This window comes from Nonomuraea montanisoli, assembly GCF_013363975.1.
GTDB classification, from domain to species: Bacteria; Actinomycetota; Actinomycetes; order Streptosporangiales; family Streptosporangiaceae; genus Nonomuraea; species Nonomuraea montanisoli.
Window position 1 is genome coordinate 56,174 of the sequence record NZ_JABWGN010000023.1, and the last position, 56,997, is coordinate 113,170.

At 73.6% G+C, this 56,997-nt stretch carries 51 protein-coding genes and 1 pseudogene (2 of these 52 only partly in view); 20 read left to right on the plus strand and 32 right to left on the minus strand.

The window, feature by feature from the left end; translation table 11 throughout:
* The 6 genes from HTZ77_RS41290 to HTZ77_RS41315 form a co-directional block, all read right to left on the minus strand.
* Positions 1-246: the 5' portion of a prolyl oligopeptidase family serine peptidase gene (locus HTZ77_RS41290; RefSeq protein ID WP_175595239.1), read on the minus strand. It extends 1,740 nt beyond the left edge of the window; only the first 246 of its 1,986 coding nucleotides appear in the window; it begins with the start codon at positions 244-246; its stop codon lies off the left edge, out of view.
* On the minus strand, positions 243-1,964 hold the full coding sequence (locus HTZ77_RS41295) for an ATP-binding cassette domain-containing protein (RefSeq protein WP_175595240.1): 1,722 nt from the start codon (positions 1,962-1,964) through the stop codon (positions 243-245). Before HTZ77_RS41295 ends, HTZ77_RS41290 begins: the two co-directional genes overlap by 4 nt.
* A complete protein-coding gene (locus HTZ77_RS41300; protein WP_328809069.1) occupies positions 1,961-3,961 on the minus strand; it encodes an ABC transporter ATP-binding protein in 2,001 nt (666 codons plus the stop codon). Before HTZ77_RS41300 ends, HTZ77_RS41295 begins: the two co-directional genes overlap by 4 nt.
* A gap of 72 nt (positions 3,962-4,033) precedes the next feature.
* A complete protein-coding gene (locus HTZ77_RS41305; RefSeq protein ID WP_175595241.1) occupies positions 4,034-4,165 on the minus strand; it encodes a SapB/AmfS family lanthipeptide in 132 nt (43 codons plus the stop codon).
* Between the two features lie 3 nt (positions 4,166-4,168).
* Positions 4,169-6,784 (minus strand): class III lanthionine synthetase LanKC, encoded by a 2,616-nt coding sequence (gene lanKC, locus HTZ77_RS41310; protein WP_175595242.1) that lies wholly within the window; start codon positions 6,782-6,784, stop codon positions 4,169-4,171.
* Positions 6,785-6,901: 117 nt separating this feature from the next.
* Complete coding sequence (locus HTZ77_RS41315) at positions 6,902-8,065, minus strand: sensor histidine kinase (protein ID WP_175595243.1); 1,164 nt, start codon at positions 8,063-8,065, stop codon at positions 6,902-6,904.
* Positions 8,066-8,258: 193 nt separating this feature from the next.
* Here HTZ77_RS41315 and HTZ77_RS41320 point away from each other — a divergent pair, with 193 nt between their 5' ends.
* Both HTZ77_RS41320 and HTZ77_RS41325 read left to right on the plus strand, forming a co-directional pair.
* Entirely contained in the window at positions 8,259-9,227 is a 969-nt protein-coding gene (locus HTZ77_RS41320) for an aldo/keto reductase (RefSeq protein WP_175595244.1), read from the plus strand.
* A 137-nt stretch (positions 9,228-9,364) separates the two neighbouring features.
* Positions 9,365-12,913: an ATP-binding protein gene (locus tag HTZ77_RS41325; RefSeq protein ID WP_205304600.1), complete on the plus strand. Its 3,549-nt coding sequence runs from the start codon at positions 9,365-9,367 to the stop codon at positions 12,911-12,913.
* 70 nt (positions 12,914-12,983) lie between these two features.
* On the opposite strand, the gene HTZ77_RS41330 is transcribed toward HTZ77_RS41325, so the two are convergent.
* Positions 12,984-14,423 carry a serine hydrolase domain-containing protein gene (locus HTZ77_RS41330; RefSeq protein ID WP_328809070.1) on the minus strand — a complete coding sequence of 480 codons (1,440 nt, stop codon included), beginning with the start codon at positions 14,421-14,423 and terminating at the stop codon, positions 12,984-12,986.
* Positions 14,424-14,606: 183 nt separating this feature from the next.
* Between HTZ77_RS41330 and polX the strand changes: the two genes are divergently transcribed.
* From polX to HTZ77_RS41350, 4 genes and pseudogenes are all read left to right on the plus strand, one after another.
* Complete coding sequence (polX, locus tag HTZ77_RS41335) at positions 14,607-16,289, plus strand: DNA polymerase/3'-5' exonuclease PolX (protein WP_175595246.1); 1,683 nt, start codon at positions 14,607-14,609, stop codon at positions 16,287-16,289.
* A gap of 111 nt (positions 16,290-16,400) precedes the next feature.
* Entirely contained in the window at positions 16,401-17,363 is a 963-nt protein-coding gene (locus HTZ77_RS41340) for an MBL fold metallo-hydrolase (protein ID WP_175595247.1), read from the plus strand.
* A 294-nt stretch (positions 17,364-17,657) separates the two neighbouring features.
* Entirely contained in the window at positions 17,658-19,676 is a 2,019-nt protein-coding gene (locus tag HTZ77_RS47075) for an FAD-dependent monooxygenase (RefSeq protein ID WP_235995958.1), read from the plus strand.
* A gap of 130 nt (positions 19,677-19,806) precedes the next feature.
* Positions 19,807-19,983, plus strand: a pseudogene (locus HTZ77_RS41350) (hypothetical protein); the annotation flags it as partial.
* A gap of 58 nt (positions 19,984-20,041) precedes the next feature.
* Here the strand turns inward: HTZ77_RS41350 and HTZ77_RS41355 are convergent.
* Both HTZ77_RS41355 and HTZ77_RS41360 read right to left on the minus strand, forming a co-directional pair.
* Positions 20,042-20,875: an alpha/beta fold hydrolase gene (locus HTZ77_RS41355; protein ID WP_175595248.1), complete on the minus strand. Its 834-nt coding sequence runs from the start codon at positions 20,873-20,875 to the stop codon at positions 20,042-20,044.
* 220 nt (positions 20,876-21,095) lie between these two features.
* Positions 21,096-21,977 (minus strand): NmrA/HSCARG family protein, encoded by an 882-nt coding sequence (locus tag HTZ77_RS41360; RefSeq protein WP_175595249.1) that lies wholly within the window; start codon positions 21,975-21,977, stop codon positions 21,096-21,098.
* 87 nt (positions 21,978-22,064) lie between these two features.
* Between HTZ77_RS41360 and HTZ77_RS41365 the strand changes: the two genes are divergently transcribed.
* The 3 genes from HTZ77_RS41365 (at position 22,065) to HTZ77_RS41375 (ending at position 25,754) form a co-directional block, all read left to right on the plus strand.
* Complete coding sequence (locus HTZ77_RS41365) at positions 22,065-22,622, plus strand: TetR/AcrR family transcriptional regulator (protein ID WP_175595250.1); 558 nt, start codon at positions 22,065-22,067, stop codon at positions 22,620-22,622.
* 242 nt (positions 22,623-22,864) lie between these two features.
* Entirely contained in the window at positions 22,865-23,911 is a 1,047-nt protein-coding gene (locus HTZ77_RS41370; RefSeq protein ID WP_328809071.1) for a sulfite oxidase, read from the plus strand.
* 142 nt (positions 23,912-24,053) lie between these two features.
* Positions 24,054-25,754 carry a wax ester/triacylglycerol synthase domain-containing protein gene (locus HTZ77_RS41375; protein ID WP_175595251.1) on the plus strand — a complete coding sequence of 567 codons (1,701 nt, stop codon included), beginning with the start codon at positions 24,054-24,056 and terminating at the stop codon, positions 25,752-25,754.
* A gap of 149 nt (positions 25,755-25,903) precedes the next feature.
* On the opposite strand, the gene HTZ77_RS41380 is transcribed toward HTZ77_RS41375, so the two are convergent.
* The gene (locus HTZ77_RS41380; RefSeq protein WP_328809072.1) at positions 25,904-26,449 is read right to left on the minus strand and encodes a TetR/AcrR family transcriptional regulator; all 546 of its coding nucleotides are present in this window, start codon (positions 26,447-26,449) and stop codon (positions 25,904-25,906) included.
* 126 nt (positions 26,450-26,575) lie between these two features.
* Here HTZ77_RS41380 and HTZ77_RS41385 point away from each other — a divergent pair, with 126 nt between their 5' ends.
* From HTZ77_RS41385 to HTZ77_RS41405, 5 genes are all read left to right on the plus strand, one after another.
* Positions 26,576-27,202 carry a TetR/AcrR family transcriptional regulator gene (locus HTZ77_RS41385; RefSeq protein ID WP_175595253.1) on the plus strand — a complete coding sequence of 209 codons (627 nt, stop codon included), beginning with the start codon at positions 26,576-26,578 and terminating at the stop codon, positions 27,200-27,202.
* Positions 27,199-28,710: an MFS transporter gene (locus HTZ77_RS41390; RefSeq protein WP_175595254.1), complete on the plus strand. Its 1,512-nt coding sequence runs from the start codon at positions 27,199-27,201 to the stop codon at positions 28,708-28,710. The genes HTZ77_RS41385 and HTZ77_RS41390 overlap by 4 nt, the downstream gene beginning before the upstream one ends.
* Positions 28,711-28,785: 75 nt before the next feature.
* Positions 28,786-29,715: an aldo/keto reductase gene (locus tag HTZ77_RS41395; protein ID WP_175595255.1), complete on the plus strand. Its 930-nt coding sequence runs from the start codon at positions 28,786-28,788 to the stop codon at positions 29,713-29,715.
* Positions 29,716-29,911: 196 nt separating this feature from the next.
* Positions 29,912-31,393 carry a cytochrome P450 gene (locus tag HTZ77_RS41400; RefSeq protein WP_175595256.1) on the plus strand — a complete coding sequence of 494 codons (1,482 nt, stop codon included), beginning with the start codon at positions 29,912-29,914 and terminating at the stop codon, positions 31,391-31,393.
* Positions 31,390-33,135: a prenyltransferase/squalene oxidase repeat-containing protein gene (locus tag HTZ77_RS41405; RefSeq protein ID WP_328809073.1), complete on the plus strand. Its 1,746-nt coding sequence runs from the start codon at positions 31,390-31,392 to the stop codon at positions 33,133-33,135. Before HTZ77_RS41400 ends, HTZ77_RS41405 begins: the two co-directional genes overlap by 4 nt.
* Before the next feature lie 57 nt (positions 33,136-33,192).
* Here HTZ77_RS41405 and HTZ77_RS41410 read toward each other — a convergent pair whose 3' ends face one another.
* The gene (locus HTZ77_RS41410) at positions 33,193-34,227 is read right to left on the minus strand and encodes a terpene synthase family protein (protein ID WP_175595257.1); all 1,035 of its coding nucleotides are present in this window, start codon (positions 34,225-34,227) and stop codon (positions 33,193-33,195) included.
* A 247-nt stretch (positions 34,228-34,474) separates the two neighbouring features.
* Between HTZ77_RS41410 and HTZ77_RS41415 the strand changes: the two genes are divergently transcribed.
* From HTZ77_RS41415 to HTZ77_RS41430, 4 genes are read left to right on the plus strand one after another with little or no spacing between them, the layout of a single operon-like run.
* Entirely contained in the window at positions 34,475-36,832 is a 2,358-nt protein-coding gene (locus HTZ77_RS41415) for a sensor histidine kinase (protein WP_235995947.1), read from the plus strand.
* A complete protein-coding gene (locus HTZ77_RS41420) occupies positions 36,829-37,248 on the plus strand; it encodes a roadblock/LC7 domain-containing protein (RefSeq protein ID WP_175595259.1) in 420 nt (139 codons plus the stop codon). The genes HTZ77_RS41415 and HTZ77_RS41420 overlap by 4 nt, the downstream gene beginning before the upstream one ends.
* On the plus strand, positions 37,245-37,622 hold the full coding sequence (locus HTZ77_RS41425; RefSeq protein WP_175595260.1) for a DUF742 domain-containing protein: 378 nt from the start codon (positions 37,245-37,247) through the stop codon (positions 37,620-37,622). Before HTZ77_RS41420 ends, HTZ77_RS41425 begins: the two co-directional genes overlap by 4 nt.
* Positions 37,603-38,190 carry a GTP-binding protein gene (locus HTZ77_RS41430; protein ID WP_175595261.1) on the plus strand — a complete coding sequence of 196 codons (588 nt, stop codon included), beginning with the start codon at positions 37,603-37,605 and terminating at the stop codon, positions 38,188-38,190. The genes HTZ77_RS41425 and HTZ77_RS41430 overlap by 20 nt, the downstream gene beginning before the upstream one ends.
* A 64-nt stretch (positions 38,191-38,254) precedes the next feature.
* Here the strand turns inward: HTZ77_RS41430 and HTZ77_RS41435 are convergent, their stop codons facing one another.
* The 6 genes from HTZ77_RS41435 to HTZ77_RS41460 form a co-directional block, all read right to left on the minus strand.
* Positions 38,255-39,865, minus strand: coding sequence for a solute symporter family protein (locus HTZ77_RS41435; protein ID WP_175595262.1), 1,611 nt, complete (start codon positions 39,863-39,865; stop codon positions 38,255-38,257).
* Positions 39,862-40,191 carry a DUF485 domain-containing protein gene (locus HTZ77_RS41440; protein ID WP_175595263.1) on the minus strand — a complete coding sequence of 110 codons (330 nt, stop codon included), beginning with the start codon at positions 40,189-40,191 and terminating at the stop codon, positions 39,862-39,864. The genes HTZ77_RS41435 and HTZ77_RS41440 overlap by 4 nt, the downstream gene beginning before the upstream one ends.
* A 166-nt stretch (positions 40,192-40,357) precedes the next feature.
* A complete protein-coding gene (locus HTZ77_RS41445; RefSeq protein ID WP_175595264.1) occupies positions 40,358-41,173 on the minus strand; it encodes a carbohydrate ABC transporter permease in 816 nt (271 codons plus the stop codon).
* Positions 41,170-42,078, minus strand: a complete 909-nt coding sequence (locus HTZ77_RS41450) for a carbohydrate ABC transporter permease (protein WP_175595265.1) — start codon at positions 42,076-42,078, stop codon at positions 41,170-41,172. The genes HTZ77_RS41445 and HTZ77_RS41450 overlap by 4 nt, the downstream gene beginning before the upstream one ends.
* Positions 42,075-43,307 carry an ABC transporter substrate-binding protein gene (locus HTZ77_RS41455; RefSeq protein WP_175595266.1) on the minus strand — a complete coding sequence of 411 codons (1,233 nt, stop codon included), beginning with the start codon at positions 43,305-43,307 and terminating at the stop codon, positions 42,075-42,077. Before HTZ77_RS41455 ends, HTZ77_RS41450 begins: the two co-directional genes overlap by 4 nt.
* 73 nt (positions 43,308-43,380) lie before the next feature.
* On the minus strand, positions 43,381-44,544 hold the full coding sequence (locus HTZ77_RS41460; protein WP_175595267.1) for a trans-sulfuration enzyme family protein: 1,164 nt from the start codon (positions 44,542-44,544) through the stop codon (positions 43,381-43,383).
* 14 nt (positions 44,545-44,558) lie between these two features.
* Between HTZ77_RS41460 and HTZ77_RS41465 the strand changes: the two genes are divergently transcribed.
* Positions 44,559-45,557 (plus strand): LacI family DNA-binding transcriptional regulator, encoded by a 999-nt coding sequence (locus tag HTZ77_RS41465; RefSeq protein WP_175595268.1) that lies wholly within the window; start codon positions 44,559-44,561, stop codon positions 45,555-45,557.
* A gap of 55 nt (positions 45,558-45,612) precedes the next feature.
* Here the strand turns inward: HTZ77_RS41465 and HTZ77_RS41470 are convergent, their stop codons facing one another.
* From HTZ77_RS41470 to HTZ77_RS41535, 14 genes are all read right to left on the minus strand, one after another.
* Positions 45,613-45,933, minus strand: coding sequence for a tetratricopeptide repeat protein (locus HTZ77_RS41470; protein WP_175595269.1), 321 nt, complete (start codon positions 45,931-45,933; stop codon positions 45,613-45,615).
* 2 nt (positions 45,934-45,935) lie between these two features.
* Positions 45,936-46,925, minus strand: a complete 990-nt coding sequence (locus HTZ77_RS41475) for a pirin family protein (protein ID WP_175595270.1) — start codon at positions 46,923-46,925, stop codon at positions 45,936-45,938.
* 117 nt (positions 46,926-47,042) lie between these two features.
* Entirely contained in the window at positions 47,043-48,530 is a 1,488-nt protein-coding gene (locus tag HTZ77_RS41480; RefSeq protein WP_175595271.1) for a sodium/solute symporter, read from the minus strand.
* Positions 48,527-48,922, minus strand: coding sequence for a hypothetical protein (locus tag HTZ77_RS41485; protein WP_175595272.1), 396 nt, complete (start codon positions 48,920-48,922; stop codon positions 48,527-48,529). The genes HTZ77_RS41480 and HTZ77_RS41485 overlap by 4 nt, the downstream gene beginning before the upstream one ends.
* Positions 48,919-49,668: a LytR/AlgR family response regulator transcription factor gene (locus HTZ77_RS41490; RefSeq protein WP_175595273.1), complete on the minus strand. Its 750-nt coding sequence runs from the start codon at positions 49,666-49,668 to the stop codon at positions 48,919-48,921. Before HTZ77_RS41490 ends, HTZ77_RS41485 begins: the two co-directional genes overlap by 4 nt.
* A 33-nt stretch (positions 49,669-49,701) precedes the next feature.
* On the minus strand, positions 49,702-50,880 hold the full coding sequence (locus HTZ77_RS41495) for a sensor histidine kinase (RefSeq protein ID WP_175595274.1): 1,179 nt from the start codon (positions 50,878-50,880) through the stop codon (positions 49,702-49,704).
* 11 nt (positions 50,881-50,891) lie between these two features.
* Positions 50,892-51,332 carry an HIT family protein gene (locus tag HTZ77_RS41500; RefSeq protein ID WP_175595275.1) on the minus strand — a complete coding sequence of 147 codons (441 nt, stop codon included), beginning with the start codon at positions 51,330-51,332 and terminating at the stop codon, positions 50,892-50,894.
* Positions 51,333-51,341: 9 nt separating this feature from the next.
* Positions 51,342-52,127 carry a DUF1838 family protein gene (locus HTZ77_RS41505; protein WP_205304602.1) on the minus strand — a complete coding sequence of 262 codons (786 nt, stop codon included), beginning with the start codon at positions 52,125-52,127 and terminating at the stop codon, positions 51,342-51,344.
* Between the two features lie 34 nt (positions 52,128-52,161).
* Positions 52,162-52,590, minus strand: a complete 429-nt coding sequence (locus HTZ77_RS41510) for a protease inhibitor I42 family protein (RefSeq protein ID WP_175595276.1) — start codon at positions 52,588-52,590, stop codon at positions 52,162-52,164.
* A complete protein-coding gene (locus tag HTZ77_RS41515; RefSeq protein ID WP_328809074.1) occupies positions 52,587-53,594 on the minus strand; it encodes a YihY/virulence factor BrkB family protein in 1,008 nt (335 codons plus the stop codon). Before HTZ77_RS41515 ends, HTZ77_RS41510 begins: the two co-directional genes overlap by 4 nt.
* Positions 53,591-54,358, minus strand: coding sequence for a DUF3618 domain-containing protein (locus HTZ77_RS45625; protein ID WP_205304603.1), 768 nt, complete (start codon positions 54,356-54,358; stop codon positions 53,591-53,593). Before HTZ77_RS45625 ends, HTZ77_RS41515 begins: the two co-directional genes overlap by 4 nt.
* A complete protein-coding gene (locus HTZ77_RS41525) occupies positions 54,355-54,735 on the minus strand; it encodes a phage holin family protein (protein WP_175595277.1) in 381 nt (126 codons plus the stop codon). Before HTZ77_RS41525 ends, HTZ77_RS45625 begins: the two co-directional genes overlap by 4 nt.
* 170 nt (positions 54,736-54,905) lie before the next feature.
* Entirely contained in the window at positions 54,906-55,073 is a 168-nt protein-coding gene (locus tag HTZ77_RS41530; RefSeq protein ID WP_175595278.1) for a hypothetical protein, read from the minus strand.
* A gap of 88 nt (positions 55,074-55,161) precedes the next feature.
* Positions 55,162-55,710, minus strand: coding sequence for a GrpB family protein (locus tag HTZ77_RS41535; RefSeq protein ID WP_175595279.1), 549 nt, complete (start codon positions 55,708-55,710; stop codon positions 55,162-55,164).
* A gap of 209 nt (positions 55,711-55,919) precedes the next feature.
* Between HTZ77_RS41535 and HTZ77_RS41540 the strand changes: the two genes are divergently transcribed.
* Complete coding sequence (locus HTZ77_RS41540; protein WP_175595280.1) at positions 55,920-56,486, plus strand: discoidin domain-containing protein; 567 nt, start codon at positions 55,920-55,922, stop codon at positions 56,484-56,486.
* 53 nt (positions 56,487-56,539) lie between these two features.
* Here HTZ77_RS41540 and HTZ77_RS41545 read toward each other — a convergent pair whose 3' ends face one another.
* Positions 56,540-56,997, minus strand: the 3' portion of a protein-coding gene (locus HTZ77_RS41545) for a TetR/AcrR family transcriptional regulator (protein ID WP_205304604.1). It continues 148 nt past the right edge of the window; the window shows 458 of its 606 coding nt (coding positions 149-606); its start codon lies off the right edge, out of view — the gene reads right to left on this strand; the stop codon is at positions 56,540-56,542.

Here is a 56,997-nt window from a genome sequence, read left to right on the forward strand (position 1 = left end):
GCGACGCCCGCCGCGCCACAGCGGCGGCGTGACCAGGCCGGCGGCGCTCAGCTCCATCAGGCGCGCCTCGAACCGGTCGCGCAGTGGCAGCGTGGCGGCGTGCTCGCGCCACAGCCGGTCCTGCACCTGCTGCCAGGCGCGGGTCTCCGGGGTGCCGGGGTCCTCCAGCCAGCGGTAGGGGTCGGCGACGTCGTGGCCGTGGAGGTGGTCGATGTGGCGCAGACGCATCGCGTCCGGATATTTCATGACACGGGCTCCGGTTGCCAGTGGCCGACCAGGTCGGCGTACAGGGGGGCGGTGCGGACGAGCTCGTCGTGCGTGCCGGCGCGCACGTCCGGCCCGTCCATGAGCAGGACGCGGCCGGCGCGCCGCGCCGAGGTGATGCGGTGCGCGACCACGACGAGCGTGCCGCCGCGCCGGGCGAACGCCCGCTCCACCCGGGCCTCGGCGGCCGGGTCGAGGCAGGACGTCGCCTCGTCCAGGACGACGAGGCGGGCGGGCGACAGGTAGGCGCGGACGAGGGCGACGAGCTGGCGCTGTCCGGCGGACAGGACGGCGGGGTCGAGCGGCGCGTCGTACCCGCCGGCCGCCTCCACCAGGTCCTCCGCCCCGAGCGCCGCCACGGCCCGCCCGAGCTCGCCGTCCGGGGCTCGCGGGGCCAGGTACGTGAGGTTGTCGCGGAGCGTGCCGCGGAAGACGTACGCCTCCTGCGGGATGAGGACCCGGGCGGACGGGGCGGCGCACGCGGCCGGGACGCCGCCGATCAGCGCCTCACCGGCGTCGGGCCGCAGCAGGCCGCTGACCAGGGCCGCCAGCGTGGACTTGCCCGCCCCGCTGGGCCCGACCACCGCCAGGTGCTCCCCTTCCGGCACACGCAGGTCGAGGTCCGCCACGACCGGCCGCGCGTGCGGTCCGTACGCGAACGCGACCCCGCGCAGCCGGACCTCCGCGCCCTCGGGGCGCAGGCGCGGCACCGGCGGCGCCTCCTCCGTTCCCGAGGCGGCGATGCGGTCCAGCGTGGCCGCCAGCCGCACGCCGCTGACGCCGAGCCCCTGCACGAACCCGCCGAGCGCGGGCGCGAGCGACTGCGTGACGTACGCGAGCGCGCCCACCACGACGCCGGCGCCGGCTCCGCCGCGCAGCAGCCACGGCGTCCCCGCCAGGAGCAGCAGGACGGGCAGCCACCCGCCCACGGCCAGCGCGGCCGTGCGGACCGCCGTGACACGGGCGAGGGCGCGTGCCGCGCGGGCCTGTTCCGCGACGCGCGCCGCCAGCCGCTCGCCCTCGCGCTCCTCCGCGCCGCAGGCGGCGATGTCGCGCAGCCCGCCCATCGTGGCCGTCGTCGCCTCGGCGAGCCGTTCGTCGGCCACCAGGAACGCGCGCTGCCCGCGCGCCAGCGCCGGCAGCGACGCCAGGAACAGTCCCAGCCCGGCGGCGAACGGCGGCAGCACCAGCGCCGCCGCGCCCGGCGCCAGCGTGAGGAGGCCGAGCACGACGCTGAGCACGGTGAACGCGAACCCCCTGACCGTCGTCACCACCGCCGCGAACGCGTCCCTGGCCAGCTCGACCTGGAGTCCGGCGCGGGTGACAGCCGCGCTGTCGCGTCGCGCGCCCGCCGTGGCGGCGGCCCGCCGTACGGCGCCGTGGACGACGACGGCGAGCAGGTCGTCGCGGAACGGTTCGGCGACGGCGGCCACGGCGAGCACGATCTGGCGCGCGGCGACGGCGGCGAGCAGCCACGCCGCGCCGAGCGCGGCCAGCCACGCCAGGCCGGTGGCGGGGCGGCCCGCCGCGAAGCCGTCCTCGATGGCGCGGGCCACGGCGTGCCCGATGAGGAACGCGGGCACGGCTTCCAGGACCGACCAGGCGGCGATGCGGGCGAGCTGGTGGGGGTGCCGCCGCAACGCCCGCCGGAGCGGCGCCGTCGCCGTGCCGCGGCGGGCGGTGGTCCCGGGGGTGGTCATGAGGTCTTCTCCTGGGCGACCGCCCGCTTCGGGGAGGTCGGCTTATCCGCGTGGGGCGTCTCCTGGTCGGAGGACGGCTCTCCGAAGGCGGGGTCCTGGAAGACCGCGCGGTAGGCGGGGTCGCGCCAGAGGTCGGCGTGGGTTCCCTTGGCGCGTACGGTGCCGTCGTCCAGCCAGACGACCAGGCCGGCGCGGGCGGCGGTGGCGACGCGGTGGGCGGCGATCAGCCGGGTGCGGCCGGCGGGGTCGGCGGTGAGGGCCCGGCCGACCTGGCGCTCGGTGACGGTGTCGAGGCTGCTGGTGGCGTCGTCCAGGACGAGCAGGCGTCCGGCCTGGGCGAAGGCGCGGGCCAGACCGATCCGCTGCCGTTCGCCGCCGGACAGGGGCGCGTCGGGGAGCGGGGTGGCGTACCCCTGGGGCAGCCGCTCGACGAAGCCGTCCGCCCTGGCCGCCGCTGCCGCCGCCGCGACGCCTCCCGGAGGCGCGCCCGGCAGCCCTGCGGGAGGCGCGCCCGCGACGCCTTCGGAAGGCGCGACCGGGAGGCCGAGGGCGATGGCGTCGCCGATGGTGTCGCCGACCAGTACGGGGCGGTCGAAGGCACAGCCGATCGCGCGCCGCAGCTCGTCGTGCGACAGCTCGGGCAGCGGAACGCCGTCCAGCAGGATCGTCCCGCGTTCGGGGTCGGCCAGGCGGGCCGCCAGCGCGGTGAGCAGCGACTTGCCCGAGCCCGAGCGCCCCACGACCGCCGTCACGGACCCGCCGGGGACGACGAGGTCCCCGACCGCGAGCCCGTGCGCCGCCACGCCCCGGAACTCCAGCGTGCCGGGCGACCATGCCTCCCGGCCCGGCGTGCCCGTCGGCGACATCCCTCCGTTCGGCGCGCCCGCCGTCGACATCCCCCCGCTCGGCGTGCCCGTCGGCGACGTCCCCCCGTTCGAGGCGGCGGGTGGCCCGGTGAGACCGCGGGCGCCGTAGGCGGGGCGCGGGATCGCGAGGAGGTCGGCCAGGCGGGCGCCCGCCGAGCGCGCCCGGGCCAGTGCCCCGGCCAGTCCCAGCCCCGTGCTGAGCGCCGACCCCAGCACCGCGTACCTCGCCGCCGCGTACAACTCCCCCACCGTCAGCTCGCCCGAGGCCAGCAGGAGACCGCCGGCCGCCAGCACCGCCACCTCGGCCAGCGGCACGACCAGCCCGGCGCGGACCCCGGCCGAGGCGTTGGCCCGCCACAGGGCCAGGCCGTGCCGGCGCAGCCGCTCCAGGGGCGCGAGGACGCGGTCGGCCTCGCGGTCGGCGGTGCCCGCCGCCGCGATGGTGCGGGCGCCGTCCAGGGCGCCGACGAGCCGGGCGACGATCTCCCCCTGCGCCTCCTGGTAACCGCCCGCGATGGCCGTCGTCGTACGGAGGAACCCGCGCAGCACCAGCAGCACGAGGACGATCCCGGCGGCCAGGGCGACGGTGAGGGCGGGGTGGATGAGGGTGAGCGCGACGAGCGCGCCGGCCGTCGGGACGAGCAGCGCGAGCGCGCCGGTGACCGTCTCCGGGGCGCGGCCCGCCTCCTCGGCGTTGAGCCCGGCCCGGGTGGCCAGCTCCCCCTCGGGGAAGCGGCGGGTGGCGGCGGGCCCGGCGCCCAGCACATGGCGCAGGACCCGGCGCCGGAGCAGTGCCGCGGCGCGGGCGCCGCTCGCGCCGCGCGCCCACACGCCGACGCTCTCGCACACCATGACACACGCGACGAGCGCGACGCAGGCGGCCGGCCAGCCACCGGCCCCGCCCGCGAAAGCTTCTTCGAGCCCGGTGACGACGCCGGCGGAGGACTCCGTGGCCCCGCCCGCGAACGCTCCGGTGAGGGCGTCCACCGTGCGGCCCGCCGCGTACGGCAGGGCCAGCTCGGCGGCGGCCCCGGCGACGGCCGTGACCGCCAGCACCACGGGCCAGGGCCCGCCGCGCCGTACGGCGTCCATCACCAGCCGGTCTCCGGCCCGCACCCGTACCTCCCTCACCGAATCACCCCGGAATGCCGGGGATCCCCGCGCCGACGAGAGCGGCGGCGCGGGGATCGCCGATGTCGCGGGTCAGTGGCAGACCGCGACGCTCAGGTTGCTGGGAGCGCCGGAGTGGCAGCCCAGCACGGTGAGCGTGGAGCCGCCGCTGGCGACGTCGCTGCTCGCCGGGGACTCGAGGCCCTGCAGGTCGAGAAGCACCATGGTTCACACCTCCTTCCATGTGTCGGGGTTGCGGGGCCGCCCTTGCGGGACCGGCTCCAGGAAGGGCAGGTGCGTGGGCTGGTCGCCCAGCACCGAGCCGAGCGCGAACAGGACACCCGCGGTGCCCGTCGCGAAGTCCATCGACAACCGCAGCAGCTGGTCGCCGGGGAAGGCGAGGCCGCCGGCGAACGGCAGCGCGTGCCAGCGCAGCCCCTCGACGAGGCGGCCGGCGTCGGGGTCGCCGTCCGGGAGCGCGGCGACGAGGCCGGCCCGGCCGGTGAACAGCCCGGGCTGGACGTAGTAGCCGGCGTGGCCGGCCCGCCGCAGCCGGGGCAGCGCCTCGGCGAGCTCGGGGTCGTCGCGGTGGCCGAGGTAGCGGGCGAGGACGAGGGCGATGCCCGCGGATCCCTCGTCGAGGTACGGCAGGAGCCGCCAGCCCTGGTTCACCTGGAGCGAGCCGTCCTGGGCGGTGGCGCAGCGGCGCAGGTCCTGCCGGAGCGCGGTGGCGGCCAGGTCGAGCAGCGCGCCGTCGCCGGTGTGCTCGTAGGCGTGCAGGAAGAGCAGGGCGGGACCGCTGGAGCCGTGCATGAGGCCGGCGCGGGGGTTGTCGCCGCCGCTGGTCTCGGGGACGTCGCCGGGGCCGCCGAGCCGGTCGGCGCAGATGTCGGCGGCGCGCAGCGCGGCCCGGGTCAGGTCGGGCTCGCCGAGGTGCAGGAGGCTCAGCCCGATCCCGGACAGGCCGGAGTGGAGAGCGGACTCGAGCCCGTCCCATCGCTCGCGTAAGCAGGCGGAGGCCAGGTCGAGCGCGTCCGCGCGGCGTCCGAGGCGGTCGAGGACGTACGCGATGCCGTGCAGCCCGTCGTACAGGCCGAGCCCCGAGCCCTGGACGGGCCGCATCGCCCGCTCGCGCAGCCATTCCTCGTACGCGGGGAACCTGCCGGCGCCGGTGGCCGTGAGGGCGAACAGGACGCCGGCGGCGCCGTGGGCGAGGTTGAGCCCGCCGCCGGGGCGGAACTGGGCCACGTCGCCGGGGAAGAGCCGGTCGTCGCGTTCGGGGGTGGCGGAGGCGGTGATGGCCCGGCACATCGCGTCGCGCAGGTCGGTCCAGGGCGCGAGCCCCGGCGCGGGCACGCGGTCCGCGACGCGAGTCGACGACGCTTCGGGGCCGGCGATGATGACCGCTCCGGGGCTTGCGACGGTGGCCGCTTTTGGGCCGGCGATGGTGGCCGCGGCCGCGCGGGCCATGTCCGCCGTTCCCGGGAAGTGCTCGGCGACCAGCTCGGCGAGCTGATGGATCTTGGGCCGGTGCAGCGGCAGCATGATGGTGCACTGCGGGGCGAACAGCCCGAACCGCAGGCATGCCATCGCGTACCTGTCGACGTCCACGCCCTGCCGGTCCGGCGGCGCGGCGAACGCGGGGTGCGCCAGCGCGGAGCGCGCGCCGTCGCCCACCAGCGTGGCGACCTCGTAGTCGATCAGCACCACGCGCCCGCCGTCGGTGAGCAGCACGTTGTCCGGGTGCAGGTCGCCGAAGACGACGCCGCGGGCGTGCAGCGCCTCGACGGCCTCCTCCACCTGGTCGAGCGTGGCGAGCGCCCAGCGGGTGTACGCGGCGACGTCCTCGGGCCCGCAGGTGGCCCGGGTCAGGGGGTAGCGGTGGACGAGGCGGCGCTGGAGCGGCGTGCCGTCCACGAACTCGGTCACGATGAAGTGGTGCTCGCCGAGCGTGAAGTGGTCGCGCAGCGCGGGCGCCGCGTCGAGGCCGGCCAGGCGCTCCAGCACGTCGCGCTCGTGGGCGAGCCGGGTGACCGCGTCGCGTCCGGCGGCGTCGAGGCCGGCGTGCGGGCGCGCCTCCTTGAGCACCAGCCGCTCGCCGGTCGAGCGGTGGCGGGCCAGGTAGACACCGCCGCCGTTGGAGAAGTGCAGGACCTGCTCGATCTCGTACGGCAGGCCGTTCGTGGTGACCGCGTTGCGGGCGGCCAGGTGGGGCTCCAGGAAGGCGGGCAGGGTCGTCCACGGCGGCACGGTGAACGTGGAGCCGCGCACGTCGGGCACGAGCCGGCCGTCGCCGTCCTCGACGGCCAGCACCCGCTCGCCGCCGCCGGACAGGCAGTGCCGCTCGGCGAAGCCGCCGTAACGGACGTAGAGCGGGCCCTCGCCGTAGCGCAGGTCGCTGAGGACGTACGGGCCGCGGACGCCGCGCAGCAGTTCGTGCAGCTCCTTGAGGGCGAGTTCGAGCTGCGCCTCGTCGCGCGGGTAGATGGTGACGAGTTTCCCGCTGGAGGCGCGGGAGGCGGCCTTGGAATTGACCATCACGTGAACGGCCGGGCCGCGCAGGAACTTGAAGGCGATTCCGCGGGGGACACAATATTCCCACACCGCGGAGATGGCCCGTTCGGCGTCGTCGAGGCGGGCGGAGACGTGGATCTTCCAGCCCTGGCGGGGCAGCGGCGGCTGGCCGGTGGCGGCGTAATAGCACCAGGTCCCGGTGACCTCGTGGGCCCAGCCCTCGGGGAGCGGCCGGCGCAGGATGGAGAAGCCCGACTCCTCGGCCTTGGTGCGGCCGAGTGTGTCGTAGAAATGGCTGTCTGCCAGGCAGTACAGCTCATACTGGTCCATCTGGCGCCCCTCCCGGTGCGGTCTGGGATAAAGATTGGCGCTCCGGGTGGGTTTGCGGCTAGTAACACGTTAAACCGCTAAATTGTGTGAAATATGATTACATATGTGTGTTCCTCATCAAACGCTGGTTAGACGGTCACGATAGGCGCGGGGCACGAAAGCCGAGAAAGCGAATTCACCGCCATGGATTTCCGTCTCCAGCCACCCGCCCAGCAGCGCGACCCGCTCCGTGAGGTTCACCAGCCCGTGCCCGCCGTCGCCGTAGCCGTGCTGGCGCCGTCCCGGGCGGACGCCGTCGTTCCTCATCGACAGCCGGATCAGCCGGTCCTGCTCGTCCAGCCGGATCACGCACCGCCGCGCCGCCGCGTGCCGCAGGATGTTCGTCACCCCCTCGCGCAGCACGTGGACCAGCGCCTCGGACACCTCCCCCGGCATCTCACGGCACGACACCCGTACGTCGCAGCGCACCCCCACCGACTCCAGCAGGGCGCGCGCCGACGCCAGCTCGCTCTCCAGCGACGCGTGCCCCGCGCCGTGGGCGACGGCGCGCACGTCCGAGGCGAGGACGCGCAGCAGCTCCAGCGTCTCCCCCGCCTCCATCCCCGCCTTGGGATCGCCCTCCCGCACCAGCCGCTCCACGAGCTGCGCCTTCAGCACCAGGACCGCCAGCCGGTGTCCCACCAGGTCGTGCAGATCGCGGGTGAACCGGCGGCGCTCCAGCGCGACCGCCCGTTCGATGACGTCGTTGCGGGCGCCGGCCAGCCAGTGCGCCCGCCCGGCGAGCGTCACCACGGCGTACTCGGCCAGCCCCAGCGCCGGCGCCGCCACCGCCCAGCCGGTGTGGTCCAGGGCGCCCGGCGGCGCCCACAGCAGCACCGGGCCGCACGTCACCGCGAGGGCCACCAGCGCCAGGGAGCGGATCCGGTACGCGACGACGAGCAGCGCGCCCGACAGCAGCCCGCACACCGGCGTCCACGCCGCCCCGTACCACGGCATCGGCAGGTACGTCAGCCACGCCTGCGCCCCGACCAGCCACCACCCGCCCTCGCGGCGCGCCAGCACCCCGAACAGGAACCGTGCGTGCACGACCAGCAGCGCCAGCAGGGCCGCCGCCCCGGCGAACGCCCATCCCGGCCCGCCCGTCACCGCCTCTCCCGAGAGCCCTCCCGCCGAGGGCCCTCCCGCCGAGAGGCCTCCTGCCGAGAGCGCGGCCTGGACCGGCGCGGTCACGCCCGCCAGCCCCGCCGTCAGCGCGACCCGGCCCAGCAGCAACGGGGACATGGGAGTGACGACCGCCGAGCGCAACCGGGACGCGAACCCGTTCCCTGTGCCGTACACCCGCCCCCCGCCTGACGCCCGGTCCGCCCCTCTCTCTAATCGACCCGATTGATCGGCGCCTGTAAAGGACATGGCCTGGTTCGGACACCACGGGGCCGCAATTCTGGAGAAACGTGCCCCACATAGGGTTGACCCCATGGAATACACCCGACTCGGCTCAACCGGACTGAAGGTGTCCCGGATCTGCCTCGGCATGATGAGCTTCGGCGATCCGGCCAAGATGGAGTGGACGCTGCCCGAGGAGCAGGCGGAGCCGCTCGTCCGCCGCGCGGCCGACGCCGGTGTGACGTTCTTCGACACCGCCGACGTCTACAGCGCCGGCGCGAGCGAGGTGGTCACCGGCAACCTCCTGCGCAAGATCTTCCCCAGCCGCGAGGACTACGTGCTCGCGACGAAGGTCTACTTCCCGATGGGCAAGGGCCGCAACGACCGGGGCCTGTCGCGCAAGCACATCCACGCCTCGATCGACGCGTCGCTGCGCCGGCTCGGCACCGACTACGTGGACCTCTACCAGATCCACCGCTGGGACGACGAGACGCCCATCGAGGAGACGATGGAGGCGCTGCACGACGTGGTCAGGGCCGGCAAGGTCCGCTACATCGGCGCGTCCACGATGTGGGCGTGGCAGTTCGCCAAGGCGCAGCACGTCGCCGAGGTCAACGGCTGGACCAGGTTCGTGTCCATGCAGCCGCACTACAACCTGCTCTACCGCGAGGAGGAGCGGGAGATGCTGCCGCTCTGCCTGGACCAGGGCGTGGGCGTCATCCCGTGGAGCCCGCTGGCGCGCGGCGTGCTGGCCCGCGCCGGACAGGACGCGGCCACCGCGCGGGCCGGTTCGGACCCGCGCATCGGCTTCCTCTACGAGCCCGACAACGACCAGCTGATCATCGACCGGGTGGCGCGGATCGCCAAGGAGCGGGACCTGCCCCCCGCGCAGGTCGCCCTGGCCTGGGTGCTCCAGCAGCCGGCGATCACGGCCCCGATCGTGGGCGCCACGAAGGACCGGCACGTGGACGACGCGGTCGCCGCGGTGGACGTGCGCCTCTCGGAGGAGGAGCTGGCCGCGCTCACCGAGCCGTACCGGCCACGCGAGGTCCGCTTCTGACGGCGCGGACGCGCGCTTGACGGCATGGACGCGCGCTTGACGGCATGGACGCGCGCTTGACGGCGTGGGCGCGCGCTTGACGGCGTGGGCGCGCGCTTCCCGCCAGGCCGGCGGGGACGTCTGACAGACTCCGGGCCATGGCGGACGCGATCAGGCCGGGCGGCGAACAAGGCGGCCTCCCGGCGGACGCGATCAGGCCGGGCGGCGAACAAGGCGGCCTCCCGGCGGACGCGATCGGGCCGGTCGGCGAGAGTGGACGGGTGCGCGTCGGCATCCTCGGTCCCCTGACGCTGGACACCGCCACCGGCCCGGCGTGGGTCGGCGGCGCGCGGCTGCGGGCGTTGCTGGCCCGCCTGGCGCTCGACGCCGGGCGGGCCGTCCGGCCGGCGACCCTGGTCGAGGCGCTGTGGGGAGAGGCGGACCCGGCCGGCCACCTGCACGCGCTGCAGTCGCTGGCGTCCCGGCTGCGACGCGTCCTGGGCGACCCCGGGCTGCTCGCCTCGGGCTCGGCCGGATACCGGCTGGCCGTCGAGCCGGAGGCGGTCGACGCCGCACGGTTCGAGCGGCTGGCCCGGGCGGGCCGGCGCGCGCTCGCGCTGTCCCGGCCGGCGGAGGCCGCCGCCACTCTGCGCGAGGCCCTGAGCCTGTGGCGCGGCCCGGCCCTGGCGGACGTGCGTGAGGCGCCCTTCGCCGCCGCCGACGCCGAACGGCTCGAACGGGCCCGCCTGGCCGCCCTGGAGGACCGGGTCGAGGCCGAGCTCGCGCTGGGCCACGACCTCGACCTCGTGGCCGAGCTGGAGTCCCTGACCGCCGCGTACCCGTTGCGCGAACGGCTGCACGCCCAGCTCGTCCGCGCCCTGGCGCTGAACGGGCGCGGCGCCGAGGCGCTGGCCGCCTACGAGCGGATCCGCGGCCTGCTGGCGGACACCTTCGGCGCCGATCCCGGACCACAGCTCCAGGAGGCCCACCTGGCGGTGTTGCGCGGGGAGCTCCGTGAGCACCCCCGCCCCCGCCGTACGCACGGCAACCTGGACGTCCCGCTCACCAGCTTCGTGGGCCGCGACGACGACGTCCGCCGCGTGACCGGCCTGCTCGGCCGGGTCCGGCTGGTCACGCTGGTCGGTCCCGCGGGAGCGGGCAAGACCCGGCTGGCCGGCACCGTCGGCCGGCGGCTCGCGCCGTCCGGCGGGGTGTGGTTCGTCCCGCTCGCTCCGGCCGGCGCCGACGACGTGCCCCGCGTGGTGCTCGACCTGTTACGGGCGCGCGAGCAGGGCGTCCCGCCGCGGCCCGTCCCCCCGGAGGCGGTCCTGGACCACCTGGCCGACACGCTCGCGGACGGCGAGCTGGTGCTGGTGCTCGACAACTGCGAGCACGTGGTCGAGGCCGCCGCGACGCTCGCCGCGACGCTGCTCGGCCGCTGCCCGCGACTCCGTGTGCTGGCCACCAGCCGGGAGCCGCTGCGGATCGACGGCGAGACCCTGCACCCGGTGCTCCCGCTGGAGCTGCCCGAGCCGGGCGCGACGGCCGAGCGGGCCCGCGCCTGCGCGGCGGTCCGGCTGTTCCACGACCGGGCCGCCGCGGTACGGCCGGACTTCGCGCTGGAGGGCGGCGCGCTGGCGGCGGCGGTGGAGATCTGCCGCCGCCTGGACGGCCTGCCGCTGGCGATCGAGCTGGCCGCGGCGCGGCTGCGCGCCCTGCCGGCCGAGGCGGTCGCGGCCCGGCTGGACGACCGGTTCCGCCTGCTCACCGGCGGCAGCCGCACCGCGCTGCCACGGCACCGGACGTTGGACGCCGCGGTGGCCTGGAGCTGGGACCTGCTGGACGGCGACGAGCGGCTGCTGCTGGAACGACTGTCGGTCGTACCCGGCGACTTCACCGAGGACACGGCGGCGGCGATCGGCCGGTGGGACGGCTTCACCGAGCACGCGGCGGCGGTCGGCGGTCGGGGCGGTTCGATCAAGGACGCGGCGGTCGGCGGGCGGCGCGACGTGCGGGATCTGCTGGCGGCGCTGGCCGACAAGTCCCTGCTGCACCCGGTGGAGCCCGCCGACCCGGTCGAGCCGCGCTACCGCATGCTGGAGACCATCCGGGAGTACGGCCTCGCGCGGCTGGCCCGGCGCGGCGAGGTCGACGCCGTACGCGCCCGGCACGCCGGGTTCTTCCTGCGGCTGGCCGAGACCGCGGACCCGCACCTGCGCACGTCCGGCCAGCTACGGTGGCTGGCCCGCCTGTCCTCGGAACGGGACAACCTGTCGGCCGCGATCCGCTGGGCGGTCGAGTCCGGCGACGCCGCCCTGGCGGTCCGCTTCGGCGTCGCGCTGTGCTGGTTCTGGTTCCTGCGCGACCACCCGCCGGAGTCGCTGGACCTGCTCGGCCGCGTGCTCCAGGTCCGCGGCCCGGCCGAGCCGCGGGCACGCGCGCTGGTGCTCGCCGCGCACGCGCTCGCCATGACCGAGGCCATCAGCAGGCCGGAGGAGGCGGAGGCGGCCTTCGACCGCATCCGGGAGGCGCTGGAGCACGCCGCACCTGGCAGTCACCCTGTCGTCGAGATGGCCCGTTTGGCGCTCGCCATAGGCGCGGGCCACGATCCAGCCGCCCCGGCCCCAGCCGCCCCGGACGCGTCCGGGGCGCCGGACGAGCCGACCGACCCCGTGACATTCGGCTCGGCGAGCGAGCCGACCACCCCTGACGCGTTCGGCTCGGAGGACGCGCCAGCCGGTCCGGTCGTGTTCGGCTCGCTGGACGAGTCGGCCGTCCCAGATGCGTCCGGCTCGCCGGACGCGTCGACCGCCCCGTGGAGCCGGTCGCTCGCGCTGCTGCTTCAAGGCGTCCTGGCCATGAACACCGGGCGCGCCGCCGAGGCGACGCGCGTGCTGAAGCGCGCGCTGACCGGCTTCGAGGAGCTCGGCGAGCGGTGGGGGCTGGCGACCACGCTGAGCACCCTGCACTCGGCGCTGCTGCGGTCCGGCGAGCCCGGCGGCGCGCCTGAGCCGGCCGAGCGGGCCACCCGGCTCTTCCGGGAGCTCGGCATGGCCGAGCACACCATGGAGAACGAGGTCGCGGCCGCGCTGCGCCTGGCCGAGACCGGCGACGTGAACGGCGGGCGGCGACGGCTGGCGGACCTGCTCGGTCAGGCCGGGCGGAACGGCTCGGCGGAGTCGCTGGTACAGGTGCGCCTGGGCCTGGCGCGGCTCGAGTGGCGGGCCGAGCAGCCCGGGGCGGCCCGCGAACACGCCCTGGCCGCCCTGGCCGAGGCGTCACCCGGCCGGTCGACCCCGCACCTGACCGCGTTGCTGCTGGGCGTGCTCGCCCAGGCGGACGCCGCGGAGGGCTCATTGGACGAGGCGCTGCGCCGGCTCGACCACCCGGCGGTGCACCTGACGCTGACCTGGCACACACCGGTCGCGGCCTCGGTCGCGGTGGCGGTCGCGGCGATCGAGCTGGGCCGCGGCCGGCCGGAGCGGGCGGGACGCCTGCTCGGGGCCGCCACCGCGTTGCGGGGCTGGGACGATCCTGGCGACGCCGACGTGCGGATGACCGCACAGCGGGCCGCCGACGTCCTCGGCGCCACCGGGCTCGCGGCTGCGCGCGTCGCGGGTGCGGCGATGTCGCGGGCCGAGGCCGAGGCCCTGGTGTCCGCGACCATCACCGCCCCCGGACCCCACCGCCCCGTTCAGCCCACGTGAGCCGCACCCGACGTCGCGCCCCGGTCAACCGGCGGGAGCCACAACGGAGACGAGCAACCCCGCACACCGGTCACCCCTCGGGCGGCGCGGATGGCACGGTAGGCGCAGGCCGCACGGTCGGCGCGGAGGGCGCAGGCGGTGCGGGAGGCGCAGACGGTGCAGGAGGCACGGAGGGCACCGATGGAGCAGGAGGCGGAACTGCCGCAGAGGGCGCGGGCGGCGCGGGCTTGCCGAACATGGCGCAGGTCACGGCGGTCTGGAGCTCTCCGGCGGCCTCGGCGATCTTCGGGTCGGCCGCGAACTCGGACCAGAACTCCGTAGAGACCAGGACGCTCGCCGTCCGGCCGCCCGCGCGGTCGGTCAGGTTGGCGGTGAGGTACCCGGGCATGCCGCCGTCGTGACCCCAGAACGTCCCGCACGGATGGGGACCGGTCTGGACGCCAAGCCCGTATCCGGGCCCGTCGGGCCTCTTCGGATCCACCGGGACGGTTGTGCGCATCTGCGCGAGCTGGGCGGCGGGCAGCAACCGGCCGGACATCAGCGCGCGGTAGAAGCGCGACCAGTCCCGCGCGGTGGACACCACCGCCCCGGCCGCCCCGCCCCACCCGGGGCCGTTGCCGGAGACGTCCACGTTTCCGTGCCGGCGCGTCCCGGCGACGTGCCTGAACGCGGCAGGCACGCCCGGCGGCATGTGGGCGGCGTCCGGTTCGTAGCCGCGGGCGTGGGGGCCGCGCCAGGTGGGGTCGGTGGCGTAGTACGTGTGGTCGAGGCCGAGCGGCCGGGCGATCCGGTCCCGGACCAGATCGGCCAGGCCCGTCCCGGTGGCCTGCTCCAGGACGGCGCCGATCGCGGCGTAGTTGGTGTTGCTGTACGACCATCCGCGCCCGGGTTCGAACAGCGGATCATGCTTCACGCCCAGGGCGAGCAGCTTCGCCGAGGTCCACCGCCGCCGGTCCGTGCCGAGGAACGACGGCCTGATCGCGGGGTCCTCGGTGTAGTCGTACAGGCCGCTGGTGTGGTTGAGCAGCATGCGCAACGTGATCGCCTCGCCCCCGGGCACCTTGCCCGGCAGCCACTTCTCCACCGGGTCGGTCAGGGCGAGCCGGCCCTCGGCGGCGAGTTGCAGCACGAGCGTGGCCATCATGGTCTTGGTGTTGGACCCCATCCGGAACTCGTCCCCCGCCTTGAGCAGGTGGTCCGGCCTGGTCCACGGGGCCTGCTCGGCGATCTCGACCGGCGTCCCACGGCCGTCGTCCACCCGCACGATCACACCGGGCGCGCCGGCGTCCACCAGCTTCCGCGCCAACCGCCGCAGTTCCTCGCCGAGCTCGACCCGCTGATCGACGCCCAGCTCGACCCGCTGATCGGCGCGCAGCTCAGCGGCACCGCGCCAGGCCGCGGGCGTCGCGGCGGCGGGAGTCGTGGCAGCGGCGGGAGTCGCGCCGGTCGTCGCCGCCAAGCTGACCGCCAGCGCCGAAACCATGACCATGCGCGCCCGGCGCGGACGCACCGCACGATCCGCAAAAAGCAGTACACGTAGGGACATTGACCCGTTCCTCCGGGTGATAGGTGACGCGGACGTCCCCACCCTCAAGCCCCCCGCTCACAAACCGCACTCAGCGCGCTGTCAGCCGCCGGGCGCCCCCGCTCGGTCGGGGCCGGAAGTGTCGGTGGCGGCTTCTAAGCTTTGGCCATGGCACGTGCTAACGAGGAAGCGGCGGCTGCGCTGCAGGAATACGCCGAGCTGTTCGCGCTGACGGGCGGCGACGCCTTCCGGGTGCGCAGCTACCAGAAGGCCGCCAAGGCCATCGCCGGCTTCCCCGAGGACATCTCGGCGGTCGACGTGCGCTCCGTCCCGGGCGTCGGCGAGGCGATCGCGAAGAAGATGGAGGAGTTCCTGCAGCGCGGGAGCTTCCGGCAGCTCGACGACCTGCGCGGCCGGGTCCCCGAGGGGGTGCTGCGGCTGACGCGCGTGCCGTCGCTGGGCCCGAAGACCGCGATCATGCTGTTCGAGGACTTCGGCATCGACTCCCCCGGCGCGCTGGGCGAGGCCATCGCGGCGGGCCGGCTCGACGGCGTCAAGGGCCTCGGCGCCAAGACCCTGGCCAACCTCGCCAAGGGCGTCCAGCAGCTCGAACAGTCCGGCCGGCGCGTCCACATCGGCGTCGCCATGTCCCTGGCCGAGCAGGTGATGGCGTCGCTGACGGCCGAGCGGATCACCTACGCCGGGTCGCTGCGCCGCATGAAGGACACGATCGGCGACATCGACATCCTCGCCGTGGCGCCCGAGTCGATCATGGAGGAGTTCCGGGCGCAGCCGTACGTCGCGGAGGTGATCGCCGCCGGTGACAAGAAGACGTCGGTCCGCACCACCTCCGGCGTCCAGATCGACCTGCGGGTGGTGCCCGCCGGCTCGTGGGGCGCCGCCCTGCAGTACTTCACGGGCTCCAAGGAGCACAACGTCGCGGTCCGCGAGCTGGCGGTCAAGAAGGGCTGGAAGCTGTCGGAGTACGGCCTGTTCGAGGGCGAGCGGGTGATCGCCGCCGAGACCGAGGAGGACATCTACGCCGCGCTCGGCATGCAGTTCGTCCCGCCGCCCATGCGTGAGGACGGCGGCGAGGTGCGCGCGGCGCTGCGCGGCGAGCTGCCCGAGCTGGTGCGCCTGGAGGACCTGCGGGGCGACCTGCACACCCACACCGACCTGACCGACGGCATCGCCTCGCTGGAGGACATGGTGGCCGCCGCCGAGGCGCGGGGTTACTCCTACTACGCGGTCACCGACCACGCGCCCGACCTGGCCATGCAGCGCATGACGCTCGACAAGGCGCTGGAGCAGCGCGAGCGGCTGGCCAAGCTCCAGGAGCGGCATCCGGGCATGCGGCTGCTGCACGGCACCGAGCTCAACATCGCGCCCGACGGCTCGGTCGACTGGCCCGCCGAGGTGCTGCGCGACTTCGACGTGTGCGTGGCCTCCGTCCACTCCCACTTCGGCATGCCGCGCGACGAGATGACCCGCCGCTTCATCGCCGCCTGCGAGAACCCGTACGTCGACATCATCGGCCACCCCACCACCCGCAAGATCGGCAAGCGTGACCCGGTCGACGCCGACTGGGACGCCGTCTTCCGCGCCGCCGCCCGCACGGGCACGGTCATGGAGATCGACTCCTATCCCGACCGCTCCGACCTGCCGGCCGACCTGGTGCGGCTGGCCAAGCACCACGGCGTGAAGTTCTCCATCGACAGCGACTCCCACGCCATCCCGCACCTGGCGCACCAGCGCTACGGCGTCGGCATCGCGCAACGGGCCTGGCTCACCACCGACGACGTGATCAACACCTGGCCGCTGGAGCGGCTGCGGGCGTTCCTGCGGCCCTGACGCCCGCCGGGGTCGCGGGATTCCGGGGCGTCGCGGCGTAAGGTGAAGACGACCCGGCTCTCTCCCCGGGAGCGAGCCGGTCCTGTCGATCCCTCGGCATCGGGAGGGCGCATGACGGCGAAGGCGTTCGCCTCGTCGGCCGACATGGCGGACAAGCGGCAGACCCTGGACGTGCTCGCGGACGGCGTGTACGCGTTCACCGCCGAGGGCGATCCCAACGCCGGCGCGATCGAGGGCGAGGACTTCCTCGTCTGCTTCGAGGCGCTGGCCACGCCCGTGGCGGCGGGCGAGTGGCTGGCCCGGCTGCGCGAGCACACCCGCAAGCCGGTGCGCTACCTCGTGCTGTCGCACTACCACGCCGTACGGGTGCTGGGCGCGAGCGCGTTCGGGGCCGACGTCGTCGTGGCGCACGACAAGACGCGGGAGCTGATCGCCGAGCGCGGCAAGGAGGACTGGGAGTCGGAGTTCGGGCGGATGCCGCGCCTGTTCAAGGAGCCGGACAGCATCCCGGGCCTGACGTGGCCGGCGCTGACCTTCTCCGAGCGGCTCACGATCGACCTCGGCGGCGGGCGCGGCGACCTCGTGCTGTGGCACTGCGGGCGCGGCCACACCGAGGGCGACCTGGTGGCCTGGCTGCCGGAGCGGCGCATCCTGTTCGCCGGCGACCTGGTGGAGGCCCAGGCCGCCCTCTACACCGGCGACGCCTTCCACCGCGACTGGGCCACCGGCACGCTCGACCGGATCGCGGCGCTGGGGGCCGAGACGCTGGTCGGAGGTCGCGGCGCGGTCGCCCAAGGGCGGGAGGCGGTGGACGCGGCCGTCGCGCAGACGCGGATGTTCCTGGAGGTCATGATCCGGGAGGTGGGCGCGGTGCGTGACGCGGGCGGCACGCTCAAGCAGGCGTTCGAGGCGGTGCACGAGCGGCTCGCGCCCCGGTTCGGCGGGTGGCCGATCTTCGAGCACTGTCTGCCGTTCGACGTCTCGCGGCTGTGGGACGAGCTGTCCGGCGTCGAACGCCCCCGCATCTGGACGGCGGCCCGCGACCGCGAGGTCTGGGACCTCCTCCAGGGCTGAGCGACGATGCCGGCCGACGAACACCCACTCCGCGACCTCGCGCCCCGCGCCGCGCCGCCTTCCCCGGCAGCGGACGTGGCGACGCGAGCAGTCGCGACACCGCAGCATGAGGTGGAGTCGCGAGCTGATGCCGGGTCGCGAGCTGATGCCGGGTCGCAAGCTGATGCCGGGTCACAAGCTGAGGCCGAGTCGCGAGCTGAGGCCGAGTCACAAGCTGATGCCGGGTCACGAGCTGGGGCCGGGTCGCGAGCGGACGTGGCGCCGCGAATCGGCTCGCTGCCGCGACCTGGGGCGCTGCGGGCCGGGGTGGTGCCGGAAGGGAAGGCGGCGTCGCTTCCCGTGGTCGTGATCGGGGCGGGGCCGGTGGGGCAGACGGCGGCGCTGCTGCTGGCCCGCTGGGGGCTGCCCGTCGTGGTCCTCGACCGGGCGTCCGGCCGCGTCCGCGCCGGGTCGAGGTCGATCTGCCAGCAACGGGACGTCCTCGACGTGTGGGAGGCGGCCGGCTGCGCCGCGATCACCGCCGAGGGGCTGACCTGGACCACCGCGCGCACCTACTACCGCGACCGCGAGCTGTTCGCGTGGAGCTTCGACCCGGGCCGCTCGCCGCTGCCGCCGTTCGTGAACATCTCGCAGGCCCGGACCGAGGAGCTGCTGGACGAGCGGATCGCCGCGACGCCGCTCGTCGACGTCCGGTGGGGGCACGAGGCGGTCGCGTTCACCGAAGACCCCGGTGGTGTCACCGTGCGGTGCGCGGACGGCTCGGAGGTCCGGGGCTCGCACGCGATCGCCTGCACGGGCGCCCACGGCGGCGCCGTCCGGGACATGCTCGGGGTGTCGTTCGACGGGGAGACGTTCGAGGAGCGGTTCCTCATCTGCGACATCCGGGCCGACCTGCCCGGCTGGGAGCGGGAGCGGCGTTTCCACTTCGACCCCACCTGGAACCCGGGACGCCAGGTGCTCATCCACCCGTGCCCCGGCTCGACGTACCGCATCGACTGGCAGGTGCCGCCGGATTTCGACCTCGCCGCCGAGGAGGCGTCGGGCGGGCTCGACCGGCGGATCCGGATGATCGTGGGTGACCGGCCGTACGAGCTGGTGTGGCGGACCGTGTACCGCTTCCACGCCCGGGTGGCGGGGCGGATGCGGGTCGGCCGGGTGCTGCTGGCGGGCGACTGCGCGCACCTGGTGGCGCCGTTCGGGGCCCGGGGGCTGAACTCCGGGGTGCCGGACGCGGAGAACGCCGCCTGGAAGATCGCTTTCGTCCGGCATGGGTGGGCGCCGGAGGAGCTGCTGGAGACGTACGAGGTGGAACGGCGGGCGGCGGCGCTGGAGAACCTTGAGGTGACGGGGGCGACGATGCGCTTCCTGGTGCCGCGCACGGAGGAGGGGCGGGCCCGCCGCCGCGAGATCCTCGAACGCGCCGCCCGCACCTGCCCGGACGGCCGTGAGGACGGGCGCGACGCGTGTGACCGCTCGGACTTCGGTGAGGCCGCGTGGGACACCGACGAACGCGCCAGGCACGGACGAGACACGAACGGGCACGCCACGCACGGACGGGACACGGACGGGGACGACATGGACGTGCGCGACGGCGACTGGCGTGGCACAGACACGCGCGACGGCGACTGGCGTGGCACAGACGGACGCGACGTAGACCGGCGCAGCACAGACGCGCGCGACGCAGAACGCCGCGACACAGACGGGCATGACGCAGAACGGCGCCACACAGACGGGCATGACGCAGAACGGCGCGGCACGGACGGGCGCCCCGACGCCGACGAGGCCGGCAAGGCTGGGGAAGCGGTGGCTGTGAAAGCGGCGGCAGCGGAAGCGGTGGCGGCGGAAGCGGTGGCGGCGGTGGACTCGGGGCGGTTCGCGGAGCCGTTCTGGTATCTCGACTCGCCGCTGACGACCCGCGCACCGGGACGGACGTTCACCGGGCGCCCGCCGAGAGGAGAGTCGCCGGCCCCGGTGCCCGGTGTCATCGTGCCCGATGCGCCGGTCTCCGTCCCGGGACGGCCGGAGGTGACCAGGTTGCGGCAGCTCTGCCGGGACGGGTTGCTCGTCCTGCTCACCGAGGGCTGCGACCGCGAGAGGCTCACGGCGGCGGCGCGGGACGCGGTGCGGGCGCCGGTCGCGGTGGTGACGGTGGAGGAGATCGACCCGGCCGGAGACGTGCGCAAGGCTCTGGAGGCCAGGCCGTGCGAGGCATGGCTCGTCCGCCCCGACGCCCACATCGCCGCCGTCCTCACCGCCCCCGACCCGGCCGCCCTGGCGCAGGCCGCCCGCCGCTCCCTCGGCCACCCTTCCTGACCGCTCTCCCGGCCGCCCTTCCTGACTGCCCTCCCGGCCGCCCTTCCTGACTACTCCCCCGGCTCCTCCGCCCGCGCCTTCGCCGGTCGCCGCCGTCGACCAAACCGTCGAGACCGTCGGACGCCTCGACATGGCCTACAACAACGCGGGCATCCAGATCCCGCCCTGTGACGCCGCTGGCGAGGCGGGCGAGGCCGAAGCCGGCCTGCCCGTCAACCGGCTCGGGACCGCCGAGGAGGTTGCGCATGCCGTGCTGTGGCTGCGCAGCCCCGGAGCCGGCTTCGTCGTCGGCGTGGCCCTGCCCGTCGACGGCGGCTACGTCGCCCGCCGACCAGCCGGAAGGGCCGGTCCGACGCGACCGGTCGTCAGCTCGCGAGGACCGCGCGCAAGGCGGCCGCGTACGCCTTCGGGTGGGTGGTGTTGCCGTTGTGGCCGCCGGGGAACTCGCGAAGCTCCGTGTCGAACAGACCGGCCAGCGCGGCGGCGCACTTGTGGTCGAAGACGGCGCGCGGTGTGGTCCGGCCGGTCACGGGGACGATGCGCGTACCGGTGTTCTTGAGCGCGGCGACGTCGATGGTGTCGCCGATGACGGCGGTGAAGTCGCGCTCGATGAAGAAGCGGAAGTTGGCGACCCGCTGAGGGGTCAGCGGCTGCGGGGTGACATCGGGCTCGGCGTCCGGATGGGCGGGGTCGATGCCCAGCACCTCGGCGATCAGCTTGAAGGCGGCGGGCAGGCCCTCGCGCCGGTAGACGTCCTGGATCTGCTCCAGCTCACGTTCGTGGTGGGCGCGCTGGTCGGCCGGGAGGAGCCGGGGCGTGACGGGCTCGTGGGCGACGAGCAGGCCGATCTGCCCGGGGTGGTCGACGGCCAGGTGCAGGCCGATCGAGGCGCCGAGGCTGCACCCGAGCATGAGCGCCGGCTGGTCCGTGAGCTCGGCCAGCAGGCGGTGCACGTCGTCGGCGTGCTCGGCGATGGTCACGCCCTGGTCGGGGTCGTCCAGGGTGCTGCGGGACAGGCCGCGGCGGTCGTAGGTCACGACGGTGTGGTCGGCGACGAGCTGGTCGACCAGGTCGACGCTCCGCCTGGCGTCGCCCTCGCCGCTCTGGGAGATCAGCAGCAGCGGGCCGGTCCCCCGGACCTCGTAGTACAGGGTGGCGCCCGGCACGCGCAGGGTGCTCGTCGTGAAGGCGGTGTCCATGGGATGTCCTCTCGGGCCGGGGGCGGTGCGCCCCGATGGCTACGATCATGACACATCATTTTTGATACATCAATACTGATGCATCCGATGTGATGCGTCACTGTCGATCATGAACGGCCTCCCGAGGGTCCGGGCGGGTGCTGACAGCCCGCCGCCGGTTCGCTGTCAGCACCACCGCCGGCTGTCAGCACCACCGCCGACGAGATCGGACGCGACCGGGTCAGGCCCTCGCGAACAGAGCGTCGAACTGGGCCTTGCCCTCACGCTCCAACCACGTCTCGAAGTCCATGAGCCCCGGATGCAGCGCCCGCAGCGCCGGGATGTCGGCCCGCCACCCTCCGAACGAGTCCACGGCCTCCATGTCGCCCGCACCGAGCCCGAGCGCCGCGCGCCGCTCGGCCGGGATGGGCTCGACGTCGACGGGACGGCCCGTGGCGCGGCTGATGGCGGCCACCAGATCGGCGCGGGACAGCTCGTCGCCGGCCAGCTCCAGCGCCCGCCCCACGTAGCGATCGGGGTCGGCGAAGGCGAGCGCGGCGAACGCGCCGATGTCCGTGACGGCGATGAGCTGGACCGTCGCCCTGGGCGGGATGACGCGGACGAGCGCCGCGTCGCCGGTCACGCCGTAGTGCGGCCGCGCGTGGTTCTCCATGAACATGACGGGACGCAGGATCGTGGCGGGCAGGCCCAGGGCGCGGATGTGCTGCTCGATCTCCCACTTGGTGTTCCAGTGCGAGATGCCGGAGTCGCGGTCCGCGCCGCCGACGGAGGCGTAGACGAGGTGCCGCACGCCGGCCGCGTGCGCGGCGTCGGCCACGTTGACGCCGAGCCGCACCTCCTCCTCGACGCCGTGCGGCGGCCCCGCGGCCGGCTGCACGCTGAACACCCCGTGGGCGCCGCGCGCCGCCTCCGCCAGCGAGTCGCGGTCGCCCATGTCGCCGGGCACGAGCTCGGCGCCCGCCTCCGCCAGCCGTCCGGCCGCCGGAGCGCCCGGGTCGCGCACCAGGGCCCTGACGCGCCAGCCCGCGGCCAGCAGCGCGCGTGCGGTGGCGCCGCCCTGCTGGCCGGTGGCGCCGGTGACGAGCACGGTTCGATCGGTCATCGTCTCTCCTTGGTAGATTATGCGGAGCGATGCTCCGGAACATACGGAGCAGTGCTCCGGTTGTCAACTGCGAAGGAGAGCCCTGCCGTGCCCGAGGCGCTACGCGCGGACGCCCGCCACAACCACGACCAGCTCCTCGCCGCCGCCCGCGCAGCCTTCGCCGAGCACGGCACCGAGGCGTCGCTGCGCGACATCGCCCGCCGCGCCGGCGTCGGGATCGGCACGCTCTACCGGCACTTCCCCACCCGGGAGGCGCTGCTCCAGGCCCTCATGCGCGCGCGGTTCGACGCGCTGGGACAGCGCGCCTCCGGGCTGCTCGCCGAGCCGTCGCCGCGCGAGGCGCTGCTCACCTGGCTCGAAGAGGTGGCGGCCGGGTCGGCGACGTACCGGGGGCTGCCGGAGTCGGTCATGACGGCGCTGCGGGACGAAGGGTCGGAGCTGCACGCCTCCTGCGCGGCGATGCGCGAGGCGGGCGCCCGCCTCCTCGAGAGGGCCCAGGCCGAGGAGGCCGTGCGGGCGGACGTGACGATCGAGGAGCTGCTGGCGCTGGCGGCGGGCACGGCGTGGGCGGGCGAGCAGTCACCGGGACGACCGGAGATGGCGCGGCGCCTGCTGCGCCTCGCCATGACAGGTCTGGCCGGCTGACGACCTCGCCCTCTGACGGCTCCGCGCGGAACGGCCCCCTTGCCGGCTCCGCGCGGGACGGCCCCTTGCCGGCTCCGCGCGGGACGGCCCCTTGCCGGCTCCGCGCGGGACGGCCCCACTCGCCGGGTCCACACGGAACGGTCCGCTTGGCGATTCCTTGCGGAACGGCACATGGAACAGGGACGCCGACTGTGATTACATGGTTTTCCAGTAGGAAATAAAGACTGTGGAGGTGGTGCCCCGTGAAGCAGGCCGTGACCACGATCGTCAAGCCCCTCCCGGACCACCTGTTCCGCCTGCACGACGGCAACGCCGAGATGCGCTGGGAAGCCATGGCCGGCGTGGGCTACCACACCCCGAACGACCGGTTCTTCGTCCGCAACCACACTTGTACCCCGCTCATCGACGCCGCCACCTGGCGGCTGCGCATCCACGGCCCCGGCGTGCGATGTCCCGGCGAATACACCTACCCGCAACTGCTGGCCATGCCCGCGCGGACGATCGACACCGCGATCGAGTGCGCCGGGAACGGCCGCAGCCTCTACGACACCCAGCAGCACGAACCGGCCCCCGGCGCGCAGTGGGGGCTCGGCGCGATCGGCGTGGCGCGCTGGCGCGGCGTGCCCCTGTCGTACCTGCTGCGCCAGGCCGGCGTACGGCCCGACGCGGTGGACGTGGTGGCGCGCGGGCTCGACGCGCCGTTCGAGGACCACGGCCGGGTACGCCGGCCGCTGCCCGCCGCCAAGGCCATGGACGACGTGATCGTCGCCTACGAGATGAACGGCGAGCCGCTTCCGCCCGATCATGGTTTTCCGGCGCGGCTGGTGGTTCCGGGGTGGGCCGGAATAGCGTCGATCAAATGGCTCGGCGATCTGGAGGTGGCCACCAAGAAGATCTTCACCCCCTGGAACACCTTGTTCTACCGCGATATCACCACGCAGCCGGTCAAGAGCGCTTTCGAGCTCGCCTGGGACGCCGTGCTGCGCCTCGGCGTCCCGCACGTCCTGCACGGTCGGTCATGGTCGGGGCGCGGCCGGATCACCCGCGTGGAGGTGAGCCTCGACGGCGGCCGCACCTGGCGCCAGGCCGAGCACCACGGCCGTCGCCTGGTCGGAGCCTGGTTGCCGTGGCACATCCAGTGGGCGCCGCGCACGCCCGGGCGATACGTCCTCATGGCCCGCGCGACCGACGAGACCGGCGCGACGCAGCCGCTGATCACTCCCCGTCACCCCTTCGGCTATCACTTCGACGCCGTCGCGCAACATCCCATTCACGTTGTCAGCGGATAGAAAAATGTCACGGAACCCGAGTGAGCTGCGCATTCTCCATTCACCCGTGCGGGTACGGTGAATTCATCTGAAAGACTCGCGCGGAAACCCATCCGACATCGGCCCGTGTGATGCTGACCGCACGCGACCACGAGGAGATGAGATGCGCCAGCTGACCGCACTCGACGCGCAGTTCCTCAACGTCGAGTCCGCGACCACCACGGCACACGTGGCGGGGCTGGCGATCCTCGATCCGGCGGACGGCGCGGTCACCCGCGACGCGCTGGCGGGGTTGCTGCTCGACCGCATCCACCTGTCGCCCGCGCTCAGCCTCCGCCTCGTCCCGGTGCCGTTCGGCCTCGACCATCCGTACTGGGCGGCGGATCCCGCTTTCGACATCGCGAACCACCTGTTCGAGACCGTGCTGCCGGAGCCGGGCGACCAGCGGCGGCTCGCCGACGAGGTGGCGCGGATCCACGCCCGGCGGCTCGACCGGGCGCACCCGCTGTGGGAGATGCACCTCATCCGCGGGCTGGCGGGCGGCCTGGTCGCGGTGTACACGAAGGTGCACCACGCGGCCATCGACGGCGTCACGGGGGCGGAGACGCTCGCCGCCCTGCTCGACCTGGCGCCGGGCGAGCGCCGCGCGACCGCGTCACGGGCCGGCGCCACGGTCGTCCCGCTGCGCGCCCCCGCCGGGACGCGCGGCCGCGGCGCGGGCCGCGCCGAGAAGCACCCCCCGAGCGCCGCCGCCGAGACACAAGCCCCGGATGCGAGCCCCGCCCGGACACACGGCCCGACCACTGACCCCGCCCGGACACACGGCCCGAGCGCCGACGCCGCCCGGACACACGGCCCGAGCGCCGACCCCGCCCAGGCACACGCCCCGAGCGCCGACCCCGCCCAGGCACACGCCCCGAGCGCCGATCCGGCCGACGACGAGGGACCGGGTCTGGTGCGGATGCTCGCCGGGGCCGCCCTGCGGAACGCCACGCAGCCCGTACGAGCCCTGCGCTCCGTGGTCCGCGCCGCCACCGACCTCGACGCCATCCCACTGGTCTCCACGCTGCCCGGCGCCGGCCTGATCGCCCGTACGGCCAGGCTCGTGAGCGGTGACCGGCACGAGCGTCCCGAGGTGCCGCGGCTGGCCGCCCCGCGCACCCCGTTCAACGGCCCCGTCAGCGCCGAACGGCGCGTCTCGTTCGGCTCGGTCCCGCTCAAGGACGTCAAGAGCGTGGCCAAGGCGAACGGCATCAGCGTCAACGACGTCGTCATGACCCTGTGCGCCTCGGCCCTGCGGTCGTGGCTGGTGGAGCGGGACGCGCTGCCCGAGGAGCCGCTGGTCGCCGCCGTGCCCGTCGCGGTGCGCGCGGGCGACGCCCGCGAGGGCATGGGCAACCACATCTCCGCCATGGTCGCCCCGCTCCCCACGAACGTGGCCGGCGCCCGCGAGCGCCTGCGCGAGACGGGGGCGGCGATGCGCGCGGCCAAGCGCAGGTTCGCCCAGGCGCCGGCCTCCTGGCTGGAGGACCTGTGCTCGGTGCTGCCCGCCCCGGTCACGACGCTGGCCACGCCGGCGCTCTTCCGGCTGGCGTCGGTGGCCTTCCCGCCGGTCAACATCATCGTCAGCAACGTGCCGGGCCCGCAGTTCCCGCTGTACCTGTGCGGGGGCCGGGTGCTGTCGTACTACCCGCTGTCGGTGGTGAGCGACGTGAGCGGCGGGCTCAACATCACCTGCTTCTCCTACGACGGCATGCTGGACTTCGGTGTCGTCGCCTGCCCGGAACGGGTCGACGACGTGTGGGGGCTGCTCGGCCACCTGCGGGCCGCGCTCGACGAGCTCCTGGACCTCGACCGCGACTGAGCCCGGTCGCGGCGCCTACGCCCTGCGGCTGGACGAGGTGCTGGACGCGCTCGGCATCGCCGGCGCCCCGATCGTCGGCATCTCACTCGGCGGCCGGATGAGAGGGCCGCCAGGCGAGGGAGTGGGCCGCTAGGCGAGGGAGTGGGCCGCTAGGCGAGGGAGTGGGCGATGAGCTCGGCGACGGCCTCGGGGTCGAGCTGGTGGCCGGTGAGCTGGCAGAGGGTCTCCTGGTAGAGCAGGACGGCGGCGAACGTGGCCGCCGCCACCTCCAGCCGCGCGGCGTCGCCCCGCGCCCCCGGCAGCGCCAGCTCCAGGGCGAAGCGGGCGCGCCGGATCAGCTCCCCGTTGAGGCGGCCGAGCCGTTCGCGTACGGACCCGTGGGTGTCGGCCTCGCGGAACAGGATCCGCCGCATCGCCGGCGAGGCCCGCAGCGGCAACCCCCGCGCCAGCCGGGAGAGCGTGCCGGCCGGGTCGCCGGGGACGGCGTCGACGTCGCGGCCCTCCTCCACGAGCGTGCGCTCGTCGACCAGCGCGACGAGCACGTCGATCTTGTGCGGGAAGTAGTGAAAGACGAGCCCCTTCGGCACCTGGGCCAGCCGGGCGATGACGGAGGTGGGGGTGGCCTCGTAGCCGCCTCCGGCGAACAGCTCCTCCGCCGCGTCCAGGATGCGCGTCCGCGCGTCACCGTTCACCACAGCGGAACCATAACCTCCGCCTGTTCCGGCCCGCCATCCCGTCACGGCGAGACCGTCGTCCCGCACCACTAGTGAGACATTTATGTATCATGTGCGACAACGATGTCTCATGCTGCGAGGAGCCCCATGGGCCGAAGCGAGATCATGACCGCGGCCATCCGGCACCTGAACACCGATCCCGCCGCGTCCATGGCGGAGATCGCCGAGGCCGCCGGGGTGAGCCGGGCCACCCTGCACAGGCACTTCAGCGGGCGCGAGGACCTCATGCTCGCCCTCGCGCACCAGTCGCTGGACCGCTGGGCCGAGGCGCAGGCCGGCGCCGGCATCGCCGAGGCGACGGCCTCCGCGGACCCGGAGCTGGTCGGACGCGCCCTCCACACCCTGCTGACCGCGCTCATCGAGATCGCCGACGAGTACGGGTTCGGCCTCGCCGACCACGCCATGGCCGTACACCCAGAGCTGCGGCCCCGCGCGGAGGAGCTGGAGGAGCGCGAGGTCGCGTTCCTGACCGCCGCCCAGCGCGCGGGGGTGCTGCGCGCCGACCTGCCGGCGCGCTGGCTGAGCAGCGCGGTGCTCGGCCTGGCCGTGGCCGCCCGGGAGAGCCTCCGGCGCGGCGACATCGCCCGCCGCGACGTGCCGCGGCTGCTGCTCGGCACGTTCTTCGACGGCGCCGCCGCCCGCGACCCCGGCGAGCGAACCGTCCCGGACGGCCCCGGCGAGCGGACCGGGAACGCCCGGAAGGAGGGCCGATGACGGGTTCCGTCTCCCGAGGCCCGGCGCGGCGCGGACGGTGGGCCGGGCTGGCCGTGCTGTCCGCCGGCGTGCTGGTCGTGGTCATGGACATGACCGTGCTGAACGTCGCCCTGCCCGCCATCACCCAGGACCTGCGGCCGGACGCGGTCCACGTGCTGTGGATGGTGGACGTCTACGCGCTCGTGCTGGCGGGGCTGCTCGTCACGCTCGGCGCCCTGGGCGACCGGTGGGGGCGCAGGCGGCTGCTGCTGACCGGGTTCGCCGTGTTCGGGACGGCCTCGGCCGCCGTGCTCGCCGCGGGCGGCCCGGAGGCGGTGATCGCGGTGCGCGCGCTGCTGGGCGTGGGCGGCGCGATGATCATGCCGTCCACGCTGTCCATGATCCGCCACCTGTTCCCCGACCCGCGCGAGCGCGCGACGGCGCTCGGCGTCTGGACGGCCATGGCCGCCGTGGGCGGGGCGTTCGGCCCGGTGCTGGGCGGACTGCTGCTGGAGCTGCTGAGCTGGCGGGCGGCGTTCCTGGTCAACGTGCCGGTGATGGCCGTGGCGGTCGTCGCGGGGCTGTTCCTGCTGCCCGAGTCGCGGGACCCGGCGCCCGGCCGCTGGGACGTGCCCGGCGCCGTCCTGTCGATCGCCGGCATGGTGGCGCTCGTCTACGCCGTCAAGCACGCCGGCGCGGGCGGCGGCGCGCTCGACGGGGTGACGCTGTCCGCGGGGGCGTTCGCCGTGGCGGCCCTGGGCTGGTTCGTGGCGCGCTGCCTGCGCCGCCCGGATCCGCTGCTGGAGATCCGGCTGTTCCGGAGCGGGGCGTTCTCGGCGGGGGTGGTGGCGGCGCTGGCGACCTCGGTCGCGATGACGGGCACGCTGCTGCTGCTCGCCCAGTGGTTGCAGCTCGTGCGGGAGTACTCACCGCTGGAGTCGGGGGTGCGGCTGTTACCCGCGGCCCTGGCGGCGCTGGTCGCCGCGCCGCTGGCGCCGCGGCTGGCGGCCCGGGTGGGGGCGCGGGCGGTGCTGGCCGGCGGGCTGGCGGTGTCCGGCACGGGGTTCCTGGTGGTGTACGGGGCGCCGGAGCCGCTCGGTTATCCCGCGGTCGCGGCGGCGCTGGCGCTGATCGGCTTCGGCCAGGGCGCGCTGGCCATCGCGTCGGCGGTCGTCATGGCCGGGTCTCCGCCGGAGAAGTCGGGCGGCGCGGCGGCCATCGAGGAGACGTCGTACGAGGTGGGCGGGGTGCTCGGGGTGGCCGTGCTGGGCAGCGTCGCGGCCGCGGTCTACCGCGGCGAGCTGCCACGCCAGGCGGGCGCGGCGGCACGGGAGTCGCTGGGCGGGGCGCTCGACGTGGCCACGGAGCTCGGCGCCGCGGGCGCGCGGCTGGCCGGGCAGGCCACGGCCGCGTTCACCGCCTCGCTGGCGGTGACCTGCACGGCCGGGGCGCTGCTGATGCTGGTCGCGGCCGTGGCCGCCTGGCTGCTCACCCCGGCCGGCCTCGACCTGTCCGGGCGGCGGCACTGACGCGCCGCCGCGCGAAGCCCCGGATTTACGGGGGTCCGTGGGGAGCATTTAGGGAGCGGGCGAAATACTGGCCCGATGAGAGTGATAGGCCAGACGGATCTGTCCGTCTTCCCCGTGGCGCTCGGCACCAACGTCTTCGGCTGGACCGCCGGCAAGCAGGACGCGTTCGCGGTCCTGGACGCGTACGTCGAGGGCGGCGGCAACTTCATCGACACCGCCGACGTCTATCCGCACTGGGCCACCGGGGAGCCGACCTCCGAGCTCATCATCGGCGAGTGGCTGCAGGAGCGCGGCAACCGTGAGTCGATCGTGCTGGCCACCAAGGTCGGCATGCTGGAGGGGGTGCGCGGCCTGGCCCCGGACACCATCCGCACCGCGGTCGAGGGGTCGCTGCGGCGGCTGCGCACCGACTACATCGACCTCTACTGGGCGCACGTGGACGACCGGGACACGCCGCTCGCCGACACGCTCGGCGCGTTGGACGCGCTGGTGCGCGAGGGCAAGGTCCGGCACATCGGCGCCTCCAACTACGAGGCCGACCGGCTGGCCGAGGCGCTGAAGGTCTCCGACGACGCGGGCCTGGCCCGCTACGTGGCGCTCCAGCAGCACTACAACCTGGTCGAACGCGGCTACGAGGGCGAGCTGCGGGACGTGGTGGCCCGCGAGGGGCTGTCCAGCACGCCGTGGTCGTCGCTCGCGCGCGGCTTCCTGACCGGCAAGTACCGCCCCGGGGTCACGATCGACAGCCCCAGGGCCGAGCGGGCGCGCGAGTATCTGGACACCGAGCACGGCCCGCGCACGGTCGAGGCGCTGGTGCGGGTGGCCTCGGCGCGCGGGGTGGAGCCCGCTTCGGTGGCGCTGGCCTGGCTGGCCGCGCAGCCCACGGTCACGGCGCCGATCGCCAGCGCCCGCGACGTCGGGCAGCTCCGGCCGTTGCTGGAGGCCGCCGCCCTCAAGCTCGACGCCGACGAGCTGCGCGTGCTCGACGAGGCCTCCCGCCCCTGACGGGCCCATCACGCCCCTGACGAGCCCATCACGGACATCCGAAATCCACGGACCGTTATCTTGCCTTGATCAGCGACAATGATCATGTGATACTTGACGGACTTTAGTGACCAAAGTCAAAAAAAGCGTGCTTCCTGGGCGCCTGTTGCTTGAGAGCCGAGAACCGCGTACACGGACAGAGGCAGGGAACATCGACATGCCGCTTGTCACGGACCCCGCCATGTCCGAGCCCCGAGTCCTCCCCTTCTACCGTGCCGTGCCGCGGCTCATGAAGGACCCCGTCACCGAGCTGGCCCGGATGGGGACGGACGCCGGTGGCCGGATCGTCCGGCTCGACATCGGCCCGTTCCGGCCGTACCTGGTGTCCCATCCGGACCACGTCCGGCAGGTGCTGCAGACGCAGTGGTCGAACTTCGCGCGTGAGGGCATGTTCTGGCGGCCGCTGCGCCGGGTCACCGGGCGCAGCATCCTCGGCGACGGCGAGGGATGGGCGTCCAGCAGGCGGATCCTCCAGCCGCTGTTCACCGCCCGCCGGATCGCCTCGCTCGCCGAGGACATGGCCGAGGTGGTCGCGGAGCACGTCGGCGAGCTGGAGCGGGAGGCGCGCACCGGCCGGCTCGTCGACGCCGCCCACCTGATGACCACGATCACCAACCGGACCGTCATCACGGTGCTGTTCGGCGGGCGCATCTCGCGGGAGGTGGGCGAACGCCTGCTGCCGGAGTTCGCCACCTGCGCGACCTCCATCGGGTTCCGCCTGCTGTTCCCGTTCGTGCCGTACTCGATGCGCGTGCCCGGGGACCGCGCGTTCCTGGCCGCCGCGCAGCGGATCGACGACATCGTGTACCCGCTGATCGAGGAGGCCCGTGCGGAGCGGGACGACGGCGGCGGGCGGCCGGACGAGCTGGTCTCGGCGCTGGTCCGGGCGCGGATCCGCGAGGACGGCGCGGCCGACCTGCGGCAGGTGCGCGACGACCTGGTCAGCATCTACGGCGCCGCCTCGGAGACCACGGCCATGGCGCTGACCTGGCTGTGGACGCTGCTGCACGACCACCCCGAGGTGAACGCGCGGCTGCGCGACGAGATCGAGTGGGTCGTGGGCGACGGCCCGGTGCGGCCGTCCCACGTCCAGGAGCTGCCGTACCTGCGGATGGTGCTCCAGGAGCTGCTGCGCGTCCACCCGCCGGGCTGGATCATCCCGCGGCAGGTCGTGGCCGACACGGAGATCGGCGGCGTCGCGGTCAAGGCGGGCTCGCAGGTGCTGGTCAGCCCGTACACGACCCACCGGCTGGAGGAGTTCTGGGAACGGCCGCTGGAGTTCGACCCGGAGCGCTGGGCGCCCGAGCGTGAGCAGCGGCGGCACCGCCATGCCTATGTCCCGTTCGGCGCGGGCCCGCACGTGTGCCTGGGGCAGCACCTGTTCCACCTCCAGGCGGCGCTCGTGGTGGCCGGGCTGCTCGCCAGGTACCGGCCGGTGCTGACGAACCCGCAGCGCTTCACGCTCGTGCCCGGCGCGTCCGTACGGCCGAAGGAGGCGTTACTCCTGAGGTTGCTGCCGTCCGGATCGGACGAGGAGCTCCAGCCCGGCGCCTCGCGGACACCCGTGGCGGCGCCCGCCATCGGCGTGGGGGGCGCGCACGACTGGATGTGGCCGATGGGGGCGGGTGGCGGCGCGTGAGCGTCGGCGAGCTCTCCCCGGACGAGACCGGCGCGCCGACCGAGGCGCCGACCGGCGCGCCCACCGACGGGGCGACGGGCGCGGCGGAGGACGTCGCCCGGGCGGCGGGCGAGCTGATGGCCGGGATGATGCTGCGGCCGTGGGGGCAGGTCTCGCCCTCGGTCTACGAGACCGGCCGGGTGGTCGCGCTCGCGCCCTGGCTCACCGGGCACGGGGAGCGGATCGCGTACCTGCTCGGCGCGCGCAACGCGGACGGGTCGTGGGGAGCGCCCGACGGGTACGGGCTCGTGCCCACGCTGAGCGCCACGGAGGCCCTCCTGTCGCTCCTGCCGGCCGGCGGATCGCGGACGGACACCGGGCCGGGGACCGACCCCACGACCGGTGCCACCGCCGGCGCGACCCCCGAGGAGATCACGGAGGCGGCGCGGCAGGGCCTGCGCGCGCTGACCGACCGGCTGAGCCGGCTGCCGGAGGACGGGCCCGGCGGGCTGCCGGACACGCCGGCCGTCGAGCACATCGTCCCCTCGCTCGTCGCCCTGATCAACGAACGCCTCGCGGGACCGGCCGGGCGGGAGAGCGGGCTGTCCGCGTACGGGCCGCTGCCGCTGCCCGCCGGGATGGGGCACGACGGGACACTCCGGATCCGGGCGGCGCTGGAGGCGGGCGCGAAGCTCCCGGCGAAGCTGCCGCACGCGCTGGAGATCGCGGGCCCGTCCGCCGCGGGGACGCGATCCGTGGCGCCCACGGAGATCGGAACCGTGGGCGCCTCCCCCGCGGCCACCGCCGCCTGGCTCGGCCGGCACGCCCCCCGCCCTGACGCCACCGACGGCGAGCCCGGCGGCGCGGAGCGGCTGCGGCTCGAAGGGGCGGCGCGGGGGCATCTGGAGGCCGTCGTGCGCCGTCACGGCGGGCCCGTGCCCGTCGGGCTGCCGATCACGGTCTTCGAGCGGGGCTGGGTGCTGAGCTGGCTGCTGCGCGCGGGCGTGCCGGTCGAGGCGCCGCCGGAGATGGTCGCGGACCTCAGGGCGGCCATCGGCCCCGCCGGCACGCCCGCCGGCTCCGGGCTGCCCGCCGACGCCGACACGACGTCCGTCGCCCTGTACGCGCTGGCGCTGCTCGGCGTGCCGTACGAGCCGGCGAGCCTGTGGGTCTTCCACACCGGGACGCACTTCGCCACCTGGCCCGGCGAGCAGGGCAGCTCGGTCACGGTTAACGCGCACGTCCTCGACGCCTTCGGCGAGTACGCCGCCCGGTGCCCTGAGGCCGCCTCCCGTTACCGGCGGCCCATGGGCGAGGTGGCGGCCTGGATCCGCGAGCGGCAGCGGCCGGACGGGAGCTGGAGCGACCGCTGGCACGCCTCCCCCTACTACGCGACGGCCGGCTGCGCGCTGGCGCTGGACGAGCACGGCGGCGAGGCGTCGGCCGGGGCGGTGCGGGCGGCCGTCGAGTGGGTGCTGGCGACGCAGCGTCCGGACGGCTCCTGGGGCCGCTGGGAGGGCACGGCCGAGGAGACCGCGTACGGCCTGCAGGTGCTGCTCATGACGCGGTGGCGGGACGACCCGCGGTGCGCGCGGGCGGCGGCGCTGGGCCACGCGTACCTGGTGGGGCGCGCGGGCGCGAGCCATCCGCCGCTCTGGCACGACAAGGACCTCTACACGCCGGTGGCGGTGGTCCGCGCGGCGGTGCTCGCGGCGGCCCACCTGGCCAGGACGCGGTTGCCGCCGTCCGGCGAGACCTCCTGAACGCCGCCCTGAACGCCGGGCTGAACGCCGCCCGATCGCCGCGCTGAACGCCGGCGGTCAGGCGACGCGGTGCGCGGCGTTGTCGGCCGTCAGCTCGCCCACCGTGTACGCGTGCGTGTCGCGGGCCAGGTACCAGCGCCCGTTGAAGGCGACGCTGCGGCGCTGGCCGTCGGCGATGCCCGCCAGCTCCTCCGGCAGCTCCGCCAGCGCGGCGTGGAAGGCGGCCTCCAGCTCGCCGACGTGGGCGGCCACTCGTGCCACGGCCTCCTCGGCCGTGGCGCCGTCCCGCTGGAGGATGGCGATGGAGTTGGGCTTGCCCTCGGCCTTCTCGCGTTCGAACGTCCTGATGTCGTTGGCCAGCCGCACGCAGGACGCGCCGAGGAGCGTGGCCCGTTCGACGGTCCCCCACGGGACGGGACGCGGGCCGCACAGGGCGACGGCGGCGGCCCACCAGGTGGGGTAGAGGATGGTGATCCTGCCGTTGGCCAGGTAGTCGTCGTACGCGGGCCACGGCTCGGTCCCGGACGACCAGGCGCGCTCGCGGGCCATGGCGGCCCCGGCGAGCCTCAGCTGGTCGGCGAGCACCTCGGTGTGGCCCCCGGCGCGGGCGTGGAAGCGGGCGGCCCAGCCCCGCCAGGCGCCCAGCACCTCCCCCACCGTCCCCGCGCCGCCGCCAGGGCCGTCGGAAGGGTCACCGGAGGGGCCGGCGAGTGCCGCCGGGAGGAGGGAGAAGAACGTTTCGAAGCCGGTGGACAGGCCGTCCGCGACCCCGTCGGCGAGGTCGTCCACCGCGAACAGGACGGCCGTCAGCGCCCCCAGCTCCGCGATCGTGCCGCGCGGCCCGTCAGGGAACGTCGCCGCCGCCGACAGGCAGCTGAACGCGAGCCGGCTGGCCGAGCTCTCCCCGTCCGCGTACAGCGCGGGGTACGCGCGCAGCGGCCCGGCGGCCTCCGGCACGGCGTCGAGGGCGGCACGCAGGACGCGCGCCCGGCTGTCCTCCGGCACGCCCGCGAGCCGGCCGGCGCCCTTCAGCAGCTTGTCCGCCAGCTCGTTGCGAATGCCGAAGTACGCCTGAGGGTCCGTGCCGGTCACGCGCGGCAGCCTAGCTGGGCGTATTGACAATTGACAAAAAGCCCCGACAAGTCCGGACCCGACAAGAACGGATATGTTGGTTCAAATCACCCCGGTAACTTGAGCCATGATCAGGCCCTTGCTAAGGTCCCGACATTGTCAGCGCTGGTATGCCACGGCACGTCCTGGTCGTCAGCCATTCGAATGACTTCGCAGGGTAGGTACTATGCGCCCCCGCAATTCACGTCTGCGGACCAAGGTCACGGCGTTGCTCCTTTCCCTGACAGCGCTCTGGGTCTTCGCGGCGTGGGTCACCCTGCGTGACGGCGTCAACCTGCTCTGGGTGTCGCAGATCGACTCCAGCGTGATCGACCCGAGCGAGCCGCTGCTCGTGGAGCTGCAGCGGGAGCGCCGGATGACGATGATCCGCCTGGGCAACCCCTCCTCCCGCACCCGCCAGGACCTCAAGACCCAGCGTCAGGCGGCCGACCGCGCGCGGACCGGCTTCACGACCGCCGCGCAGGCGTGGATCGTGGACTGGGCGCTGGACGACGACGGCATCGACCGTCTGAATAAAACGTTCAAGCGCCTGGAGGGCCTCGACAGCATCCGGCAGACCGTGGACGCCGGCCAGCTCACCCGCGCCCAGGCCGCCACCACGTACGACGAGATCATCGACTCCTTCTACGGCATGTACAGCCTCATCGGCGCCGTCGACGACCAGAGCATCGCCAAGGACGTCCGCACGCTGGCGATGCTCAGCAAGGCCCGCGAGCTGATCTCCCGCGAGGACGCGCTGCTGGCCGGCGCGATCGCCCAGGGGCGGCTGAACGTCGAGGAGAAGACGAAGTTCACCGAGACGGTGGGCGCCTGGCACGTCATGACCGAGCAGGCCGCCATCGACCTGCCCGACTCCGAGCGCCCCGGCTACGACGCGCTCATGCTGAGCAACGGCATCGTCCGCCTGCACAACCTGGAGACCCTGGTCGCCGAGTACGGCGGCGGCCGCGACGGCATCCCGTTCGGCGCCGACCAGTGGGCCTCGGCCACGGAGCGCGCGCTGGCGGAGTTCAACACGTTCGTCATCGGCGCGGGCGACCGCGTGGTGGAGCGGGCCACGCCCGTCAGCATCGGCGTCATCATCCGCCTGGTGCTGGCCGGCGGCCTCGGCCTCATCGCGGTCATCGCCTCGATCGCCCTGTCGATCTCCACGACCCGCCAGCTCCTCGCCCAGCTCCAGAAGCTGCGCGACGCGGCGCACGAGCTGGCCGACGAGCGGCTGCCCGGCGTCGTGGACCGCATCGGCCGCGGCGAGAGCGTCAACGTGGACGTCGAGGCGCCGGCCCTGAAGTTCGGCGACGACGAGGTCGGCCAGGTCGGTCGGGCGTTCAACACCGTGCAGCAGACCGCGCTGCGGGTCGCCGCCGAGCAGGCCGAGCTGCGCCGCAGCATCCGCGACATCCTGCTCAGCCTGGCCCGCCGCACGCAGGGCCTGGTCCACCGGCAGCTCACCGTCCTGGACGTGATGGAGCGCCGCGAGACCGACCCCGAGGAGCTGAAGGAGCTCTTCCGGCTGGACCACCTGGCGATCCGCATGCGGCGCAACGCCGAGAACCTCATCGTCCTGTCCGGCTCCTCCCCCGCCCGCACGTGGCGGCGGTCCGTGCCGATGGTGGACGTGGTCCGCGGCGCCCTGGCCGAGGTCGAGGACTACACCCGCGTCACCATCACCCCGATGGGCGACGTGGTGCTCGTCGGCCGGGCCGTCGGCGACGTCATTCACCTGCTCGCCGAGGTGATCGAGAACGCGGTGTCGTTCTCGCCGCCGTACACGACGGTCCAGGTCAGCGGCCAGCTCGTGGCCAACGGGTACGTGATCGAGGTCGAGGACCGGGGCCTGGGCATGAAGCCCGAGGACCTGGCGTCGGCCAACGAGCGCATCGCCGACCCGCCCGAGTTCCGCATCACCGGCACCGCCCGGCTCGGCCTCTACGTGGTCAGCCGGCTGGCCGAGCGCCACGGCATCCAGGTGGTGCTGAAGGCGTCCCCGTACGGCGGCACGACGGTCGTGGTGCTGCTGCCGCAGGAGCTCGTCCAGGCGGACGACACCCCGAAGCCGCCCGAGGACCTGCCGGCCACGCTGCCGCGCCGGCAGACCGGCCTGGCCACCGCGCCGCGGCCGGTGAACGGCGAGAACGTCCGCACGCTCAAGGTCGCCTCGAACCGCAGGGCGCTGACGCTGGAGCCGGACGAGCTGACCGACCTCCCCGAACCGAGGGAGCCGGCCGACCTCGGCCGTCCACGCAGGGTCCCGAACCATCGGAGGCCGGAGATGGAGCAGCCACCACGCGAACCGGAGCGGGCGCCCGAGGCGCCGGCCACGGACGGGCCGTCCGCGTCGGCGTTCACGCCCGGCGGCCTGCCCCTGCGGGTGCCCCAGGCGAACCTGGCGCCCGCCCTGAAGGAGGAACCACCGCCCGTGCGGGCGGTGGAGGAGCACGACGAAGACGAACGCTCCCCGGAGGAGATCCGGGCGATGATGGGATCCCTGCAGTCGGGCACGCGCCTGGGCAGGTCCGATGCGGCCCGACTCATGGGCGAGCAGCGACCGGGAGGCGACACGTGACACCGAGTTCCGGCACGGACCTCAACTGGCTGCTCGACGACCTGATCGGGCGCATCCCCGAGGCGGAGCACGCCATCGTGCTCTCCTCCGACGGTCTGCTCATGGCCTCCTCGGCGGCGCTGGAGCGCACCGACGGCGAGCACCTGTCCGCGGTGGCGTCGGGGCTGCAGAGCCTGGCCAAGGGCGTCTCCGAGCGGGTGGAGGGCGGCGCGATCAGGCAGACGGTGGTGGAGTGGCAGTCGCAGTTCCTCATCGTCACCAACGCGGGCCAGCGGGCCTGCCTGGCGGTCCTGTGCACGCGCCGCGCCGACATCGGGCTCGTGGCGTACGAGATGGCGATGCTGGTGGCGCGGGTCGGCCAGTACCTGACCTCGCCGGCGCGTGCCGGCGAGGCCGTGGCCGGGAGCGACAGGTGACGCCGCCGGAGGATCCCGTCGAGGAGCACTGGGTCGATCCGGAGATCATCCGGCCCTACGTGGTGACGCGTGGCCGCACCCGGCCCGCGCACGGCCGGTTCGACCTGATCTCGATGGCGCTCGCGGTGGGGCCGCTGCCGGGTCCGGATGCGGGGCTCGACCCCGAGCACCTGCGGATCCTCCAGCTTTGCCGCGAGCCCAAATCGGTGGCGGAGATCGCCGCACACCTGAACCTGCCCGCGGGCACGATCCGCGTGCTGCTCGGCGATCTCTTCGACAGGGAGCTCGTCTCGGCCCAGGAACCGCAATCCGAGGTGGACATGCGTGACGTGAGGATGTACAGGGCGGTGCTCGATGGTCTTCGGTCGCTCTGAGCGCCCGCGCCTTCCCACGGCGATCAAGATCCTGATCGCCGGGGGCTTCGGCGCCGGCAAGACGACGATGGTGGGCGCGGTGTCAGAGACCCGGCCGCTGCGGACCGAGGAGGTCCTGACCGACCGCGGCATCGGCGTCGACGACATCTCCGCGGTGGAGGCCAAGCGGACCACGACCGTGGCCATGGACTTCGGCCGGATCACGCTGTCCAACGACTACGTCCTGTACCTGTTCGGCACGCCCGGCCAGGAGCGGTTCTGGTTCGTCTGGGACGAGCTGGCCGAGGGCGCGCTGGGCGCGGTGATCCTGGCCGACACCCGGCGCCTGGCCGACTGCTTCCCCTCGGTGGACTACTTCGAGCGGCGCGGCACGCCGTTCGTGGTGGCGGTCAACTGCTTCGAGGGGGCGCAGACGTTCGAGCTGGACGAGGTGCGCATGGCGTTGCAGCTCGACCCGTCGATCCCGATCGTGATGTGCGACGCGCGCAAGCGCGACTCCAGCCGGGAGGTGCTCATCACGCTGGTGAAGCACTCGGCCCGGCTGCGCGCCGAGCCGGTCGGCACCTGACGCCCCCGCCCCATGGCGCAGGGCCCAGCCGGATGGCCGGGCCCTGCGTCGTTCGTGCGCCGGGTCAGTGCTCGGCGGCCTTCTCGGCGCCGACGCCGGTGAGCGAGCGGACCTCGATCTCGGCGTACTTGGCGGCGTTGTGCTCCTTGCTCAGCACGGTGCCGAGCCAGCCGCACAGGAAGCCGAGCGGGATCGAGATGATGCCCGGGTTGCTGAGCGGGAACCAGGCGAAGTCGGCGTCCTTGAACAGCGCGGTCGGCGACCCGGACACCACCGGCGAGAAGATCACCAGGATGAGCGCGGACACCAGGCCGCCGTAGATGGCGCTGACCGCGCCGGCGGTGTTGAACCTCTTCCAGAACAGGCTGTAGAGGATGGCCGGCAGGTTGCCGGAGGCGGCGACGGCGAAGGCCAGCGCCACCAGGAAGGCGACGTTCTGCCCCTGCGCCAGGATGCCGAGGCCGATCGAGACGGCGCCGATGACGAACGCGGAGATGCGGGCCACCAGCACCTCCTCGCGCTCGGAGACGTTGCCGCGCTTGAAGACGTGCGCGTACAGGTCGTGGGCGAAGCTGGAGGAGGAGGCCAGGGTGAGGCCCGCGACGACGGCCAGGATCGTGGCGAAGGCGACGGCGCCGATGAGCGCGAGCAGGATGGTGCCGCCCACCTCGCCGAGGAACGTCTCGCCGACGGCCTTGGCCAGCAGTGGGGCGGCCGTGTTGCCCGCCTTGTCGGCGGCGGCGATGGCCTTGCTGCCGACCAGGGCGGCGGCGCCGAAGCCGAGGACGAGCGTGAGCAGGTAGAACACGCCGATGATGCCGATGCCCCACAGCACGGACTTGCGGGCGTCCTTGGCGGTGGGCACGGTGTAGAAGCGGATGAGGATGTGCGGCAGGCCGGCCGTGCCCAGCACGAGCGCGAGGCCGAGGCTGATCAGGTCGATCTTGCCGGCCAGCCCCTGGGCCTCGGTGCCGTACTTCAGGCCGGGGATGAGGAAGTTGCCGCCCTTGCCGCTCTGGGTGGCGGCCTCGCCGAGCAGCGACGACAGGTTGAAGCCGTAGTGGCCGAGGACGAGGATCGTGATCAGCGCGGCGCCGCTCATGAGCAGCACGGCCTTGACGATCTGCACCCAGGTGGTGCCCTTCATGCCGCCGAACACCACGTACACGATCATCAGGGCGCCGACGCCGACGATCGTCAGCGCCTTGCCGGACGGCGAGGTGATGCCGAGCAGCAGGCCGACCAGGGCGCCCGCGCCGACCATCTGGGCGAGCAGGTAGAAGATGCTCACCGTGATCGTGGAGACGCCCGCGGCGGTGCGGACCGGGCGCGGGCTCATGCGGAAGGCCAGCACGTCGGCCATGGTGAACTTGCCGGAGTTGCGCATCAGCTCGGCGACCAGCAGCAGCGCCACCAGCCAGGCCACGAGGAAGCCGATCGAGTACAGGAACCCGTCGTACCCGGACAGGGCGATGATGCCGGCGATGCCGAGGAAGGAGGCGGCCGACATGTAGTCGCCGCCGATCGCCAGGCCGTTCTGCGCGCCGCTGAAGGACCGGCCGCCCGCGTAGTAGTCGGCGGCCGTCTTGGTCTGGCGGCTGGCCCAGAACGTGATGCCCAGGGTCAGCGCGACGAAGGCCAGGAAGAGCGTCGTGGCGAGCGCTTCGGAACTCATCGGGTCTTCTCCTCGACCTCGTGGCGGAGCTTGTCGGCGATCGGGTCGAGCTTCTTCTCGGCGTGCCGCGCGTACGCCCAGGCGATCCAGAACGTCGACACGAACTGGAGCAGACCGAAGACAAGGGCGACGTTGATGTTGCCGAACAACTTGATGCCCATGAAGTCGCGGGCGAAGCCGGACAGCACGACGTACAGCAGGTACCAGGTCAGGAACGCCACGGTCATCGGGAACGTCCAGCGGCGGAAGCGCCGCTTCAGGTCCTGGAACTCGCCGCTCGTCTGCATCTGCTCATAAACGGACGCGTCATGTTCTTGAGTCGTCATGGAGACCTCCACTGTGATGCGGATCACGCACACCGTAAGAGCGCAACCTATCCGTAGTGGAGGGCTCACAGGGGGTCGTTCGGCGAGCCGCCGCGGCACGGCGGCCAACCGTGCGGCGCTTGCGATGAAAGGTCCCATTCGCGCGACGAACGGTCGCCTCCCGGCCTCACCCCTTGACGGCGCCCGCGGTGAGCCCCTCCACGATGTAGCGCCGGATCACGGCGAAGAGCACCAGCGTCGGGATCACCGACACCACCGTCGCCGCGGCCATCGACCCCCAGTCGATGTCGTACTGGGTGATGAAGGAGTTCATCGCCACCGGGATCGTCTTGGCGTCCTCGCTGTCGATGAACGTGATGGCCAGGAACAGCTCGTTCCAGCACTGCACGAACGCGAAGATGAACGTCGCCGCGATGCCCGGCAGCATGACCGGGATCACCACGCGCACCATCGCCGCCAGCCGGGAGGCGCCGTCCACCTGCGCCGCCTCCTCCAGCGCGACCGGGATCCGCTCGTAGAAGCCGCGCATGATGATCGTGGAGAACGGCACCAGCATGGCGACGTACACGACCATGAGCCCCGCCAGGTGGTTGAGCAGGCCGAGGTCGGACATCAGCAGGTAGAGCGGCCCGAGCGCGATGAACAACGGGATCATCTGCGTGACGAGGAACGCCAGCATCAGCGCGCCCCGGCCGGGGAAGGAGAAGCGGGCCAGCGTGTAGCCGCCGAGCACCCCGATCGCGGTGACGGCCGCCGCCGCGGCCAGCGAGACGAGCAGGCTGTTGAGCAGGTACGCGCCGAAGTCGGCGAAGGAGAACAGGTCCGCGTAGTGCTCGAAGGTCACCTCGCCCGGCCAGTACCGCAGCGGCATGGCGAAGATCTCCGCCTTGGGCTTGAGCGAGGTGACGGTGATCCAGTACAGCGGGAACAGCGTGATCAGCAGCCAGACGGCCAGCACGGTCCCCTTGGCCAGGCGTCTCATCGGGACCTCTCGAATCGGGTGGCGTTCAGGTAGAAGACGCTGAAGGCGAGCAGCAGGCCGAGGACGAGCATCCCGACCGCCCCGGCGCGGCCGTAGTCGCCGCCGATGACCTGCTGGATGAGGAACGTGGTGATGATGTCGGTGCTGCCCGCCGGGCCGCCGCCGGTCATCGCGTAGATGAGGTCGGGGAAGTTGAGGATCCAGATGATCCGCAGCAGCACGATCAGCGCCAGCGTCGGGCGGATGTGCGGCAGCGTCACGTGCCAGAACTGCCGCAGCCGGGAGGCGCCGTCCACCGACGCCGCCTCGTACAGCTCGGCCGGCACCGACTGCAGCGCCGCCATGATCATGATGGCGAAGAACGTCACGCCGTACCAGACGTTGGCCACGATCACCGACGTCATCGCCCAGCCCGGCGTGGCCAGGAACCCGATCCGCTCGTCGATGATCCCGGCCTTCAGCAGCAGGTCGTTGACCACGCCGAACTGCCCGTTGAACATCCATCGCCACAGCAGCCCGATGAGGAAGCCGGACATCGCCCATGGGAAGAACACCCACGCCTGGTAGAGCCCGCGGCCCCGGAAGTGCCGGCGCAGCAGCAGCGCCAGACCGAAGCCGAGGAAGAACTGGAAGAACAGCGAGACCGCCACCCAGGTGCCGGTGTTGCGCAGCGCCGTCCAGAACCGGTCCTCCGCCAGCACCGCCCGGAAGTTGTCCAGCCCGACGAACGGCGTCGAGGTGATGTCGAACAGGTTGTAGCGCTGGAAGGCGATGACCGCGCCGCGGATCATCGGGTAGTACGTGAACAGCAGCACGAACACCGCGCCCGGCAGCAGGCACAGCGCGACGAACCTGGCCTTGCGCCCGGTGAAGGCGGGACGTGCGGCCTGTGCGGCCTGGCTCATGAGACCTTCTTCGCCTGGTCCGCCCAGAACGCGTCCCACGCCTTCAGCACCTCGGCGACGGTCTTCTTGCCGGTGATGAGCGCCTGGACGTCACGGTCGGAGTCGGTGATGAACTGGCTCCAGCCCGGGTAGTCGACCGGCCGGACCGTGATGACCTGCTTCGGGTCCTGCTGCGCCTCCAGGTACGCCTTCCACGCGCCCTGCGAGAACTGCGGGTCGCTCTGCGCCTGCCTGGAGATCGGGATGAGGGAGTTGCCCTTGGCGAAGGCGATGCTCTGCTTGGCCTCCGACAGGTACTGCACGAGCTTGACGGCCTCCTTCTGGTGCGTGCTGAAGGAGGTGACGCCCCAGCCGGCGTAGCCGACCGGCTGGAAGGCGTAGCCGGACGGGCCCTTCGGGATGGGGGCCGTGGACCACGCCTTGACCCCGCTCTCCTCGACCGTCTTGATGACCTCCGGGTCCTGGATGAGCATGCCGGTGACGCCGGAGGTGAAGCCCTGGACCATCTCGGGGTAACCCCAGGAGACCGAGTCGGGCGGCGACGCCTCCTTGAAGATCTTCACGTAGAGGTCGAGGGCCTGCGCGGCCTCGGGGGTCGAGAAGATCGTCCGCTTGTCCTTGAGGAAGAACGACTTCTGCGGGTCGAGGGCCTCGCCGTTGTACGCGCTGATCATCTGGACCGCGTAGTCGGCGCCGCCCTTGCCGCCCCGGAAGGAGTAGCCGAACCGGTCGCCGGAGGTCATCTTCTTGCCGGCCTCGTACAGCTCCTGCCAGGTCTTCGGCGGCTGGGCGAGGCCCCAGTCGGTGCGGTAGAACAGCGTGCGCTGGTAGAAGCCGTACGGGTAGAGGTAGGCCTTGCCGCCGACCTCCACGGCCTTCTTCTGGGCCAGCTCGGTCAGGTCGGACCAGCCGGCCCACTGCGTGGTGGGCAGCTCGGCCAGCCAGCCGTTGTTGGAGAAGGACTTGGCCGTGTGGTCACGGACCTCCAGCACGTCCAGGTCCTTCTTCGTCTGCAGGATCTGGGTGATCTTCTGGTCGGCGCTGTCCAGCGGGGGCGAGACGAGCTCCACCTCCACGCCCGGGTTCGCCTTCTCGAAGCCCTCGATCAAGGTCTTGATCAGCTTGGTCCGCTCCGGGCTGGTCAGGCTCTCGATCATGCGCAGCTTCACCTCCCCCGAGGAGGAGCCGGAGCCGCAGCCCGCGAGAAGGAGGGCCGTGGTCACGGCCACGGCCGAAGTGGACAAGAGGGGGGTTTTCATCGGTGCCTCCGCACGGTATGAGACAGCGCTGTCAGCGTGGTGGTTACGCTAGGCGACCGACCCCCTCCAGCGCCAGCCCCAGGTCCTTGATCAATGTGTCGGCCGGCTCCAGGCCCACCGACAGCCGTACGAGCCCGACGGGGATGCCCATGGTGGCCCGCACGCTCTCCTCGACCGACAGCGCCGGCGCGTTGACCAGGCTCTCGAAGCCGCCCCACGACACCCCGACGCGGAAGTGCCGCAGCAGGTCGATGAAGGCCCCGACCTCCTCGCGCGACTCGGTGTCGAGCTCCAGGCTGAACAGGCTGGAGAAGCCCGACATCTGCCGCGCGGCCAGCGCGTGCCCCGGGTGCGAGGGGAGCCCGGGGTGGTTGACGCGCCGCACGGCCGGATGGTCGTCGAGGAAGCTCGCCACCGCGAGCCCGCGCTCCTGGTGGGCGGCCATCCGCACGGGCAGCGTGCGCAGCCCCTTGATGACCTTGGCGGCGTCGTGCGGGGACATGGCGGCGCCGTAGAGCTGGTACTCGGTCAGCGCGAGCGGCCTGATCAGCCGCGACGGGCCGGCCACCACGCCGCCGACGAGGTCGCTGTGACCGCCCACGTACTTCGACAGCGAGGTGACCACCAGGTCGACACCCATGGTGATCGGCTTCTGGAAGATCGGGGTGGACCAGGTGTTGTCCATCACCGTCACCAGGCCGCGCTCGGCCGCCCAGGCCGTGACGGCGGGGATGTCGAAGACCTCGTAGCGCATGTAGGAGGGCGACTCGAAGTACAGTAGACGGGTGGTCTCTCTGATAGCGCTGTCACCACTGGCGAGATCGTCGACGTGCGTATGCGTGACGCCGAACTTCTCCAGGTAACGCAGGAACTGGGTGGTCGGCCCGTAGACCGCGCCCAGCACCAGCACGTGGTCGCCCGCCGACACCAGCGACGAGATCGTCGCCGAGATGGCGCCCATCCCGGAGGCGAAGCACTTGGCCCGCTCGGCCCGCTCCAGTGCCGCCAGTTTGCGCTGCGCGAGGTCCACGGTCGGGTTGGTGCCGCGCCAGTAGACGTAGCGCTCGTCCTCGTTCCTGATGGCCTCGCCGAGCTCGGCGGCGCTGGCGAAGGTGAACAGCGAGTTCTCGAACACCGGCGGGTTGACCGCGCCCAGCATCCACGGTTCGTCCTCGCCCAGCCGGCCACAGATCCATTCATCGTCCATGGGGGCACAGTAGTATGACAGCGCGCAAGCCCACCATGGAGGACGTCGCCCGAAAGGCGGGCGTCAGCCTGAAGACCGTCTCCCGGGTGGTCAACCAGGAGCCGCACGTCAGCCCCGTCCTCCAGCGCCGGGTGCAGGAGGCCATCAGCGCGCTCGGCTTCCGCCGCAACGAGGCCGCCGCCCGGCTGGCCCGCGGCGCCACCATGCTGACCATCGGCCTGATCATGGAGAACATCTCCAACGAGTTCTACTCGCGGCTGGCCAAGTCGGTCGAGGCGTCGGCGGCCGACCACGAGGCGCTGGTGGTCTTCGGCTCGTACGAGGAGCGGCCGGAGCGGGAGCGGATGCTGGTGGAGTCCATGTACGCCCGGGGCGTCGACTCGCTGATCATCGTGCCGTCGGCCGGCGACCACGGCTGGCTGGCCGAGCACGGCGGTCTGACCACGGTGTTCGTGGACCGGGTGCCGGACGGCCTGGAGCGGGCCGACGTGGTGCTGCTGGACGACGTCCGGGGCGGCCGGATGGCGACCGAGCACCTGCTGGCGCGCGGTCACCGGCGCATCGCGCTGATCTCCGACGACGAGGCGTTGAGCTCGGTCCACGCCCGCGCCACCGGCTACCGCGCCGCGCTGCGGGAGGGCGGTGCCGAGGTGGACGAGTCGCTGGTGGTGCGGGGCGTCTTCGACCCGTGGCGGGCCGGGCACGAGGTGGCGCGGCTGCTGGACCTGGCCGACCCGCCCACGGCGTTCTTCGCCACCAACAACCGGGCCGCCATCGGCATCATCCAGGCGCTGCGCGAGCGGCCCGAGCGCCCGGCGTACGTGGGGTTCGACGACTTCGCGCTGGCGGACGTGTTCGACCCGGGAGTGACGGTGGTGCGCTACGACGTGACCCGGCTGGGGCGCAGCGCCGTGGACCTGCTGCTGCGCCCGTCGGACACGCCCCGCCGGGTCAAGGTCCCGGTCGAGCTGGTCGCCCGCGGCTCCGGCGAGCGCCCCCCGCCGGCCCGCTGACCGGCTCCCGGCGGGGGGTGCTCCCGCCTGCCACGCGCCGGTCAGCGCGTGTCCTTCACGCGCCGGTCATGGCGGCGTGCAGGCGCAGGTACGGCTCGGCGTCCTTCGGCCGGTGCTGCCGCTGCAGCGTACGGCCGAGCAGGAGGCAGGCGTACCCCTCGGCCGGGTCGCGCTCCAGGACCAGCCGGAGCTGGGCCTCGGCCCGGCCGAGCTGGGCCGAGTGGTAGTAGGCGCGGGCCAGCAGCAGCCGGGCCCCCAGGTTGTCCGGCGCCGCCGCCACCACCTCGGCCAGGATGCGGGCGGCCCCGATGTAGTCCTTCGCGTCGAAGAACAGGCGGCCGCGCTCGTACTCCTCGGCCAGCGTCTCGATCGGCATGGTCACTCCTCTCCCGGGACGGGCCCGTCGGCGTGCGGGACGCGGTCGGCGGGGACGACGCCCAGGCGGCCGGCCTGGTAGTCCTCCATCGCCTGGATGATCTCGGCGCGGGTGTTCATCACGAAGGGGCCGTAGTGGACCACCGGCTCGCGGATGGGCTGCCCGCCGAGCAGCAGCACCTCCAGGTTCGGCTCGGCCTGCGGCTGGGCCGTGGCGGCCTCGACGGTGAGCGCGCCGCCCGGGCCGAAGACGGCGAGCTGCCCCTTCCGGACGGGCCTGCGCTCCGGCCCGGCGAAGCCCTGGCCCGCCAGCACGTACGCGAGGGCGTTGTAGCCGGGGTTCCACGGGAGCTCCAGCCGGGCGCCGGGGCTCACGGTCGCGTGCACCATCGTGATCGGGGTGAACGTGACGCCCGGACCGGCGTGCCCGTCCAGGTCGCCGGCGATCACGCGGAGCAGCGCGCCGCCGTCGGGCGAGGCGAGAAGCGCCGCCTGGCGGCCGCGGATGTCCTGGTAGCGGGGCAGATGGAACTTGTGGGCGCGGGGCAGGTTGACCCAGAGCTGGACGCCGTGGAACAGCCCGCCCGAGACCACGAGGTGCTCCGGGGGCTTCTCGATGTGCAGCAGCCCCGACCCGGCGGTCATCCACTGGGTGTCGCCGTCGGTGATCGTGCCGCCGCCGCCGTGGGAGTCCTGGTGCTCGAAGACGCCGTCGATGATGTAGGTGACGGTCTCGAAGCCGCGGTGCGGGTGCCAGGGGGTGCCCTTGGGCTCCCCGGGCGCGTACTCGACCTCGCCCATCTGGTCCATGTGGATGAACGGGTCCAGCAGCGACTGCGGCACGCCGGCGAACGCCCGGCGCACCGGGAAGCCCTCGCCCTCGAACCCGCTGGGCGCGGTGATCACCGAGCGCACGGGCCGCCGTCCGGCGAGAGCCGGGTCGGGTACGGCGACGCGGGGCAGGGTCAGGGTGTCGGCGGTGATGGCGGGCATGTCCCACCTCCCATTTGATTGAAACTTCAACCTGTTGCCCGCCTCAACACCCGGCCCCCGCCGCGCATTCCCGCCCGCTCCCCGCCCGCTCCCTGTCCGCTCACCGTCCGCCGGAGATCACGAGGAGCGGGGCCGCCAGTCGCCGCGGTCCAGGTTGAGGTCCTCGGGTGTGTGCAGGCGCACCATCGTCCTGGCCACGCCCGGCGGCACCCGGTGCGGCGTGAGGAAGGACACGGCCACCATCACCACGAACGCGATCGGCACCGTCCACGCCGCCGGCTGGGCGAGCAGCGCGTTCGCCGGCCCCTCGTACGGGCCGCCGACGATCGTGACGAGCACCGCCGCGCAGGCCAGCCCGCCCCCCACGAACAGCCCCGCGAGCGCTCCCGTGGTGCTGAGCCGCCGCCACCAGATGCCGAGCACCAGCAGCGGGCAGAACGACGACGCGGCCACCGCGAACGCCAGCCCCACCACGTCCGCCACCGGCAGCGCCCGGGCCTGGAGCGCCAGCCCGAGGGGCACGGCGACCGCCATGAGCGTCGCGATGCGGAACGAGCGCACCCCGCCCTTGAGCAGGTCCTGCGCGATGACCCCGGCCACCGACACGGTCAGGCCGGACGAGGTGGACAGGAACGCGGCGAACGCCCCCGCCGTGACCAGCGCGGTCAGCAGCTCGCCGAGCGTGCCGCCGACCATCCGGCCGGGCAGGGTGAGCACGACGGCGTCGGTGCGGACCAGGTCGGGCGCGTACAGCCGGCCGAGCCAGCCGTACAGGGCGGGCAGCAGGTAGAAGGCGCCGAGCAGCGACAGCACGACGAGCGTGGTGCGGCGCGCGGCCCGCCCGTCGGGGTTGGTGTAGAAGCGCACGAGCACGTGCGGCAGGCCCATGGTGCCGAGGAACGTGGCCAGGATCAGTGAGTACGTCGAGTACAGCGCGTACTCCTTGCCGCCGGCCAGCGGCACCTGCCAGGTGGCGGCGTCCTGCGGGCTCAGGCCGGGCGCGCCGCCGGCCCGCCACGCCATGAGCAGGAACACCAGCGGCACGGCCAGCGCCGTCAGCTTCAGCCAGTACTGGAACGCCTGCACGAAGGTGATCGACCGCATGCCTCCGGACAGCACGTTGACCGCGACGACCACGGCCACGAGCAGCCCGCCCGCCCAGTGCGGCGCCCCGGTGATCTCCCTCAGCACCAGGCCGGCGCTCTGGAACTGCGGCATCAGGTACAGCCAGCCGATGAGCACGACGAGCACGCTCGCGGCGCGGCGCACGGTCATCGACTCCAGCCGCGCCTCGGCGAAGTCCGGCAGCGTGTACGCCCCGGAGCGGCGCAGCGGGGCGGACACCAGCACGAGCAGCACGAGGTAGCCGCCGGTCCAGCCCACCGGCAGCCACAGCATGTCGGCGCCGAACGACAGGATCAGCCCGGCCACCCCCAGGAAGGAGGCGGCCGACAGGTACTCGCCGCCGATGGCGGAGGCGTTCCAGAGCGGGCTGACCGTGCGCGAGGCGACGTAGAAGTCGGAGGTGGTGCGCGAGACGCGGATGCCGAACGCGCCGATGAGCACCGCCGCCACGACGACGATCAGGACGGCGGTGAGGCTCACGGGCGTTCGACCAGGTCGGCGAAGTGGCGTTCGTTGCGCTCGGCCTGGCGCACGTACAGCCAGGCGCCGATCACGAACGCCGGGTAGATGAGGCCGGCGAGCACCGCCCACGGCAGGGGGACGCCCAGCAGCTCGGCCTCGCGCAGCCGCGGGATCAGCAGGAACAGCAGCGGCAGGCCGCACACCACGCAGCCCAGCACGGTGCAGACGAACATCGCCAGCCGGAACTGGGTGCGCAGCAGCGAGCGCATGTAGACCTCGCCGAGGTGGGTCTGCTCGTCGATCTCCCGGGTGGCCGGGTAGCGGGGCCGGCGCGCGGCGGCGGTCCGCGGGCTGGTCACGGCCACCCGCCGCGGCGGCTCGTCCGGCGGTCTCTGCGCGCGGCGGCTCATTCCGGACGTCCTCTGCGGGCGCGGCGGACGAGCAGGTCGCGCAGCTCGCGCGTGTGGCGACGGCTGACCGGGATCTCCGTCTCCCCCACCCGGACCGTGCAGCGTCCCGAGTCGATGTGCAGCTCCTCGATGTGCTTGACCGCCACCAGGTGGCTGCGATGCACGCGGACGAACCCCGCCGAGGCCCAGCGCTCCTCCAGCGTGGCCAGCGGGATGCGCACCAGGTGGCTGCCGGTGGGCGTGTGCAGGCGGGCGTAGTCGCCGTGCGCCTCCACGTAGACGACGTCGGCGCTGGAGACGAACCGGGTCACGCCGCCCAGCTCGACCGGGATCGTGTCGGACTCGCCGCCCTCGACCGGCACCTCCGCCGAGACCGCGACCCGCCGGATCGCCTCGGCCAGCCGTTCGGGGCGCACCGGTTTGAGCAGGTAGTCCTCCGCCTTGATCTCGAACGCCTCGATGGCGTGCTCCTCGTACGCGGTCACGAACACCACGCGCGGCGGGTTGGCGAAGCGCGACAGCAGCCGGCCCAGCACGACGCCGTCGAGTCCGCGCATCCGGATGTCGAGGAACACCGCGTCGATCGGCCGGCCCTCGGCGATGGCGCGGTCCAGCAGCCGCAGGGCCGCGGCGCCGTCACGGGCGGTCGCCACCTCGCCGATGCGGGGGTCGGCGCGCAGCAGGTACGACAGGTCCTCCAGGGCGGGCAGCTCGTCGTCGACCGCGAGGACCCTGAGTTGCGCCATAGACATGGATGAAACCGACATCCAACGGCGCGGTCAACGGGCCGAGACGCCCGGGTGATACTTCGGCAACCTCACGTTGACCTTCGTGCCCGCTCCCGCGCCGGTCTCCACGACGAGCCCGTACTCGTCCCCGTACACCTGGCGCAGCCGCTCGTCCACGTTGGCCAGCCCGACACCGCCCGACGGGGCGATCTCACCGGCGAGGATGCGGCGCAGCCGCTCGGGTTCCATGCCGAGGCCGTCGTCCTCGACGCTGATGCGGCATTCGGCGCCGCCGTCCTCGGCCACGATGACGATGCGGCCGACGCCGTTGCGGCTCTCCAGGCCGTGGCGGACGGCGTTCTCGACGAGCGGCTGCAGGCACAGGAACGGCACGGCCACGGGCAGCACCTCGGGGGCGATGCGCAGCGTCACCTGGAGCTGGTCGCCGAACCGGGCGCGTTCGAGGGTGAGGTAGCGGTCGATCGAGCGCAGCTCCTCGGCCAGCGTGGTGAACTCGCCGTGCCGCCGGAAGGAGTAGCGGGTGAAGTCGGCGAACTCCAGCAGCAGCTCGCGCGCCCGCTCGGGATCGGTGCGGACGAACGAGGCGATGGTGGTCAGCGAGTTGTAGATGAAGTGCGGCGAGATCTGCGCGCGCAGCGCCCGCACCTCGGCCTCCATGAGCAGCGTGCGCGAGCGGTCCAGCTCGGCGAGCTCCAACTGCGAGTCGACCCAGCCGGCCACCTCCTGGGCGGCCTTGACCAGGCCCGCAGAGGCGTGGGGGCCGTAGGCGGCCAGCGTGCCGACGACCCGGTCGTCGGTGGTGAGCGGCACGACCACGGCGTGCCGGACGGGGCACTCCAGCAGGTCGCAGTCCACGGCCAGCACCTGTGTCCGGCCGTCCTTCAGCGTCGCCCGCGCCTGCTCGAACGCCTGCCCGGCGTGGTGCTCGCCCGCGCCGTCGTACACGAGCAGCCGCTCGCCGTCGGTGATGGCGAGGGCGGAGGAGCCGAGCAGCGCCCGCAGGTGCCGCGAGGCCCGCTCGGCGCCGTCGGCGGTCAGCCCGGCCCGCAGCGGCGGGCCGGCGAGGGAGGCGGTGTGCAGCGTCTCGAACGTGGCCCGCTCGGCCGGGCTGGTGCCCAGCTCCCGGCGGCCGCGCATGACCCGCCACAGGACGAGCGCGGGCACGCCCACGAGCCCGGCCGCCACGGCGACGCCGACGAGGTACTCCACACCGCGCGAGCCTACTCGGCGGCCCCGGCGGCCTCTCCTTGGGCGAGCGCCTTGGCGATGGCTTCGGCGTACGCGCGGGCCTCGTCGTCGGAGTCGTACCGCGTGCGCGGCCAGAAGAAGCCGCGCAGGCCGTCCTTGCGGTTGCGCGGCACCACGTGGACGTGCAGGTGCGGCACGCTCTGGCTGACGTGGTTGTTCATCGCGACGAACGTGCCGGCGGCCTCCATGGCCTCCTCCACGGCACGCGCCACGGCCTGGACCCGCGCGAAGAACGGCCCCACGTCGGCGGCGGGCAGGTCGGCGAGCGTCTCGACGTGCCGCCGGGGCACCACCAGCACGTGGCCCTTGAACAGCGGCCTCGCGTCGAGGAAGGAGACGGCCACCTCGTCGGAGTGGACGACGAACGCGGGCCGCTCCCCCGCGACGATCTCGCAGAACAGGTCGGTGCTCACCGGCCGACCCTACCCGGCGGCCCGGCTCTCGTCGCCGCCTGCGCGGGGGCGGTCGCGGAAGGCGGTCCAGCTCGTCATGTTCGGCGCCGACCAGGTCTCGGGCGCGCGCAGGAACCGCTCGCCGGCGAAGCCGGCCAGCCACTCGGGCACCTCGCTCACCTTGCCGCCCCGGCAGTGGTAGACCAGCGCCCCCTCCCGCTGCCCCATCGCCATCCACGGCAGCCACGGCGACACCCGGCACCAGGAGAAGTGGCTCGGCACGTCCGGCGCGCCAGCGTCCAGGTCGGCGGCGCGGGAGAAGAACTGGAACAGCTCCATCGCCCGGTACGTGTCGCCCGCCGAGTGGTCGGGGAAGTCGGCGACCGGCAGCGGCGACGGATAGGCCAGGCGCACGTCCACGTGGTGGACCACCTGGTCGCCGACCCGGGTGAACGGCACGGGCCGGTCGCCGAGCGGCTGGTTGACCGGGTCGTTGAAGACGTGCATCACCTCGACGGCCGCGCCGGTGAACGGGTTGTCCCAGGTGGTGAGGACCTCCCGGGTGACCGGGTCGAGGTAGGCGGCGGCCTCCCGGGTCAGCAGCCGCCAGCCGCCGCTGTCGTCGCGCTCGGCGCGGGCCACGTTGAGACCCTCGAAGCCGAACAGGTGGTGCGGGCCGTCGTCGCGCCGCCAGCCGTACACGTCGCCGGTCCACCACGAGATCGTCTCGGCGCCGTCCGCCGCGGCGCGCACCCGTACGAAGTCCCTGCCGTAGTCCATCCCCGCAGCCTGCCCGACCCGAATCGTTTCGATCAAGAACGGATCTTGGACCGCCTCCCCCGGCCCCGGATCAGCGCGGGGACACGGTCAGGTCGAAGATCGCCTCGCCGGACCGCAGGCGGCTCTCCTCGGTCGGGGGCGTCGTCGCGCCGCCGCAACGCCAGCAGTCGTACAGCCTGATGGTGGTGGCGCCGGGCCGCTTGGCGTTGAAGACGAAGTAGGTGACGCTCTGCGAATCCTCGCGCCGCGCCTCCTTGCTGATGAACGAGGCGACCGCGGCGTCGGGCAGCGCCTCCAGGGACCAGCTGTCGCCCGCGGACCGGCTGTCGGGCACCGCCAGCGAGAACCGCTGGCCGGAGTGCAGCTCGACCGGGACGGTGGCGCCCTTGGCGCCCTTGACGACCACGCCGAGATCGCTGACCGCCGCCCCGCCGCCGCATCCGGCGGTCACGGCGGCGATCAGCAGCACGGACGCGATGCCTGCTCGCCGACGCCTCACTCAGGCAGATTATCGGGCTCCGGCTCGTCCCGCGGCTCGGCGTACGGCTCGCGTCCCACGGGACTTCCCTCGGCGATGGCGCGCTCCCGCATCAGCTCGGCGTCGAGCTCCGCGCCGAACAGCAGCGCCATGTTCGACAGCCACAGCCAGATGAGGAACACCACGACCGCGGCGAGGGTGCCGTACGTCTTGTTGTAGGAGCCGAAGTGGCTCGCGTACAGGGCGAACCCGGCCGAGACGATCACCCAGAGGACGACCGCCACCAGCCCGCCGGGGCTGATCCAGCGCACGCCCGGCTGGCGCACGTTGGGCGCCGCCCAGTAGAGCACCATGATCAGGCCGGCCGCGATCAGCGCCAGGACGGGCCACTTCGCGATGTTCCAGGTGGTCACCACCACGTCGCCCAGGCCCAGCGCCCGGCCCGCCAGGTCGGCGAGGCGGCCGGTGAGCGTCACCGCGATCGCGCCGACCGCGAGCAGCACGGTCACGAGGACGGTGAGGCCGATCCGGAGCGGGGTCGTCTTCCAGAACGGCCGGCCCTCCTCGATGTCGTAGATGGCGTTGCAGGCCCGGATGAAGGCCGCGATGTACCCGGAGGCCGACCACAGGGCGACGGCCAGGCCGACGAGGGCGAACACGCTCGCCGACCCGACCCGCTGCACGCCCGCGACACCCTGCTGGAGCAGGTCGCGCACCTCCGCGGGGGCCAGCACCGCGAGGTTCCCGACGATCACCGCCGTGTCGTCCCGGCCGAGCAGCCCGAACAGCGACACCAGCACGATCATCGCGGGGAAGATCGACAGCACCGCGTAGTAGGTGAGGGCGGCCGCGAGGTCCTGGACGTTGTCGTCCTTGAACTCGATGAACGTGCGCTTCAGCACGCTCCACCAGGCCCTGCGCGGGAAGTCGGCGGGGCGCTCGGGAACGCCCGGCCGAGCCTCCTCCTCCCGCCGCGCCCGCTGGGCCACCTGCGCCTGCGGGACCTCCTGTTCCTTGCCGCTCACCTGTGCCTGGTGCGCCTCATGGCGCGGCGCAGCACGAACACGGCCACCGTGCCGGCCGCGGCCAGCACGAGCAGCGCGGGCCGCCTGCGGGCCTGCTTGGTGACCTTGTCGGCCACGTCCTTGACCTGGTCGGGCGTCACCTCGCGGACCTTGTCCGTGACCGTGCCCGCCATCTCGCCGGCCTTGTGCGTGACCGTCCCCGTGACTTCCCCGGCCTTGTGCGTGACCGTGCCGGCCATCTCGCCGGCCCTGGCCTTGGCGCTGCCGGCCATCTCACCGGCGCGGTGCTTCACGTCCGCCTTGTGCGCCAGCTCGGCCACGGTGTGGCCCAGCTGCCCGCGGGTCTCCTCGATACGTCTGCGCACTTGCTCCTCCTCGTCGTCCTCACCACCAACGCCGTGACGCGCCGGGCGCGCCTCGCGCGCGCGTCCGGCGCCGGCCCTCCGGCCGGTGTCCGCGGCGGTGCTCGCGCCCGGCCCGGCCCCGTGCCTGGCCTCGGCCGTCACCTGCTGGGGGCCCTGGGAGCGGGCCTCGCCCTCGCGTTCCTCCACAGCCGCCGTGCGGTCGTCCTCCACCAGGGGCTCGGGGTCGAACCTCTCGTGCTCCGCCCGGTCCGCCTCGGCCTTGAGCGCGTTCTCCGCCGCGCCCTCCCGGGTCTGGGGCACGTTGATCGACTCCTCGTCGGTCGGCATGCCCACGGTCACCCTGTGGGCGCCGACGTTCCCGGCGTGCTGCTCGCTGTATCCGGGGTCCGTCTCGCTCATCGCCGCACCTTCCCCTTGACCACGTCGATGTCGGTCTTCACGCTCTCGATGGCCTCGCTGGGCACCGGAGGCGTGGCCCGTTCCACCTGCTTCTTGCCGACCAGGCCGACGACGGCCGCGATGACGAACAGCGCGCCCGCCACCACCGCGGTGGCCGCCCATGCCGGCATGACCAGCGCCAGGAGCAGCGCGACCGCGGCGACCAGCGTCGCGCCGCCGAGGAACGCGAGCATGCCCGCGGCGCCGAACAGGCCCGCGCCGAACCCGGCGTGCCTGCCCTTCTCGGTCAGCTCCAGCCGGGCCAGCCGCAGCTCGTCCTTGACGAGCCGGGTGACCTGATCGGACAGGTCGTTGACCAGTCTGTGGGTCTCGTTCACGTCGTCGCCTCCTCTGACGTGGAAGGCGACTACCCAGCGAATCGCCCTTCTATCACGGGGCTCGCGCCACGGCGCGGACGACGGCACGACTGATCGCGGGGCCGCGGACGATCGACGGCGGCCCCGCCGTCCTGGCGGGCCGTCAGCGCTCGGCTACGGCCCGCAGACCGTCAGCGCCTGGCCGCGGCCTTGAGAAGGTGGCCGAGGAGGGACACGACCGGCGACTTGGGAACCTCGCACCAGTCGGCCGGGCGCTTCGGCTCGCTCCACGGCGACGGGAGTTCGCACGAGGGAGCCTGCGGCTTGGGCCGCTCACACCACGATCCCGGAGGGTTCATGATTTCACTGTACAACTCGGGCCCCGTCGCGACGTAAGCAGTCGCTTACAGCTTGGTGGCGGCCTGCGGCTGCGGTGACGGCCTGCGGCTAGGCGTCGATGGGGCCCGGGAGCCAGCCGGTGCGCTGCGCCCAGGCGTCGGCCCGCCGCGCGATCTCCCACACGAACGCGTCCTTCGCCTCGACGTAGGCCGCCCGGTCCTCCCGGCACTCCGCCGCGCACCGCCGCTTCACCCTCGCGTACTCGGCGGCATCCCCCGGATGGCGCCGCAGGAAGTCGCGCAACAGCAGCGCGAACTGCTCGGAGAAGCTGCCCAGCCGCCGCACGTGCACGTGGGTGCGGCGCGAGCCCGGAGGCTCCCGGAAGTAGCGCTTGGTCCGCTCGGGGTTGCCGGGCCGGAACACCAGGCCGAGCTCTTCCTCCAGCGGCGCCCGGTAGGCGTCCGGCGGCTCGAACGAGCGGACCGAGATCTGGACGTCGATCACCGGTTTGGCGGCGAGCCCCGGCACGGAGGTGGAGCCGATGTGGTCGATCCGCACGGCCACGTCGCCCAGCGCGCCGCGCAGGCGGGCGCCCAGGCGGGCGAACTCCTCCGGCCACGCCGGGTCGTACTCCTCGATCACCACCGGCTCACTCATGCCGCCGATCCTGCCACGGCTTCCGTCCTCCTTTGGCGGTGAAGGCCGCCTTTGGTGGTGAAGGTCAGCAGTCCGTCAGGGTGGTGCGCCACACCTCGTCCAGGGCCATCTGGATGGCGCCGGTGAGCACCGCGTTCGCGGCCAGTTCCGACAACTCCACGCTCGGCCGCGTACACCGAGGTGGGCGCGGCGACGGCAGGAACTGGGCGGTGGTCGGGTCGGCCGTGGTCCCGGGCGCCGGGGCGACGCTCGACGTCGGCCTGTTCGCCAGCGCGGCCAACCGCCACACCGGCCAGGAGGCGATCGCCGTGCTGACCGATCCCGCGCCGGCCCCCTCGACCGCGCGCGACGCCGGACGGGACACGCTGCAGAGCCTCCGCAAGCCGGTCACGGCGCTGAGCTGGGAGCCGAACCGGGGCCCCGAGTACGCCAACGACGGCAACCGGGCCAACTCGCCCTACTTCTCCAGCCAGATGACCTGGGACACCACCTGGTGGAAGGTCGATCTGGGGAAGGTCGACGACATCTCCCGCGTCGACGTCCGTACCTACGTCGGGGGCGGGCGCTATTACGAGTACCGGCTGGAGGGCAGCCTCGACGGCGCGACCTGGTACCCCCTCGGCGGCCGCCGCGGCCCCCGAGCCGCGACCGACGCGGGGGACACGATGACCACCGAGGCGAAGGCCCGCTACGTGCGGGTGGTCGGCACCCACAACACCGCCAACCTGGCGTTCCACCTCACGGAGGTCAGCGTGTACGGCACGCCGGCGCCCTGACCCGCCACCGGCACCGGCGTTCGACCGGGTGAGGTGAACCTGTGACGGGCTGATCAGCGCGGCACGAACGCGCCGGCGAGCGCGGCGGCCAGCGTCACCCGGGCGGCCTGGTCGGCGGTGGTCTCGTCCACCGGATCGCCCGTGACGAGCAACCGCAGGTAGACCGGCGCGGCGAGGGTCTTGAGGACCTCACCCGGGTCGGTGCCCGCGGGCAGCTCGCCCCGCTCGACCGCGCGCCTCACCACGGGCTCGGCCCTGGTCAGCCGGTCGCGGAAGACGTGCCCGCCCGCGGCGGCGATCTCCGGCAGGCCGGCCGCCCCGGTGAACATCGCGGCCAGGACGGCCCGCCCGGTCGGGCTGGTGTACGACTGGACGAGCGAGCGGGCCAGCGCCCGCAGGTCGCCCTCGATCGTCCCGGTGTCGGGGACGGGCACGTCCACCGCCAGGTGCTCGGCGAGGGCGTCGACGAGCAGGCTCTCCCGGTCCTTCCAGCGCCGGTACACCGTCGTCT

Excerpts from the sequence above, each read along its gene's own strand:
- HTZ77_RS41295 (WP_175595240.1), bottom strand. The coding sequence starts at position 1,964 with ATGACCACCCCCGGGACCACCGCCCGCCGCGGCACGGCGACGGCGCCG.
- HTZ77_RS41470 (WP_175595269.1), bottom strand. The coding sequence starts at position 45,933 with ATGCCGATCGAGACGCTGGCCGAGGAGTACGAGCGCGGCCGCCTGTTC.
- HTZ77_RS45625 (WP_205304603.1), bottom strand. The coding sequence starts at position 54,358 with ATGAGCGAGACGGACCCCGGATACAGCGAGCAGCACGCCGGGAACGTC.
- HTZ77_RS41435 (WP_175595262.1), bottom strand. The coding sequence starts at position 39,865 with ATGAGTTCCGAAGCGCTCGCCACGACGCTCTTCCTGGCCTTCGTCGCG.
- HTZ77_RS41315 (WP_175595243.1), bottom strand. The coding sequence starts at position 8,065 with ATGTCCCCGTTGCTGCTGGGCCGGGTCGCGCTGACGGCGGGGCTGGCG.
- HTZ77_RS41490 (WP_175595273.1), bottom strand. The coding sequence starts at position 49,668 with ATGGCGCAACTCAGGGTCCTCGCGGTCGACGACGAGCTGCCCGCCCTG.
- HTZ77_RS41360 (WP_175595249.1), bottom strand. The coding sequence starts at position 21,977 with ATGACCGATCGAACCGTGCTCGTCACCGGCGCCACCGGCCAGCAGGGC.
- HTZ77_RS41465 (WP_175595268.1), top strand. The coding sequence starts at position 44,559 with ATGACAGCGCGCAAGCCCACCATGGAGGACGTCGCCCGAAAGGCGGGC.
- HTZ77_RS41340 (WP_175595247.1), top strand. The coding sequence starts at position 16,401 with ATGACGGCGAAGGCGTTCGCCTCGTCGGCCGACATGGCGGACAAGCGG.
- HTZ77_RS41320 (WP_175595244.1), top strand. The coding sequence starts at position 8,259 with ATGGAATACACCCGACTCGGCTCAACCGGACTGAAGGTGTCCCGGATC.
- HTZ77_RS41445 (WP_175595264.1), bottom strand. The coding sequence starts at position 41,173 with ATGAGACGCCTGGCCAAGGGGACCGTGCTGGCCGTCTGGCTGCTGATC.
- HTZ77_RS41450 (WP_175595265.1), bottom strand. The coding sequence starts at position 42,078 with ATGAGCCAGGCCGCACAGGCCGCACGTCCCGCCTTCACCGGGCGCAAG.
- HTZ77_RS41390 (WP_175595254.1), top strand. The coding sequence starts at position 27,199 with ATGACGGGTTCCGTCTCCCGAGGCCCGGCGCGGCGCGGACGGTGGGCC.
- HTZ77_RS41460 (WP_175595267.1), bottom strand. The coding sequence starts at position 44,544 with ATGGACGATGAATGGATCTGTGGCCGGCTGGGCGAGGACGAACCGTGG.
- HTZ77_RS41305 (WP_175595241.1), bottom strand. The coding sequence starts at position 4,165 with ATGGTGCTTCTCGACCTGCAGGGCCTCGAGTCCCCGGCGAGCAGCGAC.
- polX (WP_175595246.1), top strand. The coding sequence starts at position 14,607 with ATGGCACGTGCTAACGAGGAAGCGGCGGCTGCGCTGCAGGAATACGCC.
- HTZ77_RS41485 (WP_175595272.1), bottom strand. The coding sequence starts at position 48,922 with ATGAGCCGCCGCGCGCAGAGACCGCCGGACGAGCCGCCGCGGCGGGTG.
- HTZ77_RS41535 (WP_175595279.1), bottom strand. The coding sequence starts at position 55,710 with ATGAGTGAGCCGGTGGTGATCGAGGAGTACGACCCGGCGTGGCCGGAG.
- HTZ77_RS41355 (WP_175595248.1), bottom strand. The coding sequence starts at position 20,875 with ATGGACACCGCCTTCACGACGAGCACCCTGCGCGTGCCGGGCGCCACC.
- HTZ77_RS41375 (WP_175595251.1), top strand. The coding sequence starts at position 24,054 with ATGCGCCAGCTGACCGCACTCGACGCGCAGTTCCTCAACGTCGAGTCC.
- HTZ77_RS41400 (WP_175595256.1), top strand. The coding sequence starts at position 29,912 with ATGCCGCTTGTCACGGACCCCGCCATGTCCGAGCCCCGAGTCCTCCCC.
- HTZ77_RS41475 (WP_175595270.1), bottom strand. The coding sequence starts at position 46,925 with ATGCCCGCCATCACCGCCGACACCCTGACCCTGCCCCGCGTCGCCGTA.
- HTZ77_RS41325 (WP_205304600.1), top strand. The coding sequence starts at position 9,365 with ATGGCGGACGCGATCAGGCCGGGCGGCGAACAAGGCGGCCTCCCGGCG.
- HTZ77_RS41395 (WP_175595255.1), top strand. The coding sequence starts at position 28,786 with ATGAGAGTGATAGGCCAGACGGATCTGTCCGTCTTCCCCGTGGCGCTC.
- HTZ77_RS41430 (WP_175595261.1), top strand. The coding sequence starts at position 37,603 with ATGGTCTTCGGTCGCTCTGAGCGCCCGCGCCTTCCCACGGCGATCAAG.
- HTZ77_RS41385 (WP_175595253.1), top strand. The coding sequence starts at position 26,576 with ATGGGCCGAAGCGAGATCATGACCGCGGCCATCCGGCACCTGAACACC.
- lanKC (WP_175595242.1), bottom strand. The coding sequence starts at position 6,784 with ATGGACCAGTATGAGCTGTACTGCCTGGCAGACAGCCATTTCTACGAC.
- HTZ77_RS41530 (WP_175595278.1), bottom strand. The coding sequence starts at position 55,073 with ATGAACCCTCCGGGATCGTGGTGTGAGCGGCCCAAGCCGCAGGCTCCC.
- HTZ77_RS41440 (WP_175595263.1), bottom strand. The coding sequence starts at position 40,191 with ATGACGACTCAAGAACATGACGCGTCCGTTTATGAGCAGATGCAGACG.